At 68.6% G+C, this 57,671-nt stretch carries 49 protein-coding genes (2 of these 49 only partly in view); 46 read left to right on the top strand and 3 right to left on the bottom strand.

The features are described from left to right. The 8 genes in view from asnB to R3E10_05070 are tightly spaced (at most 33 nt apart) and all read left to right on the top strand, a layout consistent with a single transcriptional unit that may run on beyond the window. On the top strand, window positions 1-1,442 hold the 3' portion of the coding sequence (asnB, locus tag R3E10_05105) for an asparagine synthase (glutamine-hydrolyzing) (protein MEZ4415112.1). The gene continues 592 nt to the left of window position 1, outside the view; the window shows 1,442 of its 2,034 coding nt (coding positions 593-2,034); its start codon lies off the left edge, out of view; its stop codon occupies window positions 1,440-1,442. Beyond that, the gene (locus R3E10_05100; protein MEZ4415111.1) at window positions 1,439-3,598 is read left to right on the top strand and encodes a bi-domain-containing oxidoreductase; all 2,160 of its coding nucleotides are present in this window, start codon (window positions 1,439-1,441) and stop codon (window positions 3,596-3,598) included. Before asnB ends, R3E10_05100 begins: the two co-directional genes overlap by 4 nt. Next, window positions 3,595-4,638 (top strand): D-glucuronyl C5-epimerase family protein, encoded by a 1,044-nt coding sequence (locus tag R3E10_05095; GenBank protein MEZ4415110.1) that lies wholly within the window; start codon window positions 3,595-3,597, stop codon window positions 4,636-4,638. Before R3E10_05100 ends, R3E10_05095 begins: the two co-directional genes overlap by 4 nt. Before the next feature lie 10 nt (window positions 4,639-4,648). Beyond that, entirely contained in the window at window positions 4,649-6,421 is a 1,773-nt protein-coding gene (locus R3E10_05090) for a hypothetical protein (protein ID MEZ4415109.1), read from the top strand. Between the two features lie 5 nt (window positions 6,422-6,426). Next, window positions 6,427-7,659, top strand: coding sequence for a glycosyltransferase family 4 protein (locus tag R3E10_05085; GenBank protein ID MEZ4415108.1), 1,233 nt, complete (start codon window positions 6,427-6,429; stop codon window positions 7,657-7,659). 33 nt (window positions 7,660-7,692) lie between these two features. After that, the gene (locus tag R3E10_05080) at window positions 7,693-8,910 is read left to right on the top strand and encodes an NAD-dependent epimerase/dehydratase family protein (GenBank protein MEZ4415107.1); all 1,218 of its coding nucleotides are present in this window, start codon (window positions 7,693-7,695) and stop codon (window positions 8,908-8,910) included. Then, window positions 8,903-10,363: a CDP-glycerol glycerophosphotransferase family protein gene (locus tag R3E10_05075; protein ID MEZ4415106.1), complete on the top strand. Its 1,461-nt coding sequence runs from the start codon at window positions 8,903-8,905 to the stop codon at window positions 10,361-10,363. Before R3E10_05080 ends, R3E10_05075 begins: the two co-directional genes overlap by 8 nt. After that, window positions 10,360-11,460 (top strand): glycosyltransferase, encoded by a 1,101-nt coding sequence (locus R3E10_05070; protein MEZ4415105.1) that lies wholly within the window; start codon window positions 10,360-10,362, stop codon window positions 11,458-11,460. The genes R3E10_05075 and R3E10_05070 overlap by 4 nt, the downstream gene beginning before the upstream one ends. On the opposite strand, the gene R3E10_05065 is transcribed toward R3E10_05070, so the two are convergent. Both R3E10_05065 and R3E10_05060 read right to left on the bottom strand, forming a co-directional pair. Beyond that, window positions 11,439-13,784 (bottom strand): polysaccharide biosynthesis tyrosine autokinase, encoded by a 2,346-nt coding sequence (locus R3E10_05065; protein ID MEZ4415104.1) that lies wholly within the window; start codon window positions 13,782-13,784, stop codon window positions 11,439-11,441. The genes R3E10_05070 and R3E10_05065 overlap by 22 nt on opposite strands. A 13-nt stretch (window positions 13,785-13,797) precedes the next feature. Further along, window positions 13,798-14,436, bottom strand: coding sequence for a polysaccharide biosynthesis/export family protein (locus R3E10_05060; protein ID MEZ4415103.1), 639 nt, complete (start codon window positions 14,434-14,436; stop codon window positions 13,798-13,800). 312 nt (window positions 14,437-14,748) lie between these two features. Between R3E10_05060 and R3E10_05055 the strand changes: the two genes are divergently transcribed. From R3E10_05055 to R3E10_04950, 22 genes are all read left to right on the top strand, one after another. After that, window positions 14,749-16,026 (top strand): O-antigen polymerase, encoded by a 1,278-nt coding sequence (locus R3E10_05055; GenBank protein MEZ4415102.1) that lies wholly within the window; start codon window positions 14,749-14,751, stop codon window positions 16,024-16,026. Continuing rightward, window positions 16,023-17,201: a glycosyltransferase gene (locus R3E10_05050; protein MEZ4415101.1), complete on the top strand. Its 1,179-nt coding sequence runs from the start codon at window positions 16,023-16,025 to the stop codon at window positions 17,199-17,201. The genes R3E10_05055 and R3E10_05050 overlap by 4 nt, the downstream gene beginning before the upstream one ends. Beyond that, window positions 17,198-17,857, top strand: a complete 660-nt coding sequence (locus R3E10_05045; protein MEZ4415100.1) for an acetyltransferase — start codon at window positions 17,198-17,200, stop codon at window positions 17,855-17,857. Before R3E10_05050 ends, R3E10_05045 begins: the two co-directional genes overlap by 4 nt. Beyond that, on the top strand, window positions 17,854-19,029 hold the full coding sequence (locus tag R3E10_05040; GenBank protein ID MEZ4415099.1) for a DegT/DnrJ/EryC1/StrS family aminotransferase: 1,176 nt from the start codon (window positions 17,854-17,856) through the stop codon (window positions 19,027-19,029). The genes R3E10_05045 and R3E10_05040 overlap by 4 nt, the downstream gene beginning before the upstream one ends. Then, on the top strand, window positions 19,026-20,042 hold the full coding sequence (locus tag R3E10_05035; protein ID MEZ4415098.1) for an NAD-dependent epimerase/dehydratase family protein: 1,017 nt from the start codon (window positions 19,026-19,028) through the stop codon (window positions 20,040-20,042). Before R3E10_05040 ends, R3E10_05035 begins: the two co-directional genes overlap by 4 nt. After that, window positions 20,039-21,904: a hypothetical protein gene (locus R3E10_05030; protein ID MEZ4415097.1), complete on the top strand. Its 1,866-nt coding sequence runs from the start codon at window positions 20,039-20,041 to the stop codon at window positions 21,902-21,904. Before R3E10_05035 ends, R3E10_05030 begins: the two co-directional genes overlap by 4 nt. A 191-nt stretch (window positions 21,905-22,095) precedes the next feature. After that, window positions 22,096-23,211: a LysM peptidoglycan-binding domain-containing protein gene (locus R3E10_05025; GenBank protein ID MEZ4415096.1), complete on the top strand. Its 1,116-nt coding sequence runs from the start codon at window positions 22,096-22,098 to the stop codon at window positions 23,209-23,211. Window positions 23,212-23,419: 208 nt separating this feature from the next. Further along, a complete protein-coding gene (locus tag R3E10_05020) occupies window positions 23,420-24,376 on the top strand; it encodes an NAD-dependent epimerase/dehydratase family protein (protein MEZ4415095.1) in 957 nt (318 codons plus the stop codon). Continuing rightward, the gene (locus R3E10_05015) at window positions 24,373-25,092 is read left to right on the top strand and encodes a MotA/TolQ/ExbB proton channel family protein (GenBank protein MEZ4415094.1); all 720 of its coding nucleotides are present in this window, start codon (window positions 24,373-24,375) and stop codon (window positions 25,090-25,092) included. Before R3E10_05020 ends, R3E10_05015 begins: the two co-directional genes overlap by 4 nt. Continuing rightward, entirely contained in the window at window positions 25,089-25,514 is a 426-nt protein-coding gene (locus tag R3E10_05010) for a biopolymer transporter ExbD (GenBank protein MEZ4415093.1), read from the top strand. The genes R3E10_05015 and R3E10_05010 overlap by 4 nt, the downstream gene beginning before the upstream one ends. After that, window positions 25,514-26,254, top strand: coding sequence for a TonB C-terminal domain-containing protein (locus R3E10_05005; protein ID MEZ4415092.1), 741 nt, complete (start codon window positions 25,514-25,516; stop codon window positions 26,252-26,254). Before R3E10_05010 ends, R3E10_05005 begins: the two co-directional genes overlap by 1 nt. Before the next feature lie 62 nt (window positions 26,255-26,316). After that, window positions 26,317-27,708: a hypothetical protein gene (locus R3E10_05000; GenBank protein ID MEZ4415091.1), complete on the top strand. Its 1,392-nt coding sequence runs from the start codon at window positions 26,317-26,319 to the stop codon at window positions 27,706-27,708. Between the two features lie 127 nt (window positions 27,709-27,835). After that, complete coding sequence (locus R3E10_04995; protein MEZ4415090.1) at window positions 27,836-28,417, top strand: OmpA family protein; 582 nt, start codon at window positions 27,836-27,838, stop codon at window positions 28,415-28,417. A gap of 5 nt (window positions 28,418-28,422) precedes the next feature. Then, window positions 28,423-29,214, top strand: a complete 792-nt coding sequence (locus R3E10_04990; GenBank protein ID MEZ4415089.1) for a tetratricopeptide repeat protein — start codon at window positions 28,423-28,425, stop codon at window positions 29,212-29,214. Between the two features lie 18 nt (window positions 29,215-29,232). Beyond that, complete coding sequence (gene nrdR / locus R3E10_04985) at window positions 29,233-29,778, top strand: transcriptional regulator NrdR (GenBank protein MEZ4415088.1); 546 nt, start codon at window positions 29,233-29,235, stop codon at window positions 29,776-29,778. Then, window positions 29,747-30,550, top strand: coding sequence for a twin-arginine translocase subunit TatC (gene tatC, locus R3E10_04980; GenBank protein MEZ4415087.1), 804 nt, complete (start codon window positions 29,747-29,749; stop codon window positions 30,548-30,550). Before nrdR ends, tatC begins: the two co-directional genes overlap by 32 nt. Beyond that, window positions 30,547-33,489, top strand: coding sequence for a putative LPS assembly protein LptD (locus tag R3E10_04975; GenBank protein ID MEZ4415086.1), 2,943 nt, complete (start codon window positions 30,547-30,549; stop codon window positions 33,487-33,489). Before tatC ends, R3E10_04975 begins: the two co-directional genes overlap by 4 nt. Window positions 33,490-33,720: 231 nt before the next feature. Further along, on the top strand, window positions 33,721-34,860 hold the full coding sequence (locus R3E10_04970) for a hypothetical protein (GenBank protein MEZ4415085.1): 1,140 nt from the start codon (window positions 33,721-33,723) through the stop codon (window positions 34,858-34,860). Between the two features lie 457 nt (window positions 34,861-35,317). Then, the gene (locus tag R3E10_04965) at window positions 35,318-37,822 is read left to right on the top strand and encodes a tetratricopeptide repeat protein (protein MEZ4415084.1); all 2,505 of its coding nucleotides are present in this window, start codon (window positions 35,318-35,320) and stop codon (window positions 37,820-37,822) included. A 27-nt stretch (window positions 37,823-37,849) separates the two neighbouring features. Beyond that, complete coding sequence (locus R3E10_04960) at window positions 37,850-38,863, top strand: polyprenyl synthetase family protein (protein ID MEZ4415083.1); 1,014 nt, start codon at window positions 37,850-37,852, stop codon at window positions 38,861-38,863. Then, window positions 38,860-39,144, top strand: coding sequence for a hypothetical protein (locus R3E10_04955; protein MEZ4415082.1), 285 nt, complete (start codon window positions 38,860-38,862; stop codon window positions 39,142-39,144). Before R3E10_04960 ends, R3E10_04955 begins: the two co-directional genes overlap by 4 nt. A gap of 61 nt (window positions 39,145-39,205) precedes the next feature. After that, window positions 39,206-39,457 (top strand): twin-arginine translocase TatA/TatE family subunit, encoded by a 252-nt coding sequence (locus R3E10_04950; GenBank protein ID MEZ4415081.1) that lies wholly within the window; start codon window positions 39,206-39,208, stop codon window positions 39,455-39,457. Window positions 39,458-39,620: 163 nt separating this feature from the next. Here R3E10_04950 and R3E10_04945 read toward each other — a convergent pair whose 3' ends face one another. Further along, window positions 39,621-41,456 carry a peptidylprolyl isomerase gene (locus R3E10_04945; protein MEZ4415080.1) on the bottom strand — a complete coding sequence of 612 codons (1,836 nt, stop codon included), beginning with the start codon at window positions 41,454-41,456 and terminating at the stop codon, window positions 39,621-39,623. 355 nt (window positions 41,457-41,811) lie between these two features. On the opposite strand from R3E10_04945, the gene R3E10_04940 reads away from it, so the two are divergent. From R3E10_04940 to R3E10_04865, 16 genes are all read left to right on the top strand, one after another. Further along, the gene (locus R3E10_04940) at window positions 41,812-42,822 is read left to right on the top strand and encodes a tetratricopeptide repeat protein (GenBank protein MEZ4415079.1); all 1,011 of its coding nucleotides are present in this window, start codon (window positions 41,812-41,814) and stop codon (window positions 42,820-42,822) included. Next, window positions 42,819-43,259, top strand: coding sequence for a type II 3-dehydroquinate dehydratase (aroQ, locus tag R3E10_04935; protein ID MEZ4415078.1), 441 nt, complete (start codon window positions 42,819-42,821; stop codon window positions 43,257-43,259). The genes R3E10_04940 and aroQ overlap by 4 nt, the downstream gene beginning before the upstream one ends. Window positions 43,260-43,289: 30 nt before the next feature. After that, complete coding sequence (gene efp, locus R3E10_04930) at window positions 43,290-43,850, top strand: elongation factor P (protein ID MEZ4415077.1); 561 nt, start codon at window positions 43,290-43,292, stop codon at window positions 43,848-43,850. Window positions 43,851-43,887: 37 nt separating this feature from the next. Further along, a complete protein-coding gene (gene accB / locus R3E10_04925; protein MEZ4415076.1) occupies window positions 43,888-44,364 on the top strand; it encodes an acetyl-CoA carboxylase biotin carboxyl carrier protein in 477 nt (158 codons plus the stop codon). 7 nt (window positions 44,365-44,371) lie between these two features. Continuing rightward, complete coding sequence (gene accC / locus R3E10_04920) at window positions 44,372-45,718, top strand: acetyl-CoA carboxylase biotin carboxylase subunit (GenBank protein MEZ4415075.1); 1,347 nt, start codon at window positions 44,372-44,374, stop codon at window positions 45,716-45,718. Then, window positions 45,715-46,434 carry a 2-phosphosulfolactate phosphatase gene (locus R3E10_04915; GenBank protein ID MEZ4415074.1) on the top strand — a complete coding sequence of 240 codons (720 nt, stop codon included), beginning with the start codon at window positions 45,715-45,717 and terminating at the stop codon, window positions 46,432-46,434. Before accC ends, R3E10_04915 begins: the two co-directional genes overlap by 4 nt. Next, window positions 46,431-48,938 carry a DNA translocase FtsK gene (locus R3E10_04910; GenBank protein ID MEZ4415073.1) on the top strand — a complete coding sequence of 836 codons (2,508 nt, stop codon included), beginning with the start codon at window positions 46,431-46,433 and terminating at the stop codon, window positions 48,936-48,938. The genes R3E10_04915 and R3E10_04910 overlap by 4 nt, the downstream gene beginning before the upstream one ends. Window positions 48,939-49,077: 139 nt before the next feature. Next, window positions 49,078-49,767, top strand: coding sequence for an outer membrane lipoprotein carrier protein LolA (locus R3E10_04905; protein ID MEZ4415072.1), 690 nt, complete (start codon window positions 49,078-49,080; stop codon window positions 49,765-49,767). Next, entirely contained in the window at window positions 49,764-51,245 is a 1,482-nt protein-coding gene (gene rimO, locus R3E10_04900; GenBank protein ID MEZ4415071.1) for a 30S ribosomal protein S12 methylthiotransferase RimO, read from the top strand. Before R3E10_04905 ends, rimO begins: the two co-directional genes overlap by 4 nt. A gap of 10 nt (window positions 51,246-51,255) precedes the next feature. Next, complete coding sequence (locus R3E10_04895; protein ID MEZ4415070.1) at window positions 51,256-51,948, top strand: hypothetical protein; 693 nt, start codon at window positions 51,256-51,258, stop codon at window positions 51,946-51,948. Further along, window positions 51,945-52,958 (top strand): Gfo/Idh/MocA family oxidoreductase, encoded by a 1,014-nt coding sequence (locus tag R3E10_04890; protein MEZ4415069.1) that lies wholly within the window; start codon window positions 51,945-51,947, stop codon window positions 52,956-52,958. The genes R3E10_04895 and R3E10_04890 overlap by 4 nt, the downstream gene beginning before the upstream one ends. 17 nt (window positions 52,959-52,975) lie before the next feature. After that, window positions 52,976-54,517, top strand: a complete 1,542-nt coding sequence (lnt, locus tag R3E10_04885; protein MEZ4415068.1) for an apolipoprotein N-acyltransferase — start codon at window positions 52,976-52,978, stop codon at window positions 54,515-54,517. Between the two features lie 97 nt (window positions 54,518-54,614). Next, window positions 54,615-55,712, top strand: coding sequence for a peptide chain release factor 1 (gene prfA / locus R3E10_04880; protein ID MEZ4415067.1), 1,098 nt, complete (start codon window positions 54,615-54,617; stop codon window positions 55,710-55,712). Then, on the top strand, window positions 55,709-56,617 hold the full coding sequence (gene prmC / locus R3E10_04875) for a peptide chain release factor N(5)-glutamine methyltransferase (protein ID MEZ4415066.1): 909 nt from the start codon (window positions 55,709-55,711) through the stop codon (window positions 56,615-56,617). The genes prfA and prmC overlap by 4 nt, the downstream gene beginning before the upstream one ends. Before the next feature lie 57 nt (window positions 56,618-56,674). After that, complete coding sequence (locus R3E10_04870) at window positions 56,675-57,034, top strand: YlbF family regulator (GenBank protein MEZ4415065.1); 360 nt, start codon at window positions 56,675-56,677, stop codon at window positions 57,032-57,034. Beyond that, a protein-coding gene (locus R3E10_04865; GenBank protein MEZ4415064.1) for a CDP-alcohol phosphatidyltransferase family protein crosses the window boundary here: on the top strand, window positions 57,031-57,671 show its 5' portion. It continues 52 nt past the right edge of the window; 641 of the gene's 693 nt are visible here — the first part of the coding sequence; the start codon lies at window positions 57,031-57,033; its stop codon lies off the right edge, out of view. The genes R3E10_04870 and R3E10_04865 overlap by 4 nt, the downstream gene beginning before the upstream one ends.

Raw genomic sequence — 57,671 nt, 5'->3', positions numbered from 1 at the left:
GGGTGGCGGATCCCGCGACCCTCTTCGCCGGCGTGCGGAAGCTGCGGCCGGGCCACTACGCACTGGCCCAGCAGGGGACCTGGGAAGAGCGTCGCTACTGGTCCCTGCGGACGTCTCCGGCCGACTCGGTGCCGGCGGGACCGGAGGGGGCGGTGGTGGAGGCGTTGTGGACCCAGCTCGAGCGCTCGGTCCAACGTCAGATGGTCTCCGACGTGCCGTTGGGGGCGTTTCTAAGCGCCGGCCTGGACTCGAGCGCCATCGTCGCGGCCATGGCCCGCTCCGCGACGCACCCCGTGCGCACCTTCACCATCACGTTCCCGAGCCTGCACCGTCGTGGGGAATCCACGCTCGACGATCCTCGGGTGGCCTGGCGCACGGCGGAACGCTTCGGGTGTCAGCACTCCGAGATCGTGGTGGAACCTGAGGTGGCCGATCTGCTGCCCCGTCTGGTGTGGGCGATGGATGATCCGGTCGCGGACCCCGCGATTCTGACGGCCTACGAAGTCTGCCGCGCGGCCAGGCGTGATGTGACGGTGCTGCTTTCGGGTGTGGGGGGCGACGAGATCTTCGGGGGCTATCGCAAGTACGCCGTGGCCCGCCTTCGCGAGCGCTACCGACGTTTGCCCGCACCGTTGCGCTCCCAGGTCCTCGATCCGCTGTTGGGAAGGCTGCCGGCCTTGCGGGGTTCCCGCCTGCAGGGGTGGAGTCGCCTGGGTCGGAAGTTCGCTCGGAGCGCCTCGCTTCCTCCGCTCGAAGCGTTCCTGCGGGATGCCACCTATCAGGACTCCGGGGAACGGAACGCGCTGCTCACGGACGACTGGGCTCGCGCGGCGGGCCCGGTCGACCCCTATGCCGAGCATCGAGCGATCTGGGAGGAGCACGCGGGGTCCGATCTCCTCGACCGCATGATGGCGGTCGACCTGGGCACGTTCATGGTCAGCCTGAACCTCGACTACAACGACAAGATGAGCATGGCCTCGTCGGTCGAGGTGCGTGTGCCGCTCTTGGATCGACCGCTGGTGGAGTTCGCGTTCGCAGAGGTTGCGCCCGATCTCAAGATCCATGGGCATACGCGTCCGGTGACGAAATACGTTCTGCGCCGCGCGCTGGCCGGCACCGTTCCCGACGAGGTGTTGTCGCAGCCCAAGGCTGGCTTCGGCGCCCCTCATGACCATTGGCTCACCCACGATCTGGTGGGAATGGTGGACGAGGTGCTCTCGTTCGACCAGATTCGGCGCCGCGGCATCTTGCGGCCCGAGGTGGTCCGCGCCCGCATCGAGGCGCACCGGGCCGGGAAGACGGATCTGGCCTATCCGGTCTGGCAGCTGCTCACGCTGGAGCTGTGGTTGCGCACGTTCGTGGATGGGGAGCGGCCCGCTCTCTCCACCGAGGCGTGGGCGAAGGCGATGCCCGCACCATCAGGGGAACAGGATTCACTGTGAAGCAGCTGCTTCAGTATCCGGCTGGCGAAACCCGCATCGCGGACGTCCCGGCCCCGGTCATCCGACCGGGTCACGTCCTGGTGCGCACCGAAGCGTCGCTGGTATCGATCGGGACCGAGCGCATGCTCGTGGACTTTGCTCGCAAGAGCTTGCTCGCCAAGGCGCGCTCCCGTCCGGACCTGGTGCGCAAGGTCGTCGACAAGGCGCGCAGCGAAGGCGTCCTGACGGCGTGGGAAGCGACGCGGGCGCGCCTGGATCAGCCTATGCCGCTCGGCTACTCGGCCGCGGGAGTCGTCGTCGAGGTGGGCGACGGCATTTCCGAACTGGCCCCCGGAGACCGGGTGGCGGCGGCCGGAGCCGGACACGCACAGCTGCTGTGCGTGCCCCGCAACCTGGTCGCCCGGGTTCCGGAGGGTGTGCCCGCCGAGTCGGCTGCCTTCGCCACGGTGGCTGCGATCGCCCTGCACGGTCTGCGTCTGGCTGACACCCAGCTCGGGGAGCAGGTGGCCGTGATCGGGCTGGGACTGATCGGCCTGATCACCGTCCAACTGGCACGCGCTGCCGGACTGCGCGTCATCGGCTTCGATCTCGACGGCGACCGCGTGGAACGGGCGCGCACGTTGGGAGCGGAGGGAGGCGGGCGCCCGGGAACGGACGACCCGCTCGCGCTCGTTCGCAGCTGGACCCATGGAAGAGGGGTGGACGCGGTGCTCGTGACCGCTTCGACCGAGAGCTCAGCCCCGATCGAGTTGGCCGCTGAGCTGGCGCGTGATCGAGGGCGGGTGGTGGCCGTGGGCGCCGTCGGCCTGGAGGTGCCTCGGCGGCCCTTCTACATGAAGGAACTCGACCTGAAGATCTCCCGCTCCTATGGGCCGGGCCGCTACGACCCGGCCTACGAGGAGCAGGGCCTGGACTACCCGCTCGCGTACGTGCGCTGGACGGAGCAGCGCAACCTGCAGGCCGTGCTGGAACTGATGAAGGAGGGAGCGCTGCGCACCGAGCCGCTGGTGACCCACCGGCTGGACTTCGAAGCGGCGCTGGAGGTCTACGATACGCTCTCCGAATCGGGTGCACAGCCGCTCGGGGTGCTGCTACGCTATCCGGACTCGCCCGCGGCGGTCGAACGTACCGTCGAGCTTGCGACGCCGAGCGTCGCCACCCCGGCCGCCGGACTTCGCATCGGCCTTCTGGGGGCGGGACTGTTCGCAACCCGGACGCTCCTTCCCGCGCTGCAGAAGGCCGGTGGCTTCACTCCACGCACGGTTTGCACAACGAGTGGCGTGTCCAGCCGCCACGCCGCCGAGAAGTTCGCGTTCGCCCGCGCCACGACCGAGACCACAGCGGTGCTCGACGATCCGTCGCTGGACGCGGTGTTCGTGCTGACCCGGCACCATCTGCATGCCGATCAGGTGATCCGCGCGCTCGACGCAGGCAAGCACGTCTTCGTTGAGAAGCCGCTTTGTCTCAACGAAGCCGAGCTGACGCGTGTGCGGGAGGCCTGGGAGCGCGCTGGGGATCGCACCCTCATGGTGGGCTTCAATCGACGCTTCGCTCCCATGAGTCTGGCCCTGCGCGAGCATTTCCTCGGGGTCGGCTCCCCCCTGCTGATCCACTATCGCGTCAACGCTGGTGTGCTGCCCGTTGAGCATTGGCTCCACGATCCCGCGATCGGTGGCGGCCGCATCGTAGGCGAGGCCTGCCACTTCATCGACTGGGCGCTGTGGATGGCGGGGGCGCCGGCGGTGGCCGTGCGCACTGCAGGACTTCCGAGCACGGGACGGGAGCCCCAGGACAACGTGCAGATCACGCTGGAGCTGCAGGGAGGAAGCCTGGCGCTCGTGACCTACCACTCGAACGGCCACGCGGCGCTGGGCAAGGAGCGCATCGAGGTGTCGGGAGGTGACCGGAGCGCCGTTCTGGACGACTTCCGGTCGCTGCGGGTCTTTGGAGGGGGGCGCAGCGGTGTGCAGCGGAACCGTCTCCGCCAGGACAAGGGGCATGTGGGCGAGCTGGCCGCCTTCCGCGACGTGTTGGAGCACGGAGGGGTCTCGCCCACGCCGCTGCCCGACGTGGTCGGGTCCATGCGCGCAGCCTTCGCTGCGGCGGAGTCGCTGCGGTCCGGGGAGCGGATCCTGTTGGAGGGAACGACACCGTGACCCAGGCAGAGCTACCGACCGCGCGCGTGCAGGTGCCCGAGAGCGTTCCCGGGGCAGGCATCGGGATGCGCGCTCGCTTGCGGTATTGGCGGCGGGTATTCTCGGCCTACGGCGGGGGACGTACCAGCCATCTCACGTTTTGGCACGGCACGCCTGAGGTGAATTCAGCCGCCCTGCCCGGTGAGGTCGACCAGTACTGGCAGCGGTTCGCGGTGAAGGCCGACTACCCCGGCCCCAAAGATGCGCGTGGGATCCCCATGCTCGACTATCACGGGCATGTGGGCCTCCAATACAATCCCATCGCCATCGCCCAGTACGGTCTGGGGAACTACAACCGCTTCCGACGGGAGGCCGATCCGGAGCGCAGGGCGCGCTTCCTGGCGGTTGCGGACTGGCTGGTTGAAAACCTGGAGCCCAACGCGGCAGGTGTGCCGGTGTGGAATCACCGGTTCGACTGGGAGTACCGCACGCCCTTGAAGAACCCCTGGTACTCATGTCTGAGCCAAGGGCAGGGGATCAGTCTCCTGGTGCGGGCGCATCGCGAGACCGGGGAGTCGGGCTACCTGACCGCGGCGCGAGACGCCTTCATCAGCTTCACCCGACGCATGGACGAGGGTGGGGTGCAGGACGTCGGGCCCGACGGACACATCTGGTTCGAAGAGACCGTGGTCAAGCCACCCACGCACATTCTCAACGGCTTCATGTGGGCGTCCTGGGGCTTGTATGACCTCTGGCTGTACGACGAGCACCAGGAGGCCGGCCGTCTCTGGCAGGCGGCGGTGGACACGTTGCTGGAACACCTGGGCGATTTCGACATCGGCTACTGGTCCCTCTACGACCAAGCCGGCACGCCGGTCCGCAATGCGGCCAGTGCCTTCTATCACGCCCTCCATGTCGTGCAACTACGCATCATGGCCCGCTTGACGGACAACGGACGTTTCACGGAATGGGCCGAGCGCTGGGACGCCTATCGTCGCAGCGCCTTCAAGCGCAGGCGGGCCTGGGCCCACAAAGCGCTGTTCAAGCTCCTCTACTATTGAGCATCGGCCGATGAATCGCGCGCGCAGCGCAGTGGGTCAGCAGGGGCGGGACCTGCTGGCCGTGGGCGCGGCGCTGACCACCTGCCTCACGGCGATCGGCCTGCTGGTGGCACTTTCTCCCGTCCAGGGACCTCTGTTGGCACCGCCGGCCCTCCCCACCGAGACGCTGGGCGTCGAGTGGTCTGCGCGCGTCTCGTTTCCGATGGCCCTTCAGGCCCATGCGTTGTCGGAGTGGATGGCCACCGTGCGCTTCGCGCTCGCACTCCTCATTCTCTCTGCAGCCGTGCCGGCGTTGTTCGCTGCGCTGGTCTCTGGCCGCAGGCAGGTGCTGGAGCTGCAGGTGCACCGGGACGTGGGCGCCACCCGACAGGTATTGCGAGTACGCTGCGCTCGGCCGGTCGCCGTGGTGGCGGTGGCGGCAGCCACGGTGGCAGCGTTGCTGGTCATGGTCGGCATCCCCCCTCTCCTTCGCGCCTGGCCAGGTGCCGTGGGCTCCCCCGGAACGGGGTCGACGGCGCTGGGCGTGGTCCTGGGGGCGCTGCTGTCGCTCGTCCTGCTCGTCGCCGCATTCTGGCTGGCAGCCGGGCTTCTGCACCCCCGCCGAGGGCGATGGGCCGGGGCGCCCTCGTCAGGAGGCCTTTGGGTGGCGCAGGTCGCCTGTTCGACGGCGCTGCTGGTCCCCGGCTTGGCCCTGGCGTTGGAGTTGGGACGGCCCGCCGTGGGTGGAGCGGACCCGGAAGGAGTGTGGGTCCGCGCCGAAGCGACGTCAGCCATCGATACGGCTGCCTTGCTGGCTCGTGTGCGCCGTGTGCCGGACGTGGAGGCCGTGGGCATCGCGACGCCCGGAGCGTGGTGGGGGCTAGGAACCGATCACCACGTGGCGAGTCAGTGCGGCGCGTGTTGGACCGGTGGGCTGCCCACGCCGGTGCTGGGCGGAAGGGCGCGCATCATCGGGGTGGCAGGGGACGCGCTGCCGCTACTCGGGGTGCGCGTCGTCCAAGGCGAGCCCCCGACCTGGGAGCGGGATGTCGGGGGAGCACCCCTGGCCGCCGTGAGTCGGCGCTTTGCCGCGATGGAGTTCGAAGGGGGGAAGGCGCTCGGGCGCAGCGTGGCCATCGGGCGCACACCCGCTGTCTGGCATCGGGTCGAGGCCGTGGTGGTCTCCTCTGCGCTGGGGCCCTCGCTGGGCGCCGGCGCTGCGTCGCTGGACCGTGTCTACGTGAGCTTGGCGCAGCATCCCACGCGAGCGTTGGAACTGGTAGCCACCGGCGCCACGTCGACGCAGGTGGTGCGGGACGCCGTCGCGGAGGCGCTGCCGCCAGGCTCGACGCTGATGTCCACGAGCTGGGCGGATCGACGTGCGGCGGGTCGGGCGCCGCTGGTCTGGCTCTCCCGCGTGTTGAGCGGAATCATGGTGGCGGTGGTCGCGGTCTCCCTGTTGACCGGCGCCACGGCGGCTCACCTCCAGGCCCGGTCCCACCGCTACGAGATGGGGCTACGACGTGCCCTGGGCGCGACCCGCGTTCGGGTGGGTGCCTGGCTGCTCGGCGGCCTTCTGGGACGCATGATGGGAGGGATCACACTGGGATTGTGGCTCTACCTGTTCATGCACGATCAGGTGGTGGCACTGCTGGGTGGGGCGCCTCGCCTCGGGGCTGCCGCGGCCTTGGCGGTGGCGGTGCAGGTGGGCGTTGGCCTCCTGGGCGCCGTACCCACGGTGAGGCGGGCGCTCGGCGACGATCCCCTCTTGGGGGTGGCGCTGGGGTCGGGACCCGCCGCGTGAGCGACATGCGGCCGCTCCACATCCTGCTGGTGCACCAACTGTTCATCACCCAGGACCAGGCGGGCGGCACGCGTCATTTCGAGCTCGCCTGCCATTGGCTCGCCGCCGGACACCGGGTGACCGTGCTGGCGGGTGGACGCAGCTATCTGAGCGGAGAGGCGCACGCGCCCGACCCGGCGCTCCCCGCTGGCCTCACGGTCCTTCGCATCGGAACGTTGCCGTTCGCGCGCGGCGGATTCCTGTCGCGCGTTGCCAACTTCGTCGCCTTCATGGTGCTCGCGCTCTGGAAGGCCTTGCAGGTCTCCGACGTGGACGTGGTCTTGGGAACGACGCCCCCGTTGTTCCAGGCGCTGGCCGCTCGCGTCGCCGCGCAGGTGCGCGGCGTGCCGTTCGTGCTGGAGGTCCGGGATCTCTGGCCCGACTTCGCCGTGGAGTTGGGTGCATTGCGGAACCCTTGGGCGACTCGTGCCGCGCGCGCGCTGGAGCGAGGGCTGTACCAGGCGGCCGACCATGTCGTGGTCAACTCCCCGGGGTTCCTGGGACACGTGCGAGAGCGGGGCGCGCGGCGGGTCAGCGTGGTTCCCAACGGAGTGGACGCAGACCTGTTCGATCCGGAGGCGCGAGGAGCCGCCTTCCGGAGCAGACACGGCCTCGAAGAGCGCTTCGTGATCCTGTATGCGGGTGCTCACGGCGTCCCCAACGATCTGAACACCGTGCTGGACGCGGCTGCACAGACGTCCCACGACTCCAACCTGGTCTGGCTGTTGGTGGGAGATGGCCGCGACAAGCGTCGGCTTGCGGACGAAGCCGCGTCCCGTGGCCTCGAGAACGTGCGTTTCCTGCCCCCGGTCTCCAAGTCGGCCATGCCCGAGGTCGTCGCAGCCGCCGACGCCGGTCTGGCCATCCTGGCGCCGCTCCCGCTCTTCCGAACGGTCTACCCCAACAAGGTCTTCGACTACCTGGCTGCGGGTCGTCCCGTCCTGTTGGCGATCGACGGCGCCATCCGGGAGCTGGTGGAGGCGTCGGGGGGAGGATGCTACGTGCCCCCCGGGGACCCGGCCGCTTTGGCTGGCGCCGCCCTGGATCTGGCGGCTTCACCCGATCGAGGGCGCGCTCTGGGCGGCCGGGGACGCGACTACGTCGAGCGGCACTTTCGACGGGCCGATCAGGCGGCGCTCTTTCTGGGCATCCTGGAGGAAGAGGTGGCGGCCGGCGCGGCGGCTGTCCCCGTCCGTTGAACCCCTCGGGGCACCGCCCTACCTTTGCCTTCCGTGGCCTCCAACCCCTTCCAATCGCCGGCCCCCGCCGGTGGACCCAGGCCCGGGGAACCCGTCCTCGGTCGGCACGCGCGCATCCTGGTCACCGGCGGCGCCGGCTTCATCGGCCGCCACCTGGTCAAGCGCCTGCTCCGCGAGGGGGCGCAGGTACGCGTTCTCGACTGCCTCCTGGAGTCGGTGCACGGGCCGGACCCTGCCTGGCCCGCGGAGTTGGAGGGCGCCGAGCTCGTTCGGGCCGATATTCGTGAGGCCGAGACGCTGGCAGCCGCGCTGGAGGGATGTGCGGTCGTCTTCCATCTCGCCGCGGAGACCGGGACGGGCGAGTCCATGTACCGCGCCCAACGCTACGTCGACGTGAACGTAGGAGGGACCGCGCTGCTCGCTGACCTCATCGGGCGTCAGTCCCGACGGCCGCAGCGCGTGGTACTGGCCTCGTCCCGGGCGGTCTACGGCGAGGGTGCCTACCGCGACCGCGCGGGAGCGGTCCTCCACCCCGGCCCGCGCAGCGAAGCCGCTTTGGCCCGCGCCCAGTGGGAGCCGCGCGGCTCGGACGGAGCGTCCCTCGAGCCGCTGCCGATGGGCCCCGACTGCCCCCCGGCCCCGACGTCCGTCTACGGCGAGACCAAACGGGCGCAGGAAGAGGTGCTGAGGCTCCTGCTGCCCGCGCTGGGGGTGGAGTTCCGGGCGCTGCGCCTCCAGAACGTGTATGGGCCCGGGCAGTCGACCCGGAATCCGTACACCGGCATCCTCTCCATCTTCTCCGTGCTGCTGCTGCAGGGAGACTCCATCCGTGTGTTCGAGGATGGCCTGGAGAGCCGCGACTTCGTGTTCGTCGACGACGTGGTCGAGGCGTTTCTGGCCGCGGCAGCGGGCCCGGGGCCGGGAATGACCGTCGACGTCGGAACCGGTCGACGCACGAGCGTGCTGGAGGTGGCCCTTGCCCTGACCCGCGCCCTCGGTGTGTCCCAGGAGGCCGTCCGGGTGACCGGGGAGTATCGCGTCGGCGACATCCGCCATGCCTTCGCCGACACGGAGGGGCTCGTGCGTCATCTGGGTGTGGCGCCGCGCGTTTCCTTCGAGGAGGGCGTGGCCCGCTTGACTGCTTGGATCCGTTCGGTGGAGCGGCCGCGCTCCCGCCTGGCGGACGCCTTGGAGGAGATGAGCGCGTTGGGCCTGATGGGCGCGGGACGGGCGGAGCACTCCGATGGCTGAGGCCGGGAAGGGCCGTCGGCCGGTCGTCTTCTTGGGCGTGCCCATGGCGATCAATGTCCGCGACGTGTTGCGCACGGACGTCCTGCCTTTGGTACGCGAGGCCGGCGTCGACGTGCACCTCTTCACGGCCGCCGCGACGGAATCGTCGTTCATCGAGGAGTTCGGGGGAGAGGGAGTGACGCTGCACGCCCTTCGCTGGCCGCGCGGGCGCGTGTTCCGCTGGATCGATGCGGCGGTGCTCAAGTTGTACGTGCTCGTTCTGTCGCTCCGCTGCGAAACCGCGCACATCATGGTGCAGGGCACCCTACGCCGGAATCCACTGGCCCGACTGGCCCGGGCGCTGCTCCACTGGACGGGACGACGCGGACAGGCTGCGGTGGTCCGCCGCGGTCGTGACCTCGTGCTGCAGCGGGCGCCTGACCTCTACGGGGACCTCTTCGAGGCGCACCGGCCCGATCTGGTCATCGGAACACGCGTCCTGACCATGTCCGCCCAGACCGGGCCCGAGGCCAGCGCGTACCTGGACCGCTATCTCGTGATGTCCGCGGCGCGCAGGGGCGTGCCGTCCATGGTCCTGGTGTCGAGTTGGGACAACCTCACGAGCAAGGGCTTCTTTCCCGCGGACGTCGCGCGCCTGACGGTCTGGAATTCCATCATGCACGACGAGGCCGTGCAGCTGCACGACATCGCCCCGGAGCGGATCACCGTGACGGGTGCGCCGCAGCACGACGTGTACGCGGGAGCACCGTACCGCGCCCGCGAGCGCTTCTTTCGTGAGCTGGGACTCGATCCTGCCAAACGGTTGGTGCTCTACACCACGCAGACCGCAGGTACGATCCCTGCCGAGCCTGAGCTGGTGGAGCGGATCCACGAACGCTTGCAGGGGACCTTCCCCGATCTGCAACTGCTGGTGCGGCTGCATCAGCTCGACCGGCCTGAGCGCTACGCGTTCCTGCATGGACGACCTGGACTGGTGTTCGACGCCGCCGGGCGGGCCGCCCTGGGTACCTATCGGGACCGGGACTTCGATCACAGTGAGTTGCGCCGACTCGCCGACTCGCTGGTCCACGCGGACGTCGTACTCAACGCCGCCTCGTCGATCTCGATCGACGCGGCGGCCGTGGGGACGCCGGTGGTCGCGATCGCGTTCGATGCCGACGAAGGCGTGCCGTACGATCGGTCGGTCCGGCGCTACTTCGACTTCACCCACCAGCAGAACGTCGTGCGCTCCGGTGGGGTGGCGATGGCGGATAGCCTGGAGGCCATGGTGGAGGCGGTGGCGGCCTATCTGGACGATCCCAGCCGTGATCGAGAGGGGCGGGCTCGGCTCGTGGAGCGGCTGTGCTATCGCCTCGATGGAGGGTCCGGCCGGAGGGTGGCCGAGGCCATTCTCGCCGAGCTGGGCTTGTCGCTCGTGGAACGCTCCCCGGAGTTGGCGGGCCGGTCCGCTTGACGCCGCGTCTCTGGGTCATCGCCGGAGGCACGCGCACGACCGCATCGTCCCGGCACCGTCTCTGGAACTATCGGCCTCTCCTGGAGGCGGATGGCGTCGAGCTCCGTTGGACGGAGTATCTCGGGGGGCGCACCCGCTCCGTCCTCCGGGCGGCACTGACCCGCGCACGGTTTCTGATGGCGCTGTCCTCCCCCCCTTCGGCGGGCGCCGTGCTTCTCATCCAGAAGGTGCTCCCACCGTCGGCTTGGGTGCGTCGTTGGAAGCGAGCGGGACACCGCGTGGTCTATGATTTCGATGACGCGCTCTACGAGCACCTGTCCTGGGGAGAGCCGGCTGGCAGAGCGGCCCGTCGTCGCCGCCGCTTCGATCGCATGCTCCAACTGGCCGACCACGTGATCGCGGGGTCTCCTCCCCTGGCTGACTACGCCAAGCCGCGCACCGCCCACGTCGATGTGCTCTATCCGAGCCTGGATCGGGCGACACTCAGCGCACCGCCGCCGCGCTCACACGGTCCCCGCGCGGGTGTGGTGCTGGGGTGGATCGGCAACGACCAGAGTCAGCGCTACCTGCAGGCGCTCTCCCCCTCGCTCGCACCGCTGTTCGAGCGCCACGCGGAGTTGCGCTTGTGCGTCTGCTCGTCCCGCCCGCCAGAGCTGCCTCCGGCGTTGTCCGAGCGGCTCGACTTCGTGCCCTGGTCCGAGGAAGGCGAGCGGGAGGCCACGGCGCGCTTCGACATCGCCATCTCTCCGATGGGGACGGAGCCCTGGAGTCGCGCCCGGGGAGGGCGCGTCTCGGTATTGTTGTCCATGGCGGCTGCACTTCCGGTGGTGGCCGCTCCGGGCGGTGGGCTGGAAGCGCTGACTGCGGGGCAGGGAATCGAGTTCGCGGACAGCTCCGACGCCTGGCAGCGCGCGTTGGATGCCTTGATCCAGAGCCCGGCACTCCGCGAACGGCGGGGCGCGGAGGCCCGCGCGGTCATCGATCGGGAGATCTGGGCCGACGTGCAGTACCCGAAGCTCTACCGGATCCTGTTTGGTCGGGAGCGTCCTACGTCTTCCGCAGGACCGTCCTTCGCTCAGGCTTCGGAGCGGTCGTAGCGATAGTAGTAGCGATAGGCGGTGCCCGACCCGTAGTACCGATCGCGCCCGCTCAGATCCACGTCGTTCAGCACGACACCGCTGACTGGAGCCTGCACCGCCTTGAGCTGGTCGGTGGCGAACCGGAGCGATTCGCGGGCCGTGGCGCCCGCCCGCGCGATCAGGATCACCCCGTCCGCCAGCGTGCCCAGCACGGCCGCGTCCGTGACGACGTTCAGGGGCGGGGAGTCCAGCAGCACCAGGTCGAAGCGCTCGCGGAGCGAACCCATCAGCTTGTGCATGGGTTGGGAGCCCAGCAACTCGGACGGGTTGGGCGGAAGCGTGCCGGTCGGCAGCACGAAGAGCTGGGCACCTTCGTCCAACGCGACCGAATGCAGTGCATCATCCAGGGTGGCTTGCCCGAGCAGGATGTTGGTAAGGCCGGGCTCCTTGGTTCCCTCGAAAACCTTGTGGACGATTCCGCGGCGGAGGTCGCAGTCCACCAGCAGGATCTTGCGGCCCTGCTGCGCCAGCGTGATGGCGAGGTTGGCCGCGCTGGTCGATTTCCCTTCCGAGGGGCCGGGGCTGGTGAGTACCAGCACCTGAGCTTTCCTCTCCAGGTCGAGGAACGTGATGTTGGTGCGGAAGGCCCGGTAGGCCTCCGATGCCGGATTGCTCGCGTCGAAACGCGTGACCAGTCGGTTCTGGATGGTCTTGGACGTCCGTCGGCTGCCGTTGGCCGCATGCTGGATGCGCGGAATGAGCGCCAGCACGGGAAGCCCGGTCACCTTGGAGAGATCCTCGCGCGTGTGGACGGTCTCGTCCAGGTAGTCCCTGAGGCCGGCCAGTCCCAGGCCCAGCGAAAGGCCGAGGAGCACCGAGAGTACCAGGCTGCGTCCCTTGCGCGGCCGGATCGGATCGCGCGGGTAGATGGCCAGGTCCGAGATGCGCACGTCCCCGGGCTCGATGGCGCGTGCGATCTCGGCTTCCTTCAGTCGCGTCTGCAGCTGGTTGTTGAGGGCTTCGAGCGTCTCGCGCCGGCGCTCCAGGCGTCGCTGCTGCACGTCCTTCTGCGGGATCCGCTCCAACTCGGCACCGAAGGCGGAGAGCCGGGAGTCGAGCCCGGCCAACTGGTTGCGCAGGCTGGCCTGGTAGCTCCGTGCCAACTCCTCCAGCTGACTCTCGATCTGCCGGACGTTGCGCTCCACCGCCACCACGTCTGGATGCGTGCGCTCCCGAAACTGGAGCATGTCGGTGAGGTTGTTCTCCAGCGTATTGAGCTGGGTAAGCAGCTGCGTCACGGCCGCGTTCTGCAGGAAGGTCGAAAAGCCGGCCAGGCGGTTGAACGCGGAGGGCCGGTTGTCGGCGCCCCCCTCCGGATTCGAATCGATCTCCTGGAGGATGTCCGTCAACGTGGAGAGCTCCGCGAAGACGTCGTCGCGCTCGGCCTGCAGACGGACGAGCCGCTCGACCTGGGCCGCGCTCTCCGCCTCCAGGTTGACCACCTGCTGGCCGGTCTCGAAGGCGGTGACTGCGTTCTCTGCATCCTGCAGCTCGACCGAATACGTCGCGATCTGGCCGTTGAGGAAGTCGACCATGCTGATCGCCTCCGTCTTCTTCGCCTCGCGCCGCTGGGCGATGAAGAGAGCCGCGACCGTGTTGGGGATCGCTTGGACCAGGGCGGCGTCCGTGCCCTGGAAGCCGACCGCGATGAGGTCGGCATCCCGGTAGGGGCGGCCCACGCTCAATCGCTCCGAGAGTTCCTGGACGGCGTCGTAGCGGCTGGCGACGCGCAGGCGGATGACGTCGGGCAACTCCTCTGCCGAGGCTGGTCGGACCTCGAGGCGCAGCCCGTTGAAGATCATCGGCTGTCCGGGGCGCAGTTGGGCCACCTGAGCGTCATGTTCGTCGGTGACGGTATAGACGCCGTCCCTCAAGTCGAGCCGGTACTCCGCGGGCGCGGTGAACTCGCTGGCGGTCACCACCGAGAAGAGCGAGTCCCTGGGGATGGCCGTGGGCCGGATCAGCCGGACCTGCAGCGCCAGGGAGTCGACCACGGCCTCCGCGATGTGCCGTGCCCGCAGGAGCGCCATCTCCGTCTCCACGTCGCCGCCGCGGAAGACGTTGCTCAACAACTCCAGGTCCGGCATGGCGGCCGGGCGATCCTGCTCCACGTGGATCGTCGCCCGCGACTCGTAGACGGGGGCTGCCCGCCAGGCGAACCAGACCGTGCCGGCGATCACGAGGCCCGCAACGACGGCGATGAGCCCGAGATTGCGGCGGACCAGATTCAGGAAGTCACGCAGGTGAAGCTCGCGTTCGACCGGCGTGCCGTTGCTGTTCATGAGTCCGCGCCGTTCAACGGCTGGTGATGATGATGACCGAGGCCACGTTGGAAGCGATCGAGAGCAACCCGACGACGCTGGTCAAATTGCGGGCAAGCCAGCTGCGCTTGCCCACCATCACCTGGTCGCCGCTGCGGATCCCGGCCTCGGTGAGCAAGGAGGTGCTCGGCAAGTCGCCACGCACCACGCGGCCCGCGCGCAGGAGCTGCAGCTTGTCGATATCCCCGTCCGGCGTGACACCCTGGGCCTGGGCGATGAGCTGCGCGACGCTGACGGTCGCGTCCACCATGTAGTTGCCCGGTAGGCGCACTTCACCGAGGACAGTGATCCGGCGCAGCAGGGTCACGTTGACCGATGGGTTGACCAGGTACTGGTCGTACTCCTCGGTCAGCTGCTCCCGCAGCCGCTCGGTGGAAATGCCACTGACACTCCGGCGCCCCAGCAGCGGAAGCACCACGCTCCCATCCTCTGCGACCTGGAACTCGCCGGACAGGTCTTCCTCACGCCAGATCTGGACGCGGATGACGTCGCCAGGGAGGAGGGAGATGGCCGTCGGGGTCGTGCCCCCGGCGGCAGGCGTCTGAGCCCGGGCCGCGCTCGGCGCCGCGAGGGCGAGCACGGCACATGCGAAGAGAAACGTTCTCGGGTTCACGATCCGGCGTGCGCCTGGACCTCCGGTCAGTCTGCCGACGGGCGGCGGGGAGACGTGGAGAAAGCCGCGGGGAAGCTATACGGGGCCCGGGATCCGATCAAGGAACTCGCGGGGCTCCCCGCCGTCGGCGCTCGAGCTGCCGTTGACGCTCGCGGGGCCGGAAAGCACATTGCCGAGGCCTCGCGTGGCGACCCGCTGAATGTCCGGGCGGCCACCGGGCGAGTCGCCTCCGTCCTCCGGATCGTCCGGTCGACGGCCGGGGCCCCGCCGGTCGGCGGTGCCGACCACCTCGGCACGGCAACTCTCGCTTCCTTGGACGCTCTCGTCGGACTCTGGGTCTTCGCACTCGGCCTCGCCGGTTATCTGATCTTCGCCCGGCGCTCCGGCGACGTTCTCCATCCCCTGGCGGTCTTCTGGGGAAGCTGGTTGCTCGTCTTCGCGTTCGCGCACTTCAACGTGCCGAGAAGTTTCGACGAGCCCTACTACGCCGAGCCCTTCGGGCTGGTTGCCTACGGCGCCACCTTCGCGGGCCTCATCAGCTTCGTGTCCGGGTTCCTGCTCGTGCGGCCCGGTCTGGCCCTCCCCACCGCCGAGGATCGGATCGCCTGGGAGACGCGGCTGCGTGGCGGATTGGACGTCGGGCGCCTGGGCGTCTGGACCGTGTTGCTCTTCCTGGTGGCGTCGGTCACAACGGCGTTCTTCATCCGCAGGGCAGGCGCCATCCCTCTCCTGTCGCCGCGGATCAACGAGCTTCGACTCGACTTCAAGCTCCCGTACTGGGGCTACCTGTACGACCTCCATTTTGCAGTCGCGCTCTTCGCGAGCATGCTGGCCGTTTGGACCCGGGGGGCACGGCGCTGGGCGTGGGTGGGGTTGGCCATCGCCTCGACGCTGCTGCTCATGTCCGGAGGGGTGCGCGTCTCCCCGCTCACCGCCCTGGCGTGGGTGATCGTCTTCCTGACCTACCGGCCGGGCCGACTGCGGTTGCGGCGGGTGGTCCTGGCCCTGCTGATCGTGGGACTCGTGTTCGGCGTCATCGAGCAATACCGCCGCTCCACGTTCCGGGCGGACCCACGCCTGGCCAATCCCAGGCTGGACATGGGCGTGCCCGCGACGCTGTGGGCGCATTCCGCCGCGAGCTTTAAGAACCTGCAGTTCACGCTCGAGCGCGTGAGCCCGCTCTATATGGGGCTCACCAGCTACGACCTTCCCAAGACGCTGTACCCGACCGCGCGGGAGGTCGATCAGGAATTCAGCTATCTGTATGGCACGCACAACACGCCCACCTTCCTGTCGTTCCTCTACTTCGACTTCGGCTGGGGCGGGTTGCTCCTCATCCCGGCGCTGTATGGCGCCGTGGTGGCCTTCGTGTACGATCGCTTTCGTCGCCGGCCCTCCATCTTCTGGCTGGTGGTCTATGTCGACTTCCTGCTGGCGACGGCCCTGGCGTTCCGGACCCACCGGTTCTTCGGCAACAGCCTGATCTTCTTCGCCGGGATCGCCCTTCTCACCCAGGTCCTCGTCGCCCGGCGGAGCGATGCGTCGGTCGCGCTCCCGCTCCCGACCGCGCTGGGGGCGGGCGCATCGTGAACATTCTGCTGGACTTCCTGCCCATCACCCGAGGAGGAGGCGCCCAGAACGCCCTCAACCTGTGGCGAGAGGTGGCCCGTTCGGGGGGCACCCACCGCTGGCTGGCCGTGGCCCAACCGGAGCTCGGACTGGGCCAGCTCCCGGCGGCGGAACACCAAGCCCTGGAGGAATGGACCGTGCGCGGTTTCCTCCATCGCCTGGCGCTGGAGAATGTCACGCTGCCCAGGCGCGCCCGGGCCTTCGCGGCCGATGTGGTGCTGACTCCCATGGGAGCGGGTCCGCTGCGCTCCGAGGCCCCTCGCGTGCTGGGCTGGCACGACTCGAGTCTGGCCTACCCGGAGTCGCCGCTATGGACGCGCACCGGCGTGGGGTTTCGCACCTTCGAATGGGGGCGGCAGCGCTATGTGCGGCGCGCCGCGCGCCGTGCTCGCCGCATCTGCGTCCAGACGGAGACCATGGCGATGCGCCTGGCCCGCGTGTGGGGGCTGCCGCGCGAGCGCTTCCAGATCGTCCCCAACGGCCCCTCCACGTTTCTCGAAAATGAACCGCCGGCACCGGAGCCCGTGATGGCGGATAGACTGCGGATCCTCGTGATCGGGGACGCCAAGCCGTCGAAGAACCTGGAGATCGTGCCGCACGTCGCCGCAGCGCTGGCCCGTCGGTCCCTTCCGGACTGGGAGATCGTCATGACGGTGCCGGAGTCTCCCGGGGCGTGGACCGGCCCGCTGGAGCGGGCGCTGGTCGAGGTGCCGGAGGCTCGGACCCACATCCGTCGGATCGGAGCGGTGCCGCACGACCGATTGGGGGACCTGTACCGCGGGAGCGCGGTGGTGCTGCTCCCCTCGTTCCTGGAATCGTTCTCGGCGACCTACGTCGAAGCCATGCACTTCGGTGTGCCGCTCGTGACCTCGGACCTGGATTTTGCCCGTGACATCTGTGGTGGAGCCGCGCTCTACGCCGATCCCTTCGACGCCGAAGCGTTAGCGCAGTCCCTGTACGCGGCGCTGACCGACGCCGACCTCCGACGGGCGCTGCGCCGCGAGGGCTTCGAGCGGGTACGCGCGCTGCCGTCCTGGCCGGAGCGCCTCTCTCTCTATCTGGAGGCGTGCGCCGGGGCGGTGTGGGGAGAGAGGGGTGTGCCGCTCGGCGTTCTGGCCGCGGAGCGGGCATCGTGACGTCCGTGGCGCAGCCAGGACCCGTGGTGTTGATCGGCGCGGGGGAGCTGGGACGGGACGCGCTTTCGGTGTTTCATGCCCTGCACGCGCGGGACCCGCATTGGACGGTCCTGGGATTCCTGGACGACGCCCCCGAGCGGGTGGGCAGCACGGTGCTGGGCGTTCCCGTCCTGGGCGGGGTGGACTGGTTGGACCGGGCTCCTCCGGAGGTCCAGGTGTTGATCACCGTGGGCTCGCCGGGGGCGCGGCGCCGCCTGGACGAGAGCTTCACTCGCAAAGGCGTGCGGTGGGCGACGGCCATCCACCCGTCGGTGGAGCTCACCCCCTGGGTCACGATCGGGGAGGGAAGTCTCGTGATGGCCGGGTGCACGTTCACGGTCGAGGTGGAGGTGGGCAGGCACGTGGTGGTCAATCCGGGGTGTACGGTCGCGCACGACGTCCGGATCGGCGACTATTGCTACTTGTCGCCCGGAGTCGATCTGGCCGGGCGGGTCGTCTTGGAGCCGGAGGCGTATCTGGGTACGGGAGCGGTGGTGATCCCGAGTCGCACGGTGGGGCGGGGCGCGGTGGTCGGCGCGGGGGGCGTGGTGATCCGCGACGTGCCCGCGGGCGCCACCGCGGTGGGGGTTCCGACGCGCCTCCTGGAGGGCTCGTGAGACCGCCCCCCACACCGTCGCTTGTGGGTCCGGACGTGGAGGGAGCCCGCGGAATGCGCGTGCCGTTGGCCCGTCCCTGGATGGGACCGGAGGAAGCCGAGGCTGCCCGCGAGGTGGTCGCATCCCGCTGGCTGATCCAAGGGGCCGCGGTCGCGGAGTTCGAGGCTCGCTTCGCTGCCTTGATCGGGGCGGAGCACGCGATCGCGGTGAACTCCGGATCGAGCGCGTTGCTCGTGGCGATGGGCGCGCTGGGTGTCGGCGCGGGCGACGAGGTCGTATGCCCGGACATGACGTTCGTCTCGACCGCCTCCGCGGCCCTCTTTCTGGGTGCGCGGCCCGTGCTCGCCGACATCGAGATGCGCACCTACGGTCTCGATCCCTCCGATTTGGAGCGCTGCATCGGACCGCGAACGCGCGCGATCGTGCCGGTGCACTACGCGGGGCACAGCGCCGAGATGGGGCCGATCCTCGAGATCGCCGAGCGCCATGGGATCCCCGTCCTGGAGGACGCGGCCGAGTCCCATCTGGCCCGTTATCAGGGCGGGCGGTGCACCGGAACCCTCGGACGGATCGGGATCTTCTCGTTCACTCCCTCCAAGCCGATGACCACCGGGGAGGGCGGAATGATCGTCACCGACGACGCCGCCCTGGCCGAGCGCTGCCGTCGTTTCCGCAACTTCGGGGACACGGGCAAGTTCGAGTGGACCGAGCTGGGCTTCAATTTCCGCATGCCCGAGATGATGGGCGCCATCGGGCTCGTGCAGCTGGAGCGGCTGCCGGAGGCGGTGAGGCGGCGTAGGCAGATTGCCGGACGCTACAGTCACGCCTTTCACGTCCTGCCGGACGTAGTGGTGCCCCACGAGCGCCAGGCGGAGGACGCGAACTACCAGCTCTACACGTTGCGCGTGGAGGGAGCATCGGGGTCTCGACACCGGGACACCGTGCGCGCGTCCCTGAGCGAGCGAGGGGTCGGCAACCGGCTCTACTACCCGCCGCTCCATGGACAAGGCGTGTTCGCTCACCTGGCCGAGGATGCCGGCCACTTCCCCAACGCAACGCGCTTCGCCGAAACGGCCTTGTCGCTCCCCATCTTCCCCGAGCTCACCGAAGACGAGCAGTCGTTCGTCATCGACGCGTTCATCGACTCCATTCGAGGATTGAAATCCCCGTGACTCCGACCCCCACCATCGAAGGGCGCCGCATTCTCATCACGGGCGGCGCCGGCTTCATCGGAGCTGCGCTCGCGGAGCGGCTCGTGGAGCGCAACCAGGTGCGCCTCTTCGACCTCGACTTCGAGGGGAGCAGTGCCTCGCTCAGCCGAGCCTGGGGACACCCCAATCTGGAGGTGACCGTCGGCGACGTGATGGATGCCGATGCGCTGCGGCAGGCCGTCGACGGCGTTACCTCGGTGGTGCACCTGGCCGCTGTGGTGGGCGTCAAGAACGTGCTGTCCAGGGGAAGGGACACCATCGAGATCAACTTCATCGGGACGTCCAACCTGCTGCGTGCCCTCGAGGGACGACGTGACCTCGAGCGGGTGGTCTACTTCTCCACCAGCGAAGTGTTCGGGATGAGCGCCTTCCGGGCCGGTGAAGACACCCCCTCGACCATCGGTCCAGTCAGCGAAGCCCGCTGGACGTACTCGATCGCCAAGCTGGCCGGCGAGCATCTGGTGCATACCTATCACCGCGAGCTCGGCATGCCCACGGCGATCGTGCGGCCGTTCAACGTGTTCGGCCGGCTCCGTCTCGGGGATCACGCCATGCTGCGCTTCATCCTGGCCGCGCTACGGGGCGAAGACCTGGAGGTGCACGGCGACGGTACCCAGATCCGCTCCTGGTGCTACATCGACGATTTCGTGGACGGGCTGCTGCGGGTGATGCACATGCCCGAGGCGGTGGGCGAGACCTTCAATCTGGGGAATCCACGCAACACGCTCACGATCTACGATCTGGCGCAGCGCGTGGTGCGGCTCCTGGATTCGCCCTCCAAGGTGAAGTTCGTGGAGATCGACTTCTCCGACATCGACGTACGGGTGCCCCGGCTGCGCAAAGCGACAGACCTGCTCGGGTTCCGGCCCGGCATCGAGCTCGACGACGCCGTGTTGCGCACTGCGGAATGGGTGCGGGAACACCGCGAGCTGCTCGATCCGGCCCTCGACGGGGCGGGAGCCGCCGGAGCGTGACTCCACTGCTGCAGACGCTGGTCGCGACGGGCGTGGCGGCACTCGGCACGTTCGTCCTGACCGCCGTTGCCGTTCGCCTCTTGCCGCGGCTCGGCCTGGTGTCCGCACCCGATCCCAATCATCCCACCCCGGTCCCCGTAGGTGGCGGCATCGCGATCTGGCTCGTCGTGGGCAGCGTGCTGACCGCGCTGGGCGGAACGGGCACGGACGTGGCCGAGGTGGCCACGGTCTTCCTGGGTGCCAGCTTGCTGTTCTTCGCCGGGGTCTGGGACGACGTACGCCTGTTGCTACCCCGCATGAAGCTGTTGATCCAACTCACGGCGGCGACGGCCATGGTGGTGTTGGGCGTGACCTTCCCGCTGGGGTCGCGGCTGGAGTGGTTGGCGGTTCCCTTGACGCTCCTCTGGTTCGTGGGAGTGACCAACGCGTTCAACCTCGTGGACAACATGGACGGCATGCTGCCCGGCGTCGCCGCGGTAGCGTCCGTGTTCGTGGCTCTGTTCGCGGGGATGACCGACCGCCCGGAGGCAGCGCTCTTCTCCTGGATCGTGGCGGGGGCTTGCCTCGGGTTTCTCCGTTACAACCTCCCTCCCGCCCGCATCTTCCTCGGCGACTCGGGCTCGATGTTCCTCGGGTTCCTGCTGGCGGGCCTCGCCATCGGAGGAAGCTGGAGAGGGCTCACCAACCTTACGTTCACCGTCCTGGCGCCTACGCTGCTGCTGGCCGTGCCGATCTTCAACACGACCTTCGTCACCGTCACACGCAAGTTGTCGGGGATCCCCGTCAGCCGCGGCAAAGCCGACCACATCAACTACCGCTTGATCGCGCATGGGCTCTCGCGAGGGAGGGCCTTGCTGGCCGTCTATGTGCTTTCGGCGGCGGGAGGGACGCTGGGCCTGCTCGTGCTCCGGCTCTCTCCGCTGGAATACGCCGCGGGGGCCTCGCTCTTCCTCATCGTTCTCATGTACCTGGGGGCGTTCCTCTATCAGGCCCGCGTGCACGAGAACTACGAGGAGTTCCAGGTCGAGCGGGTGGCGGCCGGCTGGGAGGGCTCGGCCTGGCATCGCTGGGTTATCCGCATCGTGGCGCTAGCGGGCGACGTGGTTCTGGTGTTCGCCGCCCTCTACCTGGCGTTCCTGCTGCGCTTCGACGGCCAGATCTCTCCGGACCAGCTCGGCAACCTCGCACTGGCGCTCCCGTACTTGATCGCATTCCGGGTGGGGCTGGCGCTGCTCATGGGCATCTACGAAACGCAGTGGCACTTCGGGCTCGCGCGCGACGCGCTGCGTCTGGTGGCCGCCGTCCTGATCGGGTCGCTCCTGTTCACCGCGGTCCTGTTCCTGCTCAAGGCTCCATCGTTCCCACGCAGCGTGATCGTGCTCGAGGGCGTTCTCTCGTTGCTCTTCTTCGGCTTCACCCGGTTGGGCGTGCGTGCCTTGGGAGAGGTCACCGTCCTCGACCGCTGGGCGCGGGAAGGCCGGCGCACCTTGATCGCCGGCACGGCGGACGCCGTGCTCCCCGTGTATCGTTCGCTGCAGCGTCGGACCGACCGGAGCTACAACGTGATCGGGTTCGCCGACGACGACCCCAAGGCGCACCGCAGCCTCATCGGTGGGGTGCGGGTGCTGGGGCCCGTCTCCAGGCTCCCTGCCATCGCCCGCCTCTACGGGGCCCAGCACGTCATTTTCTCGCTCCCCAATACGCCCGACGATCAAGTGCGCAACCTGGTGCGGGCCGCGGCCCAGGCCGGCTTGAGCGTGGAGGTGGCCAGCCTGGAGTTCCGCTCCGGCGACGAGTGGTTGGCCGGCGGCTGGGCCACTCCCGAAGCCCGGGCCTCGACTCCCCCCGCCCAGGCCGGCTGAGCCCTCCTCCCTCGGGGGGGTGGCTGGCACGGAGCGTGCGGCCCTCGGGGCCGTCGAAGGCACATCGGGTGGAGGGCGCGGAGGTGGCGCCGGTCCGGGAGCAGTCCTGGAATCGGGCCTCCCTTCAGGCTTTTCCCGGGCCCAGGGTCGATCTTCCCAGCCCGGCCACCCCGGCTTCCAAGGAGATCTCCATGCGCCGGGTCCTGTACGTTTTGCTCACTCTCGTCGCCTTGGGCGGCCATGCACTCACGGCCCAGGAAGCGACCGAACGGGTTCATCGGGTTCAGACCGGCGAGACCCTGTCCTCCATCGCGCGAGCCTATTTCGGGGACGTGGCGTCCTGGCGGGTCATCTATGAGGCCAACCGCGACCGGATCCCCAATCCCAACCAGATCGAGCCCGGCCTGGAGCTCAGGATTCCAGGTGCCGCCGGAGCCGCGGTCCGCACGGTCGAGGTCACCACGCAGCCGGCCCCGCCGGTGCGGGAGCAGCGGCGCGCCACCCCGGCCCCCCGTCCCGCACCCCCGGTCGAGCCCTCCGCGCCTCGGACCGCCTTCTGGAGCGGGCCGGCTCGCACGGTGACGGTGGAAGCGCCACTGCTGGCCCGGGCCGAAGAGGTGGCCATGCTGCGGCCCACCGTGCCCGTCGACGCCTTCCAGGCGGCGGGCTGGCTCCTCGAGGTGGACGAGCCCACCGGAGCGATCGGTCGCGTCCAGACCTTCAGCGTCGCCTCGGGCGTACGGTCGACCCGGATGACCGCGCAGCCCTTCGACCTGCTGCACGTCCGTCTGGACAACCCGGTGGCCGTCCGACCGGGGGACATGCTCCAGACCTTCCGCATCGAGCGCCGGATCAAGGACCTCGGTGACGTCGTGGTTCCGACCGGTGTGCTCGAGGTCCTGCGGCTGGAGGGGGACGGTGTGGTTGCAGAGGTGGCCGAGGAGTATCAGCCGCTGCGCCTGGGCGACTGGGTGAAGGTGCCGGAGCCCTTCGGGCTGCGGGCCGGCGTGACGCCGGAGGCGACCGGCCAGATGCTCGACACCCGGATCCTGGCGTTCCAGCGGCAACACGAGCTGCAGCTCCTGGGCGACGTGATGTTCCTCGACGTCGGCCGGGCGGATGGAGTGGTCGTGGGAGACGAGTTCATCGGCTACCTGCCCCCCGCGGAGGGATGGGAGCCGGAGCCGATCGGACGGGTCCAGATCCTCGGCGTGCGGGAGCACCGATCCTCGGCGCGCATCCTGTCGATCGACACGCCGGCCTTCACGGAAGGCTTGGTTCTGCACCTGAGCCGAAAGATGCCGTAGATTCGAGCAAGCGCGGATCGCCCGCGACCCTTGCGTGGCGAGAACAACGCGATTACGGAACGTCCCCGAGGGATGTGCGTGGGTCGCGTCGGGAGGCTCCCGGCGGCTTGGACGCCGGTGAGCTATCCGACGCGATCTTTTTGTGAGGCAGGACCCGGGCGGTGGCGCCAGGCCGCGCCCCGGGAACGGACAAAGGACCGAGAGCAGGATGACAACGCAAAGAAAGGTGCTGGTCACCGGCGGAGCCGGGTTCATCGGAAGCCATGTCGCCGAGGCCTTTGTGGCCCGGGGCGACCGCGTGTGGATCCTGGACAACCTGTCCAGCGGAAAGCGCTCCAACGTCCCCGCCGGGGCGGAGCTGGTCCACATGGACATCGGGGATGCCGACGTCGGCGCGCTGTTCGACGAGGTGGGCTTCGACCTGGTCAACCACCACGCCGCCCAGATCGACGTCCGCATCTCCGTCGCCGATCCCCGCCGGGACGCCACCACCAACACGCTGGGGCTGCTCAACCTCACGGAAGCGGCCATCCGCACCGGCACGAAGCGCTTCGTCTTCGTGTCCAGCGGTGGGGTGGTCTACGGCGAGCCCGAGCAGATCCCCACGCCGGAGCGGGCGCCCAAGGATCCCCGTTCGCCGTACGGCGTCTCCAAGCTCACCGGAGAGTACTACCTCAACTACTACCGCAAGGAGCGGGGTCTCGAGTACGTGGCGCTCCGCTACTCCAACGTTTTCGGACCCCGACAGGACCCGCACGGCGAGGCGGGTGTAGTGGCGATCTTCTCGCAGCGCCTCCTCGACAAGCAGGCGCTGACCGTCTTCGGCGACGGCGAGCAGACCCGTGACTATGTGTACGTGAAGGACGTGGTGAGCGCGAACCTGCGCGTGTCCGACCTCTCCCTGGAGGGGAGTGAGCTCGACGACGTGGCCTTCAACGTCGGAACGGGCGTGGGCACGAGCGTCAATCGTCTGGCCGACCTCCTCGAGGAGATCGCCGAAGTGCACCCGGGACGCGAGTACCGTGGCGCCCGCGTGGGCGAGCTGCGGCACAGCACTTTGGACGCGTCCCAGTTGCGCCGGACCGGATGGGCTCCGCGCTTCGCCATCCGGGATGGGCTCCGCGAAACCTATGAGCACATCGCGGCGGCGAGGGTGGCCGGGTGAGCCCACTCCCCCTGCTGCTCCTCCAGGCCGGCGCCCCCACCAACGCCTGGGGGATGGTCAGAAGCGGTGGGATCCTCAACCAGATCGTCCTGGTGGTCCTGGCCGTGCTCTCGGTCATCAGTTGGATCATGATCCTCTGGAAGGCGCGGCAGTTCGGAGCCGTGCAGCGCCAGGGGAGCCGCTTCATCGACGAGATGGAGCGCGCCAAACGCATCGAGGAAGCGATGCGGGCCTTGATGGCGCTTCCCGACTCGCCCTACGGGCGGGTCTTCCGGCGGGGCATCAACTTCTTCTCCGATCTGCGACCCGGCGTGCTGCAAGGCCAGCGCAGTGGCGAAGGCCTGTCCCTGACCCAGCTGGAGGCGCTGCGTCTGGTCATGGAGAAGGAAGAGGCGGAGGAGCGCGACGACTTGTCACGCGGGTTGCCCTGGCTGGCGATCATCGGCTCCATCGCGCCCTTGCTGGGCCTGATGGGGACGGTCATCGGCGTGATGAACACCTTCTTCGGCATCGCCGCGGCCGGGTCGGCCAACATCGCGGCGGTGGCGCCCGGTGTGGGCGGCGCCCTCACCACGACCGTGGCGGGGCTCTTCGTGGCCATTCCCGCAGTGGTGGCGTACAACCACTTCGCGGCCAAGCTCGACTTCTTCATGAGCGAGCTGGAGGGCTTCTCCAGCGAGTTCATCGGCGCCCTGGCCCGGGAGGGTCGGTTGTGAGATCGCGCGGCTCCGTACGGCGCGGTCTGCCCGCGGACGCCCAGATCAACGTCACGAGCCTCGTGGACGTTGCGTTCACCTTGCTGGTCATCTTCATCATCACCGCCCCCATCCTGCAGGGCGGCATCGAGGTGGATCTGCCCGAGGGCAACGTCGCACCGCTCGATGCGGATCGAACCCCCATCATCGTCTCCATCGACCGCGACGGGACCTTCTTCGTGGAGGACCAGCCCGTTGAAACGGCGGAGTCGCTTCGCCAGCTGGTCGCACGCCTGGCGGAACGTTCCGGCGGCGGGACGGTCTATTTGCGTGGGGATCGGCAGGTCCCCTACGGCCGGGTCATCGAGGCGTTCGATGCGGTCAACCAGGTAGAGGGGGTTCAGTTGAGCGTCGTGGTCGAGTCGGCTCCTCGGGAACGCTGATGGCCATCGTCCGCCCTCCCAAGGCGGCGGCCACCTCCCGCCGGCGCTCGGGGCCGGACCGGCGCTCCGTTCTCCTCAGCACCGGCGGACATGTGCTGGCCGTGTTGGTGGCCTGGGCCGTCGCGAGCCTGCGTCCGGAGCGTCCCCACTTCGAGACCGTGCGCATCCAACTCTTCTCTCCGCCCCCGGCGCAGGCGGCCGAGATCGAGGAAGCGGCGGTGCCCGAAGAAGAGCTGGTGGTCGAAGAGCCCGATCCGCAGCCTGAGGAGGCACCTCCGCCCCCGGAGCAGAAGGAGGAGGTGACCCCGCCCCCGGAGCAGCGGCCGGAGCCCCCCAAGCCGGAGCCCACGCCCGACCCTCCCGAGGAGAAGCCCCGCCGCGCCACCACCACCGACCCGGAGGCCAAGCCCAGCGAAGAGGGTGGGGAGGACTTGAACGTCCGTCTCGAGGGACTGCGCCGCGACTATCCCCAATACTACGGGAACATCGTGGCCCAACTCGGACGGTGCTTTCGTCCACCGCCCGGGCGTCACTCCGCAACGGTCCAGTTCGTCATCCATCGGGACGGGACCGTTTCAGACATCCGCAAGGTAGAATCGACCGGGAATCTGGCGTTCGACGTGCGGGCGATCGAGGCGGTGGAGTGTGCGGGCAGAGACGGACACTTGGGCCCGCTTCCTGACGATTTCGCCTGGGACGTCCTTCCCATCGAGTTCTTCTTCGCTCCGCGCGGCGGATGAAGGCCCATCGGCCTCGCGCGCGCCGCCGCGGACCATCCTCTCCGGCACCGGAACCGAGCTCCATGCACAAGCGCCTCCCACAGGCCGTCCAGCTCCTGCTCTTGCTCCTCCTCGTGTTCGGAGCAGCGGCGCGCTCGCTGAACGCCCAGGAGGAGTTCCCCAACGTGCGGCTGGGTCTCGTCTACGACCCCAATGCCGAGCGACCCGGGCTGGCGTTTCCTCCCCTGTCGGCGCGGTTCGGCGGGGAAGCCATCACGGATGGCGTGGGCGCCATCCTCGCGCGGGATCTGCGCTATTCCGATCGGTTCGAGCTGATCGATTCGCTGCCTCCGGAGATGGTGGAGGACGGCACCGTCAACTACGGAGTATGGGACCGCCTGGGGGCGGTGTGGCTGCTCAACGGACAGGTGGAAGGCAGCGGGGCGGGATACGTGCTTGCGCTCGAGCTGCACGATGTCGTGTATCGCGAGCGCAAACAGCGGGGGCGGTTCCAACTCCCCCTGCCGGAGAGCGACGAGTTCCGCATGGCTGTGCATGCCGTGTCGGACGCCATCGTCGAGTGGATCACCGGCGAACCGGGGATGGCCGCGAGCCGGATCGCCTTCTCGCGGCGGGACGCGGATGGCAACCAGGACCTGTGGACGGTCGACGCGGATGGCGAGAACCTGCGCAGGGTGACCCGGTACGGAACCATCACGCTCTCCCCCACCTGGTCCCCGGACGGCGGCCGGCTCGCCTTCACGTCGTACAAGGACGGCCCGGCCCGCATCTATGAGCTCGACCTGGTCAGCGGCTCGGAGAAGGCGGTTCCCGGAATCGACGATGCCATGTTCCTGACGCCCACCTATCACCCGGACGGCCAGCACCTCGCCTTCGGGGTGGCCGGGGGTGGGTCCGGCGGATTGTACACGTACGACATCGGCCGGGGCTGCTGCCTGGAGCGGCTAACGAACGCCCGGCGCTACGACGACATCTCACCCAGCTACTCGCCTGATGGAGCGCGGCTGACCTACATGACGTCTCGGCTGGCCGGCGAAGCGGCGCCGCAGATCTTCGTGATGCCCTCCAGCGGGGGGGAGGGCGAGCTGCTCTCTCCCTTCGACATCCGCGAGCGGGGCTACTACACCTCCCCGGACTGGTCCCCCTTCGGGGACCGGATCGTCTTCCACGGCCGCATCGAGCGCGGTCGCTACCAGATCCTGGTGGCGGAGGTGGGGCGGGGGCGGGCGCGCTCGTTGGTACAGCTCACCCGGGAGGGCCAGAACGAGGATCCCAGCTGGGCCCCCGACGGTCGACACATCGTTTTCGTAGGGGAACGCTCGAACGGAACCGGGCTCTGGGTGGTCGACGCCGTCAGCGGACGCGTCCGCCTCGTGGTGCCCAACATCCGGGCGCGGGCCCCCGAGTGGTCGCCCCGCCTGGTCTCCGCGGCCGGAAACATATTGCGGAACTAGGCTTCCTACCTTATATGCTGGCGCGGGCCCGGTTCATGCCACAGCGAACACAATGGGTCGTGGGTGCGGCTTCGAGGTGCCGACCCCGGCCGTGCGGACGTCCCCTATCAAGAAGCCTGGAGAACGAATGAAGCCTCGCACCCTGCTGGTCCTCGCCTTCGCCATCGCCCTCCCGATCGGAGGCTGCAAGAAGGAGCCCCCTCCGGCACCGGCGCCCCAGCCCACCGCCAACGACGACGATGCAGAGCGTCGCCGCCGCGAAGCTGAGGAGGCAGAGCGCGCCCGTCGCGAGGCCGAAGCCCGCGCCGAGGCCGAGCGCCAGCGCCAGATCGAGATGGCCCGCTCCGCGCTCACGGCCCTGGTGTTCTTCGAGTACAACATGGCCAACCTGACGCCGGACGCGCAGCGTGTCCTGCGCGACAAGGTGGACATCCTGCGCGCCAGCCCCGCCGTGCGTCTCCGTATCGAGGGGCACGCCGACGAGCGCGGCTCGACCGAGTACAACATCGCGCTGGGCCAGCGCCGCGCCGAGGCCGTGCGTGACTTCTTTTCCAGCTTCGGGCTGGACGGGTCGCGCTTCACGCTGATCTCGTACGGAGAGGAGCGTCCGCTCGACTCCGGTTCCAACGAGATGGCCTGGTCGCGCAACCGCCGAGCGGCCTTCGTCATCACCGCTGGTGAGAACGACATCCAGCCGGTGGCCCGCTGACTCGCATGGAACGGCGCTCCTTCGTGATTGGGTGGCTGCGCGCTGCCTCGGCGCGGAGGAGCGCCGCCGTTCTGCTTGCGTCGGTCGTGCTGCTGACGGGTTGTGCCACCAAGCGTGACCTGAGGGATCTGCGCGGCGAGATGCGCGCGCAGTCCGCCCGCCAGGACTCGATCTTCCAGCGGCTGTTCGAAGAGCTGGACCAGATCGGTGACACCTTGCGGTCCGAAGCCGACTACTCCTTCGAGTTCCGCGGCCACGTGCAGCGAGAACTGCTCGACATCAAAGACCAGTTGATCCAGGTCCAGGAGATGTCGGGAGTGAACCAGCGCACGCTCACACAGCTGCGCGATCAGGTAGAGGCGGGACGGGCGCGTCTGGACGAGTACGATTCCTCGCGGGGCCCCTCGTCCGCGGGGAGCTCGGAGGAGGCCGATGCCGCGTTCGATGCGGCCTACTCGGCGTATCAGCGACGGTCGTCCACCGCTGCCCGCATGGGCTTCGAGCAGTTCATCCAGCAGTACCCCACGCACCAACGGGTGCCCGAGGCCCGCTACTACCTCTCCGATCAGCTGGCGCAGGACGGAGACGTGGAGGAAGCCATCGCGGGTTTCCTGCGGATTCCGGAGCTGTTTCCTGCGGACCCGCTCGCGGCCGACGCGCTGTATCGGGTGGGCGTGCTGGAGTTGGACCGGGGCAACGCGGATGCGGCTCGGCGGTACTTCCAGCGGGTGGTGACGGGCTATCCGGACTCCGACGCGGCGCGGGTCGCGCGCGAGCGTTTGTCCGAGATCGGTTGAGGCCGACACCCCCCCGCCATGCGCTGCGCCGCGTGTGACGCGACCGACACCCGGGTCGTAGACACCCGTTTGAGCCGCGGGGGCCGCGCAGTGCGGCGTCGCCGCGAGTGTGAGCAATGCGGCGCCCGCTTCACCACCTATGAAGTGATCGAGGAGCGACCCGTGCGTGTGCTCAAGCGCAACGGGGAGTCCGAGGAGTACAGCCGGGCCAAGCTCCTCCGGAGCCTGAACGCGGCCTGCGCCAAGCGGCCGGTCTCGGCCGAGACGGTCGACCAGATCGTCGAGGACATCGAGGACGCTCTGAGCCGCTCGGCCGGGGTCGAGGTGACCAGCGCCCGCATCAGCGAGATGGTCATGCACCAGCTCCGGCAGGTGGACCGGGTGGCCTACGTCCGCTATGCCTCCGTGTACCGGAACTTCCGGGATCTGGACGAGTTTGAGGACTTCGTGAGCGAGGTTCGCGCCCGGCAGCGGCGCGAGCTGGCGAGTCTGGATCAGTTGGGGCTCCCCCTGGGGCTGCCCGTGGACGGGAATGACGGAGCGGAGAATCAACCCGAAGGGTGAGATGCCCTTCCTGGACCACCTGGAAGAGCTCCGCTGGCGGATCCTCTGGTCGCTCTTCGCCGTGGTCGCCGGGACGCTGCTGGGGTTCTTCATCGTCCAGCGGTTCGGCGTCATCCAGATCCTGCTGGACCCGCTGCAACGCTTCCGGCCCGACACCAAGCTCATCGCCCTGGCGCTGACGGACGGCTTCTTCGTCACCCTCAAGCTGGCGCTGGTCGTGGGGCTGGTCCTGTCCTTTCCCATCCTCATCTATCAGGTCTGGAGCTTTCTCTCCCCGGCTCTGGAGAAGGAAGAGCGGCGCGTCATCGTGCCCAGCCTCTACTTCGGGCTCCTCCTCTTCCTGGCCGGCGCCGCCATGGCCTACTTCATCGCCCTGCCGGTGACGATCCCCTTCCTGCTGGGCTTCCAGAGCGAGTTCCTGGAAAGCACGCTGGAGGTCAACCGCTATTTCGGCTTCGTCACCAAGCTGCTGATCGGGTTCGGCGTGGTCTTCGAATTGCCCGTGGTGGTGATGATCCTCTCCGCCCTGGGGCTGGTGACTCCGCATTTCCTGCGCAGCAAACGCAGGCACGCGCTGGTCATCAATACCATCATCGCGTCCTTCCTGTCGCCGGGAGACGTGATCACGCTCACGGTGTTGATGATGGTCCCGCTGGTGCTCCTGTACGAGGTGAGCATCTGGCTGTCCGCCGTGATCCACCGGCGCCGGGAGAACCGGATCCTATCGGCGTCCGACGAACCACCGGAGGGAGCGGTAGGAGTCGGCGGATGAGGCGGAGCAGGGGGGCGGCGGAGCGGAGGGCGGCACGCTTCCTGGGGGTACTGGCGCTGATGCTGTCGGCCGCCCCCTTGCAGGCGCAGGAGCCCGACTCCACGCGCATCCGCGTCTTCGAGCGGCTTCGCCAACTCGCCCGGCCTCCAGGGTTGGACTCGGCGCTGCTGGTGGACGACTCCACGGCGGCGGCCCGGGCGGGGCGCGGCCCGCAGGCCCGTGGTGGCGCGGCTGCGTTCGACTCGGTAGCGGCCGAGCTGATGCGTCTTTCCGGCTACGAGGTCACCACCTACGAAGGAGCGGGCGCCACCTTCGGTGCCGCCGACCGCCGTCTGTCGCTTCTGGGCGCAGAGGGGGCCCGCCCGGTGGTGCGCAGGGACGACTTCGAGCTGTCCGCCGACACCGCCATCGACTTCGACGAGGAGCGGGGCCTGGTCACTGCGCGGGGCGAGGCCGAGTTCAAACGGCCCGGTGGGGAGCCGCTCACCACCCGTCAGCTGATCTACGATCTGAACGAGGACCGGGGCACCGCGCTGGGAGCCCGCACCGTCTACAACGAGGGGGCGGACTGGCGGGTGGCCGGCGATCTGACCTCCGTGGAGCCGGGGCTCTTCTGGGGGCGCCACATCTCGTTCACCTCCTGTGAGCTGGACGAGCCGCACTACCACTTCGCCACGGGCGAGATCAAGTGGCTGTCGGACGACTGGTTCGTGGCCCGCAACGTGACGCTGCGCTTCGCCGACGTGCCGGTGATGTGGCTTCCCTTCATCGCCCAGGGGCTGGGGCAGGGACGTTCGAGCGGACTGTTGGCGCCGACGTTCTCCGTCAACGACATCGTTCGCACCTCGGGGAGCTACCGGCGCCGGGTCTCGAACCTGGGCTTCTATTGGGCCATGTCGGACTACACGGATGCCAAGCTCGCCATGGATTGGTTCAGCGAACGGTTCTTCTCGCTGCAAGGGAGCTTCAACTACCTCTGGGCCCGTCAGTTCCTGCGGGGTGGGGTGAACTACCGTCAGTATTGGGAGGCAGAAGGCGGCACCAACACCACGCTCAACACCACCAACAATTGGGAGATCAATGAGCGCACCTCGCTGGCCATCGGAGCGGCATGGGCCACGAGCACGGACTTCGTGCGACGGGAGAGCCGCAACCCGCTGGAGCTGATCCAATCCATCGATTCGGACGCGCGCTTCACGCGCCGCCTGGATTGGGGCTCTCTGAATGTGGGAGCCAACCGCAAGCAGTTCCTGTCCAATGACAAGGTCACCATGACCCTGCCCACGGTGTCCCTCTCCCTGACACCGCTCACCTTCTTCAAGGCACCCACCGGCCGCGAGCGTTGGTACAACAACCTGTCCTGGTCGGGCGGCATGGGGTTCACGCGCGACCTGACGGACAATCCGGCGTTGCTCGCCGACAGCACCTTCAACCGGGCCAACGCGGACCTGGTGAACACGCGGGGCAATCTGAATTCGGGCTTCAACCTGGGCGGGTTCGGCTTTTCGCAGAGCGTGAGCTTCAATGAGCGCATCACGCGGGATGTGCCAGGGATCTCCTTGTTCGAACCGGGCGACACCGCAGTCAGCCTCGGAGTCTCCGACCTGGCGGAGGCTACGGTCGATTGGTCCACCACGCTGGACTACCAGATGCGCGCTCTGGGGGGTTCGCTGACGTTCACGCCGCGCCTGCGCATGTCGGGGCAGCTGCTGCGGTCCGACGAGATCCCCGACGCCTCCGAGCAGTTCGTTGCCGGACCTCGTCGTTCCTCATTCGGCGCCACCCTCAAGTCGGACATCTACGGCTTCTGGGGTGGGTTCGGGCGCTTCGAGCGAATTCGCCACAAGATCTCGCCGTCGTTCGACTATGACTACGCGCCGGCGGTGACGCCTACCGAGCTGCAGCGGCGGGTCTTCACCGGAGCACGGGAGATCCGCCGTCAGAACCAGATCGCGATCACCCTGAACCAGACCTTCGAGGCCAAGCTCAATCAGGACGCGGCGCGGCAGGCGGACAGCGTACAGTCGCTCCGGGATTCGCTGGCGGTGCAGGACTCCATCGCCATCGCCAACGACACCACCGGCCTGGCGCCACAGCGGCCCCTGGCGCCCCCCCGCGCGGGGCCGGACGCTCTGGCCGGGCGGCCGGAGCCGGAGCGGCCCGGTCCCGGGACGCAGCCCGTGCAACTGCTGGGACTCAGCTTGAGCGCGGTGCAGTACGACTTCGTCCGCGCCGACTCCTTGGGCCGCTGGGAGGAGGGCGTCCAGAACCAGGAGATCCAGGGGCGCGTCACCTCGGACTACCTGCGGGGTCTTTCCGTGAGCTTTTCGACGGACCTCTTCGACGAACGAGCGCCCGCAGAGGGCGCCGCGACCGAGAAGGTCTTCGACATGCACCTCTCGACGGTCAACCTGGGGTTCAGCCTGGGAAGCAACTCGGCCCTGTTCCGGTGGCTCGGGTTCTTGAAGGGAAGGCCGGGAGCCGAAGTGGCCGAAGAGGGGCCGCCGCCGGACGATCCGCTCAGCGATCTGCCGGGAGCCGAGGAAGTCAACATCGTTCCACGCACCCAGGACCCCTTCCGCAGCGCCGGCCCGCAGCGCCGGGGCGGGGGCGGCTTCAACGCCAGCTTCCAGTATTCGCTGCAGCGCCCACGCAATCCCGAGTTGCAGCGCAGCGAGTTGCTGACCGCCAACGTGAACTTCAGTCCCACCCAGAGTTGGGACGTCACCTGGCGCACCTCCTACGACCGGGAGGAGGGCCGCTTCCTCGATCACATCGTCCGTCTGACGCGGGATCTACACCGCTGGGACGCCCATTTCGACTTCATCCAGACGGTCACCGGGACGTGGACCTTCCGCTTCGAGGTCCAGCTCAAGGACAACCAGGACCTGAAGTTCGACTACGAGCAGCGGAGCTTGGACGCGACGGGTCGGCGCTAGGCGAAACACCGCCGGTTTGCCGGCTGGACCGACTGCGGTTGCGGGGGCCTGCGGGACCGTCTCCCTGGGCAAGACGACGCCACCCATGTGTTCCGGACCTGGCACCCAGCCTGTCCTCCGCGGTGGACAGGGCAGGGGGCGCCCTCCCGAAATCCCTTGGAATTGGCTGCCTTTGGCGGCGGTACACCCATTGCTCATCGGGTGGGTGGAACCCGACCTGGGAGGTGTCAGATGAAGCGATGGGGGTGGGCGGCGGTCGCCCTGGCCTTGGGCGCACTGGGAGCCTGCGACGACAACTATTTCGGGCCCGGCGGCGTTCCTGATCCACCGCTGCACCTGACCGGCAGCTACTACAACTACGCCGTCACCCTGCGCTGGGAACTGGCGTCCGGGTGGAACGGCGAGAGTTTCCGCGTCTACAGCAAGCGCACCAGCGATCCGCAGTACTTCCTCATCGCAGATGTGACGAGCTGCGCCGAAGGAGTCTGCGAATACGCGGATGTGAACATCGTGGAGGGCCAGCGCTACGAGTACTTCGTGGCCGCGGTCGATCCGGACTCGGGGGAGGAGGCGGACTCGTCCCCCGTCGTGGTGGATGTGCCCGACTTCGATCCTCCGCCGGTCCCCACGGGCCTTCACGTGCTGGGGCTGGATGAGGCCACCTTCGTCACCTGGGGGTCCAACGCCCGACAGGCGTCCGACTTTTCCTTCTACCGCCTCTACCTCGATGATGGCCAGGGGGGCTTCCTGCTCGGGGAGACGGACTCCGAGGGGTTCGTGGATCTGTTGGCCGTGAACGGCGAGACCTCCACCTACCGCGTCGCGGCGGTCGACCAGTTCGGGCATGAGAGCGTGCTCTCGGCATCGGCGTCGGGCACGCCGCGCCCGGACTACACGGGGGAGCTGCTGTACGCCTTCGAGGATCGGCCCCTCGACGCCGGCTTCCGCTTCCGGGAAAGCGACCAGATCAGCCCGGTCGTACGCGGCGACGCTCCAGAGCGGCATTTCCGCCTCGAGGTCGATGCCAATGGGTTGTGGCTGGTCCCGGGCCCGGGTACGCAGATCCACGCCCAGGGGTTCGCCACGTCGGCCCTGACCTGCGGGGTGGGCGCGGATCCGGACTGTGTATCCGTGGAAGTCGCGCCGGCCGGTGGGTACACCACTCAGGATGTGCCGCTGCTGGACCAAACCACCTATCCCATGCGCGTGCTGGGTGACGATGGCCAGACCCACTACGGGGCGATCCGCGTGCAGGGATCCGGCTTCGACCAGGCCGGGGACGCCTTGGTCGTCCTGGACTGGTCGTATCAGCTGCAACCCGGAAATCCGGCGTTGAACCCGCGGGGGCGGATCCCGACTCCGGTCCGCTGAGGCGACTCTCTCGGCAGTGGTGTGGGGAGGGGGCCGGGTCGGCGACCTGGCCCCCTCGTCGCGCCCGGACCGGAACGGCGTTCCCGTCGTCCACGCCCCCCGTTCCCACCTGCGGAGCCCAGACGGGGCCTCCCACTCGGGCCGTCTGCGCGCCGGCTCCAGGGGCCGGTTGCCGTGTGCCGCCATTTGGGGCCGTTCTGACGGTCCCGGGGGGGGTGGGACCCCCCGCCAGGGCCCGCCCGGCGACGGCCGATCCGCTTCTGGCCTGGAACGTGTATGTGGAGGGGCTCGGCCCAGGGGTTTATGGGGACGGGCCGAGGATCCTCGAGTGTCGACGTGGCGCCGGGGCCCCTTCTGGGGGTCATGGCGGACCCGCCTGAAGGGGGCGTCGGCCGCAGGCTTTTGAGGGTGGACCCCGATCCGGGGGAAGAGGGCCAAGGAGCGGAAGCCGAAGAGCATGAGCATCGAAGCGCTGAAGGAGCAGGCTCGCGGGCACGAGCAGGAGGAGGAGTGGGAAAAGGCCCTCTCCCTGTACGTGCAGGCGATCCAGAGACACGGCAGCGAGGACCAGCCCGACCTGGGGCTCTACAATCGCGCTGGGGATCTCAGCACCCGCCTCGGGAATCTCGAGGGGGCGCTCGAGTACTACGAGCAGGCGGTCAAGCTCTACCTCGAGAGCGAGCTCCCGAACAACGCCATCGCCATCCTCAAGAAGATTCTCCGGAATCTCCCCTATCGCACCGATGTCTTCCTGCAGATGGGGAAGATCCGGGCGAGCCAGGGCTTCCTGGTCGACGCCCGCGAGAACTTCCTCCGCTATGCGGAAGTCATGCAGCAAGAGGGCAATCTGCCCGCGGCCCTGCAGGCGCTCACCGAGTTCGCTGAGCTCGCACCCTCCGACCTCGACATCCAGTTCATGGTTGTCAGTCAGCTCCAGGCCAACGAGCAGGGGGACCAGGCCGTCGAGCATCTGACACGGACCTGGGTCACCCTCTCCCGGTCGGGGCAGGACGAGGCGGCAGCCGCCATCGAGGAGCGACTCCGTGAGATCGCTCCGGACGCCGAGCTGCCCGACGCTACCGACGACTACGATGCCTTTGAGACGACGTCCCTGACCGACTCGCTCGACAGTGGCGCGACGGATGCCGACGCAGGCAGCGCGGAGCGACTGGTCGACGAGGCGGTCGCCGAAACCCTCGGCGTGGACGAGGACGCACCGTACGGTTCGTTGGACATCGAGCACACCCACCTCGGATCCTCCGACGACGCTGCGAGCTCACCCTTCGCCGACGGAGGGCTCGACCTCGAGACCTCCAGTGGCTTCGAGCAGTCCATCTGGGAAGAGGACGAGGGATCCGTGGACCCGCTGCCCTCCCTGGACCTGGCGGTCGAGGAAGAGCCTGCCAGCGAGTCGGACGCCTGGGACGTGGCGGAATCGACCCTGATCGTCGAGGATGCCCTCGAGGCCGGAGAGGAAGCGGATTCCCTCGAGGCCGAAGGGGAGGAGGATTCCCTCGAGGCCGAAGGGGAGGAGGATGCCCTCGTGGCCGAAGGGGAAGAGGATGCCCTCGAGGCCGGAAAGGCGCTGGAGGCTGTCGCCGAGGATTCCTTCAGCGTGCCAGTGACGACCGCCTGGGAAGAGCCGGCCGTGGAGGACTCCCTGCCGGTCGAGGCGTGGGATGCCTCCGGCGACGCGTCCGCCACGGACGAGGCCTGGGGTCTCTCCGAGGCCGGTTCCGAGGAGTCCACGCTGTCGGGGTCGGAGGACGATTGGCCCGCGGGAAGCCTGACCTGGGGATCCGAGGACGGGGAGGGGGAGGAAGGCGATCCGCTCCCCACCCTGGAGCTCGACAGCGAGGGGGCCTGGGAGAGCGGTGAGTCCTGGAACGGAGACGCGCCGGCTTTCGAGGATGACGAGGAGGTCGTGGCGGCGGCCGGGCTGGAGGATGCCTGGATCTCCGTCGACGAGGACGACGCCGACACTGAGCCCGCCGCCCCGTCCGTCGAAGACGCCGTCGCCGTGGAGACCGCCTGGGGCTCCGAGGTGGACGACGACGAGGGCCCCATCGAAGACGGCGAGACCTGGTTGGGGATGGCAGCCCGGCTCCGCGACGAGGGCGACACCGAAGAGGCCAAGACGGCGCTGGAGGAGGCCTACCTGTCCTTCGCCGAAGCCATGCGCTTCGACCGCGCCTCCGCCGCCGTGGCCACCCTGATCGAGATGGAGCCGGACGCACTGTCCCACCATCAGCGGCGGGTGGAATACGCCAACCGAAGCGGTGACCAGCCCATGCGGGTGGCCGCCTACCTGGGGCTGGCGGAGTGCCTGGAGCGTAGCGGGTCGGAGTCCGAGGCCCGGGCCGTATACGAGAAGCTACTCGAGGTGGACCCATCTAACGAGCGTGCCAGTATCTACTTGGCTTCGGTCGAGCAGCCGGTCATCGAGAGTGCCTACGTCGATCTGGGCTCCATGGTCATCGACCGGGTCGAGAAGACCACACGTTGGACGGTGGAGGCAGAGGAGCCGGCGACCGAGGAGGACTTCGACTTCCGCGAGATGCTCAGCCAATTCAAGGCGAAGGTGGCGGAGCACGTGGACGTGGGAGACGTCCGGGCCCACTACGATCTCGGCACCGCCTATCGGGAGATGGGCCTCATGGACGAGGCCATCAGCGAGTTCCAGCTGGCGCTGCGGGCGGACGGGAAGAACCTGGCCACCTACGAGATGCTGGGGCAGTGCTTCATGGAGAAGGGGCAGCCCGAATTCGCCGTCCGGTCGCTGGGTCGGGCCACCCAATTGCCCCACGATGTGGAGGATGAGCTCCTGGGGATCTATTATTACCTCGGCCGCGCGCACGAGGAGCTCGGCCAGCGAGACGAAGCGGTCGAGTTCTACGAGAAGGTGTTCTCTCTCGACATCAACTTCCAGGACGTGACGGAACGGCTTCGCTCGCTTCGGTAAACGGACCCCAACCGAAGCTCGAAATCGATGCAGTCCAGCGCTCGGCCGGGGCCTCTCCTGCGAGAGGCCGCCGCCCAGCTAGCGGCCATTCAGGCCCCCGTGCAGGACAGGCTCAGCCAGGTGCTGGCGGAGCTCCGTCGCGTCGTGCGCACCGATTTCGGAGAAATCCAGGGCGTCAACGACCATCTCCTGCTGATGCGGGGGAAGTTGCTGCGCCCCACCCTGCTTCTGCTCTCCAGCCAAGTTGGCGATCAACCCGCCGACGACGTGGTCACGCTCGCCGCGGTGGTCGAGTTGGTTCATCTGGCGACCCTCGTCCACGACGACGCGGTCGATCACTCCGTGCTGCGCCGGGGGCTGCCCACCGTGAACGCTCTCTGGACGCATCAGGTGGCGATCATCATGGGCGACTACCTCTACAGCCGGGCCGTGACCGAACTGGCCGGACTGGGACGCTTGGAGGCGCTACGCGCACTGGCGACCGCCGCCAACGAGATGAGCGTGGGCGAGATGCGGCAGCTCACTTCCTACGACGCGCTGGAGTTCAGTGAGGACGACTACTACGCGCTCATCGCGGCCAAGACCGCCTCTCTGATGCGGGCGGCCTGCGAGATGGGCGCGTTGGCGGGCGTGGATCGGTACCGCGAGCCCCTGGCGCGCTACGGTCAGAACCTCGGCATGGCCTTCCAGATCGCCGACGATCTGCTCGACTACACCGGCTCGGAGCTGGTGACCGGCAAGCCGACCGGCCACGACCTGCGTGAGCACAAGGTCACGCTGCCCTTGGTGGAGGCCATGCGACACGCGAGCGAGGCCGAGCTCACCGAGATTCGTGCCCTCTTCGACCAGGTCGATCCCGCGGACGAGCAGATCGAGCGCGTGGTCGAGATCGTCGAGCAGCGGGGGGGCTTGAAGTATGCCCGCGCCCGCGCGCAGGCGTTCGCAGAGGAGGCGCTGGAGGCGTTGGCGGGGCTGGCACCGGGTGCGGCCCTGGATGCTCTGCGCGACTCCGTGACCTACGCGGTGGATCGCAGCCTGTGAAGCCGAGGCTCGGTGAGGCGCGCCGTACGGGCTCCCGGCTGGTCTGGACGCTGATCCTGGGGCTTTTCCTCGGGGGGCTTCTTACCCAGTTGTGCGAATTGTTCCTGCCCGAGAGCGCGGCTCGGACCTTCCTGACCGTCTCGGCAGTAGCATCCCTGGGGCCGTTCTCGATCGACCTCGTGGCTGTGGCCTTTACGATCGGTCCCCTGCAACTGAGTTTGAATGTCCTGACCCTGATCGGGATCGGGGGCGTCTGGTTGATCGCCCGGTCCTTGATCTGAGCAAGGGTCGCACGATTTCCGATGTGGCTCCGGGGGCGCTCCCCGGGCCCTGGAGGGTACCATGGGTTTCGGTGGACTCGGGATGTGGGAGGTTCTCCTCATCCTCCTGGTCGCGCTTCTCGTCTTCGGCGCCAAGAGGCTGCCCGAGATCGGGTCGTCCCTGGGGAAGGGGATTCGCGAGTTCAAGAGCTCGGTCCGGGAGATCGAGCGGGAATTGAAGCATGAAGAGCGGGCGCTGCCGCCTCAACAGGCCAAAGCGTCCGAGTCCGAGGCGGCCAGCGGGGAACCTCGGAAGCTGACCACCTCGAGCTGACCGTCGCGGGCGGCTGAGCGAGCCGCGCCCCGGCGGGCGGTTCGCGCCGGACCGATAAGTACGCGTCGACATCGATGTCGGCCCAAGGTACGACAACGAAACGGGGCGGGCGCTGGAGACAGCGCCCGCCCCGTTCTCGTCTTCTTCCAATGCGTTGGTCGCTTCAGCGTGATCCGAACGGGCCCCCCATGGTCCCGGGAAGCGGCTGCTCGTCCGCCGGCCGCAACACCTCATCACGGCGATCCACGATCCGGGCCTCGGCGCGCAACCCTTCCAGCCACTCCTGCAGACGGAGACTCGCCTCCTGCTGCTGCAGAGCCAGGCGCTGGCCCTCCTTCTGCGCCTCGAACGCCGTCGAGTCCGCGGCGACGTGCTCCAGCACCTCCAGGACCACTACCGCGTTGTCGGTTCGGATCGGGTCGCTGAGGTGGCCTGGGCTCATTCCGAACGCGGTGCCGACGGCGCGATTCTGACGCCCCAACACCGGCACAAAGTCGGTGCGGGTGAAGGCCTCGGGAGCGCGCACCTCGGTGCCCAGAGTGCTGCCCAGCGCGTCGAGCGAACCATTGGCGCCGGCGGCAGCTTCACGGATACGGGCCTCGGCGGCGTCCATCTGCTTCTCCAGGCGAAGCCGCTGCTCGATGATGCTGCGTGCCTCCGCCAAAGGGAGCACGCCCGCCGGCTCTTTGCTGACGAGCTGCAATGCGTAGAAGGCTTGGCTCGTCTCGAAGACCGGACTGGCCTCTCCGGGTTCTGCCTCCTCCAACGCCCAGTCCATGCCCTCACCGATACGCCCAGCGCCGCTCGCAAAGGGGAAGTCGGCCGTGAGATCGATCGTGTCCGCCCCCAGACCCAGCTGACGAGCCGCCTCCGCCAGATCGCGCTCTTCCGCCAGCGCCTCCAGCGAGTCTGCCAGGGTCAGCAGCGCGATCTCCGACGCGTCGGTGCGTTGCACGGGGATCAGGATGTGGCTGGCGGTGGCCGAGTCCGCCCAGCGCTCGTCCACTCGAATCAGGTGCCAACCGAACGATGTCTGCACCGGGGCGGAGACCTGTCCGATCCGCACTGCCCAGACCGCGGAGTCGAAAGGGGCCACCATGCGCCCTTTGGCGAACGTCCCCAGGCTCCCTCCCAGTGAGGCGCTGCCCTGATCCGTCGACTGCGTGCGCGCCACCTCGGCGAAATCCGCGCCTGCCTCGATCGCCCCGCGCAGAGAATCGGCTCGTGTGCGGGCCGCGGCCGAGTCGACGGCCGTGGGCGTCTTGGGCAGCACCACCACTTCCAGTCGAGCGCGAGCCGGAACCTCGAACTCGTCCTGGTTGCCGTCGTAGTAGCGTTGGATCTCCCCGTCGCTGACCGCGATGTCCTCGGTGGCCCCGTCGGCCGGATCGACCGCGACGAAGCGGATACGCACGGATTCGTTCCGGTCCTTCCACGCCTGCCACAGCTCCCCGTCACTCGGGAATACGCCTGAGCCGACCTGCCGCAGCAGCTTGCCGCGCGGAATGATGGACCGGTAGTAGGCCTCCAGTTCCAGGAGCACGTCGGTAGGCAGCCCGGCCATCCAGGTCTGGTACTTCTGCAGATCGAAGGCACCGTCGGTCTGGAAGGCGGGGTCGGATTGGAGCTGCGGAGGCGGAGAGAAGTTGGCCGCGCTCTTGATCTCTTCGTCGGTGACGGTGATACCGCGGCGCTCCAGCTCCTGACCGATCAGGATCTGATTCACCACCTCGTCCCAGGCCTGGTCCTCGATCTCCTTGCTCTGCTGGCTGGTGATCGGCTCTTCCTGACTGGCGGCGATCTGGTCGTAGAGGTTGCGTCGGGTGCTCTCGTAGAGATCGAACGGTACGGGGACTCCGTTGACCCGCCCGATGGTGCCCAACCCACCCCCACTCTGACCCGTGATGTCCATTCCCCACTGGAACACCATCAGGCCGACGAATGCGAGCGCGGTGGCCAGCATGATCCACTTCGTGCTCTCGCGCAGCTGACGCATCATGGCAGGAACAACCCTCCTGGCGGCCTTGCGGCCGCGAGCCGAACGGACGAACGCCCCGAAAACCGGGTTGGCAAACCTAATCCCGCGAGGGAGCCCCCTCAACGGATTCGGGGACGTGGTACATACACGGCCAGGAAGTGAAGGGTCGCGACCACACGGGCCGCTCCAGGGTGGGGTGCCCGTGCGGACGAGCGGGCTACCGCGGCCGGCCCTGGGGCCCCGCACGGAGCGGGGTACGCCGTGCGCCTGGGCCGCGCGTTGACCCTCTACCGGCCCCTGGCCTATCTTCGCGCGCTCCGCTCCACCCGCCGCCGGATTTGGCGGGCCGGGCCCTTTCCACATCCCCTGGCGCGATATGGAGCCAGCCCTCGACATCGACGAGCTGCGCGCGCTGGTGGGTACCGAGCGCGACCCTGAAGGTCGGGCCTTCGCCCCGCTGGCCGAGGCGCTGCGCCGTGGCGGTCACCTGACCGAAGCCCGGGAGGTGGCCGAGCGGGGATGTGCCGTCTGGCCTGACTTCTCGTCGGGGCAGCTGGTAGCGGCGCGGGTCCGGGTCGACCTGGGAGACCTGCCGGGCGCTTCCGCCCTGTTCGCCCGCGTCCTCGAGTTGGATCCAGAGAACGCGCGAGCGCTCGAGGAGGGGGCCCGTTCGTCTCTTCTAGCCGGTGACCTGGACGGCGCCCGCACGTGGGCCCTGCGCTGGAGCGCGGTCGAGCCCCAGCGGGCGGACCATGCCGAGCAGCTGCTTCGCACCATCGACGAGCGCGAGGCCTTGGAGGCCGGGAGCGAGCCCCCGACGGCGGAGGCCGCGGGGGCTGCTGCGGATGCTCTTCCCGAAGCCCCGCCGGCTGACCGTGAGTCGCCCCCCGTCGCCACGGCGGTCGAAGCGCGTGAGGAAGCGGAGGCGAGCGAGGAAGCAGAGCGGGGCGAGTACGAGGATCGAGCGGCCGGGTCGGCAGGCGGCGAGGAGCTCCTCACGCGCACGATGGCGGAGCTCCTGATCGCGCAGGGGCTGCGCACCGAAGCCATCGAGCTCTTTCGCAAGCTGGTGGCGCGGGCTCCGGAGAGCGCGGCGCTTCGTGAGCGCCTCGCCGAGTTGGAGGGTCTGGAGGCTCCGGCCCCGCAACCCGAGCCTGCCGCCCAGGAACGTGCCACCGCCGTTCCGGTGGAGGCGCTGGGCCCCGAGGTTCGGCCCGTCGAAGCGCTGGGCCCGGACCGTGTGCCGGTGTCCGAGCTGAGCCCGGAGGCTCTGCCGGTGGCCGACTTGGCTCCCGAGACCCGGCCCATCCGCGAACTGGGGCCGGATCGCACGGGCGAAGAGGTGGACGACGAGTTCCGGCGCTGGCTCGAAGGGTTGGACGCATGAGGATCGAGGTGATCCACGGACCCAACCTCCGGCTCCTGGGGACCCGGGAACCGGAGGTCTACGGAACGATCACGCTGGCGGAGATCGACGAGCGCCTGGCGGCGGTCGCGACCAGTCTGGATGTGGAGGTCGCCTCGTTCCAGAGCAATCACGAGGGCGAGATCCTCGACCACCTCGAGGCCACCGCTGCTGGGGCGGATGGGTACCTGATCAACCCCGGGGCCCTGACTCATACGAGCATCGCGCTGCGGGACGCCCTGGCGGGAGTGGGGCGACCATTCGTAGAGGTGCACCTCTCCAACACGAAGGCGCGCGAGCCCTTTCGCCACCACTCCTACCTGTCTCCGCTGGCCGTCGGAACCGTCGCCGGATTTGGCGCAAACAGCTACCTTCTGGGGCTCAGGGGGCTCGTCGGATACCTCTCGGCCTCACGCTGAGCTTCCTCACTCCTCCATTCTCCTCGAGCGATGGCTTCGACTGCGGATTTTCGTAACGGCATGGTGCTGGACATCGATGGCGTCCTGTGGGCGATCACGTATTTCCAGCACGTGAAGCCCGGGAAGGGCGGCGCCTTCGTGCGCACCAAGCTCAAGAACGTCCTGACCGGTCAGGTGGTCGAGAAGACGTTCCGCGCAGGCGAGAAGATCGTGGACGTTCGCTTGGAGCGCCGGCCCGTTGCCTATTCCTACGCGGACGGTGAGCTCTACTACTTCATGGACCAGAACACCTTCGAGCTCATCCCTATCGCGGGGGATGTGATCGGAAACGACCAGCTCAAGTACCTGAAGGAGAACATGGAGTGTGAAGGGCTGGTCCATGACGGCAGCGTCCTGAGCGTGGAACTCCCGAACTTCGTCGAGCTCCAGATCACGGAGACCGATCCGGGAGTGCGCGGCGACACGGCCCAGGGCGGTACCAAACCGGCGACGCTCGAGACTGGTGCCGTGGTCCAGGTGCCGCTGTTCATCGAGATCGGCGACGTGGTCCGCGTCGACCGCCGTGAAGACAAGTACCTGACGCGTGTGTGACGACTGAGGCGCGCTCCCCTTCTGCCCCGATCTGCTCATGATCGATCTCGACTTCCTGGAACGACTGGTCCGGCTCATCGAAGAGAGCACCCTCGACTCGCTGGAGATCGAGCGCTCGGGGACCCGGATCCGACTGGCGAAGTCCCCGGAGTACGGGGGAGCCGCGCCGATGCCCGTCACGACCTATGCGCCCGCCCCGGCCTTGGCGCCGGCTGCGGCCGCGCCCGGCGCCGCGCCCGAGGTGCCGGCGGCGGGTGGCGGCGGTGACCCGACCCTCAAGGACATCACGTCGCCGATGGTCGGCACCTTCTACCGGGCGCCCGCTCCGGACGCGCCGCCGTACGTGGACGTCGGGAAGTCGGTGGGGAAGGGAGACACGCTCTGCATCATCGAGGCGATGAAGCTCATGAACGAGATGGAATGCGAGATTCCTGGCACCATCGTCGAGATCTGCGTGGAGAACGCCCAACCGGTCGAGTACGGGCAGATCCTGTTCCGCGTCCGGCCCGGCTGATCCCACCGTGTTCAGACGGGTCCTGATCGCGAACCGCGGCGAGATCGCGCTTCGGATCATCCGGGCGTGCCGCGAGCTGGGATTGGAGACTGTAGCGGTCTACTCGGAGGCGGACCGAGAATCCCTGCACGTACGGTTCGCCGACGAAGCCGTCTGCATCGGACCGCCGCAGCCGCGCGAGAGCTATCTCAACATTCCGCGCATCATCGCCGCCGCCGAGGTGACGGGCGCGGAGGCCGTCCATCCGGGCTACGGCTTCCTGGCCGAGAACGCCGACTTCTCCGAGATCTGCGAGCGGTCGCAGCTGGTGTTCATCGGGCCCACGCCCGAGCAGATCCGGGCGATGGGCGACAAGGCCACGGCTCGCCGAACCGTGATGGCGCAGGGCGTGCCCACGGTTCCCGGGTCGGATGGGGTCGTGCTGGACCCTCGTGAGGCCGCCCGCCTGGCCGACGAGATCGGCTACCCCGTCATGATCAAGGCCTCGGCGGGTGGTGGCGGGAAGGGGATGCGCGTCGCGCACGAGCGCTCGTCGTTCGAGACCCTCCTGAAGCAGGCCCAAGGCGAGGCCCAGGCCGCTTTCGGGGATTCGGGCGTCTATCTCGAAAAGCTCGTCGTGCGGCCCCGCCACGTGGAGTTTCAGGTGTTCGGGGACCGACAGGGCCGGATCGTCCACCTCGGCGAGCGCGACTGCTCCATCCAGCGCCGCCACCAGAAGCTGATCGAAGAGGCTCCTTCGCCGGCGCTGACGCCCGAGCTGCGCGCCCGCATGGGTGAGGCAGCAGTGGAGGCGGCCCGCAGCATCGCGTACGTCGGCGCAGGAACGATCGAGTTCCTGCTCGACGCCAGTGGGGAGTTCTACTTCATCGAGATGAACACCCGCATCCAGGTGGAGCATCCGGTGACCGAGGTCACCACCTCCGTAGACCTGGTGAAGGAACAGATCCGCGTTGCCGCGGGCGAGCCGCTCTCCATTCCCGAGGGGCCGCCGGTGCTGCGTGGGCACGCCATCGAGTTCCGGATCAACGCAGAAGATCCCGATCGGAACTTCGCACCGTCCCCCGGTACCGTGACCACGTTCCACCCCCCGGGAGGGCCGGGCGTCCGCCTCGACACGCATGTGTACTCGGGCTACCGGGTTCCCCCCTACTACGACTCGCTCCTGGCCAAGCTGATCGTGCACGGGAACACGCGCGAGGAGGCGGTGGCGAGGGCCCGTAACGCGTTGGATACGTTCGTGGTGGAAGGCGTGGCCACCACCATCGACTTCCTGGCGCGCGTGACCCGCGATGAGAGCTTCCTGCGTGGCGATGTGGACACCGGATTCATCGATCGGATGAAGGGACGCCCGTGAGAATCGACCTGTTCTTCACCATTCCCGAGGTCGACCCGCAGGCCGTGCAAGGATCCACCGCGCTGGTCATCGACGTGATCCGCGCGACCAGCGTCATCGCCGAGGCCCTGGCCAACGGGGCGCGCGCTGTCTACCCGGTGTTGGACACGGAGGAGGCCCTGCGGCTCGCCAACCAACTGGGCCGCGAGAGCACGCTCCTGTGCGGAGAGCGACGGGGGCTGAAGATCGAAGGGTTCGATCTGGGCAACTCGCCGCGCGAGTTCCTGCCGGAGAAGGTCGCCCAGCAGTCCCTGGTCATGACCACCACCAACGGCACCCGAGCGTTCCTCGCCGCGGCGGAGGCCGACCGCGTGGTTTCCGCCTCCCTGTTGAACCTCTCGGCCGCGGCGGCAGTGGCGGCCCAGTCGGATCGGGTCTCCATCGTGTGCGCGGGTCGCCAGGATCGGTTTTCGTTGGACGACGCTCTCTGCGGGGGGCTGCTGGTGGCGGCATTGTCCGACCATCGGGGGGGGGAGGTTCGACTCAACGACGCCGCGCGGGCCGCCCAGGAGTTGGCGACCTCTCTCACCTGCGACGAAGGGACGCTGGGGGCCACCGCAGCGGGCCGCGCCGTGGTGGAGATCGGCTTGGGTGATGACCTTCCGTTCGTGGCGCAGCGCGACCGTCACGCGCTGGCGCCCGAGATGCATGACCGAGTGATTCGACTGCCTACGTGAGCCGAAAGCGTTCTCGCAAAGGAGCCTCCCGCAAGCGCTCGGAGGCCACCGAGGGGTGGCTGGACGCCGAGCAGCGTAGCGAGATCCTCGCCTACGCGCTGATCGCGCTGGCCGTGCTGGTGGGTCTTTCGCTGTTCCCGGTTTCGTGGCTGGGAGAGCGGGGCGGAGAGTGGTTTCCGTCGGGGAACGTGGTCGGTGTGGTGGGTCGGTGGGTGTTCGTCGCGCTCGACGGTGCATTCGGCGTTTCCGCTGCGCTGGTGACCCTGGCCCTGGGGGCGCTGGGTCTGGAGCGGGGGGGCTGGTTGGCCCGCCACCGCGCCGTGCGGACGGCCGCCCTCTCTGCCGGTCTCCTGCTCCTGATTCCGGTGGCCTGGCAGGTGATCGCGCCCGCCGGGACGGGGGGGGGCGCCTGGGGCGCCTGGGCCTCGCAGCCGCTCATGACCGCCTTCGGCTGGGTCGGTGCGCTCATCCTCTGCGGCGTCGCGTTCCTCGCCCTGGTGGTGGCCACCCTGCGGGTAAGTCCGGTCCGCCCCATCGGGCGTGCCCTGGTGCAGGGAGGCGGCGTGATCGGGCGCACCGCCGTTCGCGCACGCGAGTCTCTGCGCGTGGCCCCGGGACCGGGCGAGCGGCCGGCCCGCGGCGGACGCCGGCCCCTAGATCCGGACCTGGCCACGCATGACGAGACGGATCCGGACGACGTGGTGGTGACCGAGCCCGAAGAGGAGGAAGAGGAGCTCGAGGACGAGGATTTCGACGACGAGGAGGAGTGGGAGGAGGACGAAGAGGAAGAGGAAGAGGAAGAAGAGGAAGAAGAGGAAGAAGTCGACGACGAAGAACTCGAGGCAGCGCCCCCCGTTCGAGACGGGGCTCCGGGTCGGCGCGGCGGGAAGGAGCCGATCCCGGCCGTGCAGGCGCCGCACGAGGAGGACCTGGAGGGTCCGCAGGTTCTGCCGCCCCTCGACCTGCTGTTCGCGCCTCCCGACGAAGAGCGCCAGGGGATGGAAGAGGAGCTCGAGCACCTCGGCGAAGTCCTGGTCGAGAAGCTCAAGAGCTTCAACGTGGAGTGCACGCTCGGCGGGCGCACCACCGGACCGGTCGTTACCCAGTTCGAGGTGGTGCCGGCGCCGGGGGTGAAGGTGAACCGCATCGCCAACCTCGACGCCGACCTGGCCCTGGCCATGAAGGCCAAGAGCATCCGCATCGTCGCCCCCATCCCCGGGAAGGGCGCCGTCGGGGTCGAGATCCCCAATCCCGAGCCGCTGGCCGTGCCCCTGCGCGACGTGCTCGAAGCGCGTGCCTTCCAGGCGGGGCGGGGGAGTCTCCCCTTGGGGTTGGGGCGCGACCTCAACGGCCAACCGTACGTGGCCGACCTGGCCAAGATGCCCCACGTGTTGATCGCCGGCGCCACGGGCTCGGGAAAGTCGGTGTGCTTGAATACCATCATCACCAGCCTGGTCTACCGGCACACACCGGAGACACTGCGACTGTTGATGATCGATCCGAAGATGGTGGAGCTCTCCACGTACTCGGATCTGCCGCACTTGCGGCACTCGGTGGTGACGGATCCCAAGGACGCCGCGGCCGTGCTCAAGTGGGCGGTGCTGGAGATGGAGCGCCGCTACATGCTGCTGTCGTTGAACGGCGTCCGATCCATCGCCGAGTTCAACAAGCGGGTACGGTCCGGTGTGGTGCTGCGCCGCGCGGAGCCCGACGGACAAGAAGGAGATCCGGATCGTTGGATCTATCAGGACGGTGTGATGCCGTTCATCGTGGTCGTGGTCGACGAGCTGGCCGACCTGATGATGAGCGTGCAGAGCGAGGTGGAGAAGCCGCTGACACAGCTTGCGCAGAAAGCCCGTGCCATCGGCATCCACCTCATCGTCGCCACCCAGCGCCCGAGCGTGAACGTCATCACGGGCCTGATCAAGGCGAACTTCCCGACGCGCATCGCCTTCCGGGTGGCGTCCAAGACCGACTCGCGCACGATCCTGGATCAGAACGGCGCCGATGCGCTGCTGGGCAACGGCGACATGCTGTTCCTGCCCCCCGGCCAGAGCGAGCCGGTCCGCATGCAGGGAGCCTTCATCTCCACGGAAGAGACGGACGCCCTCATGCAGTGGTACCGGGAGCTGCGCGAGGAGAAGCGGGCCCGCCAGCTCGAAGCGCAGGCGGAGCCGGATGACGGCGGCACGGAAGAGGACATCCTGGAAGTGGTTCGCTCCCGCGAGGCCGAGGACACGGACCAACTCGATCTCGACACCGGTGCGGCGGCTGCCTTCGACGAGCTTTTCCGTGCGGCGGCCGAGGTATGCATCCAGCACAAGCAGGGCTCGACGTCCCTGCTGCAGCGAAAGCTCCGCATCGGCTACGGACGGGCCGCTCGGATCGTGGACCAACTCCACGAGGCGGGGGTGCTCGGTCCTCCGGATGGATCCAAGCCTCGGGACGTGCTGATCGGGCACGATGGATTGGAGCTGCTGCTGAGCGGGTTGGACGGGGGTTGAGCAGTGCGGGGCGCGCAGGGTCCCGATGGGTGGACCCACCCCCAGGAACGGCCGCCGGAACCGGCGTGTAGAAGCGGCGACGGTCCGACCCGGGCGAGCCCCGCGGACGGCTGAACCCCCTCGATCCGGAGCAGAGGGCGTGTCACGCGACCCACGCTGGCTTCGACGCGCGCAGAGCGCACGGGCGACCATGGCCCTGGCGCTCGTGTGCATACCCGCCGCTCTGGGGGCCCAGGCCGACTCGGAGGCGCTGTCGATCCTGGAGAAGGCGTCGGTGCGCTATGAGCGACTGACGGGGCTGTGTGCCGATTTCCGGCAGACGCTGGAGGTCCCTCTGCTGCGCCAAACCACCTCTGCTGCAGGGGAGGTGTGCCAACTGGATCCCAACTTCTTCCAGATGCGGTTCACCGATCCCGAGGGCGACCGCATCGTGGCCGATGGCACCTGGCTGTGGATGTACCTGCCCAGCGCCCAACCGGGCCAGGTGATTCGCATGCAGATGGCCGAGGGATCGCAGTCGATCGACTTCCACCGTGAGTTCCTCGAGGACCCCGGCGTGAAGTATGCACCCACGCTCGTCGGCGCCGAGACCGTGGGAGGGGTGGCGACGCGTCATCTGCGTCTGCAGCCGCTACAGGCCAACACCGGCTATTCGCTGGTGGACGTCTGGCTCGACGCGGCGGCCAGTTGGATCCGGCGCATCCGTATCGAGCAGGAGAACGGTTCGGTGCGCACGCTCGACCTCGACCGGATCCGGCTCGATCCGGCCCTGTCTCCTGCCGACTTCGCCTTCGATCCTCCGCCAGGCGCGACGGTGGTGATCCGTTGAGTGCGGAGCCTTCCGCGCGCGCGCGACCGGGTCGTTCGCGCGCGCTCCCGGTGTTTCCGCTGGAGCCCCTGGCAGGAGCGTCCGCCGCTCCAACGCTGGGACAGGCGCATGCGGGCTCGGCGCGGGGCACCCGCGTCGGCCTGGTCACCCTGGGGTGCGACAAGAACACGGTCGACTCGGAACGTCTGCTGGCCACGCTGGTCGGCATGGGCGCATCCGTGGCCACGGATCCGGCGGATGCGGACGTGGTCCTCGTCAACACCTGCGGCTTCATCGACGCAGCGAAGCAGGAGTCGATCGAGACGCTGCTGGAGGCCTGCCAGCTGAAGGACGGTGGGCGGGTCCGGGCGGTGGTGGCGGTGGGATGCCTGGTCCAACGCTACAAGTCGGAGTTGGAGGAGGCGCTTCCGGAGGTGGACCTGTTCCTCGGACTCACCGAGATGGACCGGCTGGTCCCGGAGCTTCGGGAACGTCAGCTCCTGGACGACGCGCCGGTCCCCCTGATGGAGCGACCGCTGCGCGTGCTGACCGGGGCCACGCCCTACACCACGTTCCTGAAGATCTCTGAAGGGTGTGACCATACCTGCGCCTTTTGTGCGATTCCCGACATGCGGGGGCTGCATCGCTCTGCGCCGCTGGAGGGCCTGGTGGCGGAGGCAGCTCTGCTGGGTCGCCAGGGCGTGCGGGAGCTGAACATCATCTCCCAGGACACGACCTGGTACGGGCGGGATCTGCGGAGACGGTCAGAGACAGCGCCCTTGCTACCGGACTTGCTGCGCGCGTTGCTGTCCGGAAGCGAGATCCCGTGGTTCAGGCTCTTCTACATGTATCCCTCGGGGATCACCCGGGAGCTCGTGGAGTTGCTGGCCACGGAGCCCCGCCTGCTCCCCTATCTCGATCTACCGCTGCAGCACGGGAGCGACCGGATCCTGGCGGCCATGCGGCGCCCCGAACGGCAGAGCACCATCCGTGAGCGGGTGTCCTGGCTGCGGGACGCCATCCCGGATCTCACGCTGCGCACCACGGTCATCGTGGGCTTCCCCGGAGAGACCGACGAGGATTTCCAGGCGCTCCTGGACCTTCTGGAGGAGGTGCGTTTCGAGCGGGTGGGGGCGTTCACGTACTCGGTCGAGGAGGGGACGCCCGCCGCGGAGTTCCCCGATCCGGTTCCGGACGCCCTCCAGCGGGAGCGGCTCGAAGAATTGTTGGAGCGACAGGCGGCCATCTCCTTGGGGTGCAATCTCGAACAGCTCGGGCGCGAGCGGGTGGCCCTGATCGATCACGCCACTCCGGACGATCGCGACTACGCCTTCGTGGCGCGGACAGCGGGACAGGCGATCGATGTTGACGGCGTCACGCACCTGGTGCGCGGACCTGCAGGATTCGATCTCACGCCCGGGTCGTTCGTGCGCGTGGAGATCGTGGATGCCGACGAGCATGATCTGGTGGGTAGTGTTCTGAGCATGGAAACCCGATGAGGAGGCGCACGTGGTGACGAGGCGGGGAACGGTGTGGGGCGTGGCGCTGGCGGCGTGGGCGTTGGCAGCAGGGCCCCTCGAGGCCCAGCGTCCCGATCTGAGCGAGTTCGACTACGAGAACCTCTCCTTCCGCGGGATTGGAATCGACGTCGGATTCCTGGCTCCCAACCGCGTAGAGTCGGCGTTCAGTGTCGGCGGTCGGGTCGATCTCGGATACCTGGGACCCAGCTTCCGTATCGTCCCCCATGCAAGCTACTGGTCCTCGGACTTCAAGACGGGGGAGGTTCGGGAGTTGGAGGATCAGGTGCAGGCGCTCATCGAGCAGGAGCTTCCCGCTGGGACGCCGGCGCCCACGGTGAACCTCGGCAGCATCACCTGGTCCGATCTGGCGGTCGGTCTGGATGGCCACTTCGTCTGGGCCATCCCGTCCCTGGGGGTGCTGAGCTTGGCGGGCGTCGGGGCCACGGCCCACTTCCTCAACGGATCGGGTGCGGCCATCGAGGGCACGTTCGTCGAGGACCTCTTGGACTCGTGGACGGTGGGCCTGAACGCACACGGGGGTCTCGAAGTCCCCATGTCGGAGCGGATGCGCGTGTACGGCATTGCCCGCTACAATCTGTTGGAGGACCTGAGGGCGTTCGAGTTCCGCCTGGGCGCGCAGGTCATGTTCGGAGAGCCTCTACCCGGAGAGCGCACGCGATGAGCCAGGCGGGGATTCGCATCGGAATCCTCGGGACCGGAGCCGTGAGCCAGGTCGCACACCTGCCTCTGCTCGCGGGTCGGGACGATGTCGAGGTCGTAGCCGTTTCGGACACGGACTCACTGAAGGCGAGGGAAGTGGCCTCCCGCTTCGAGATCGGACAGGTCCTCGACGACGCCGACCTGATCGGGGACGACGGCATTGACGCCGTGGTGGTGGCCACGCCCAACCACGTGCACGAAGCCCAGGCCTTGGCCGCCCTGAACGCCGGCAAGCACGTGTTGGTCGAGCGACCCATCGCGCTCACGGCCGCCGGGGCGCAGCGCCTGATCGACGCCGCCAAGGCCAACGACCGTGCCCTGATGGTGGGCCTGTCCCACCGCTACCGGCCCGATGTCACGGCGCTGCGATCCTTTGTGGCCGGGGGAGAGCTCGGGCCCGTGTACTCGGTCTCCGGCAGCGTTCTCAACCGCAAGGTGGCGCTGGCGCGCACGCCCTGGCGGCAGCGGCGCGCGGAGGCGGGCGGGGGAGCGCTGATGGACCTCGGCGTGCAACTCCTCGACCTGTGCCTCTGGCTGGTGGGGTACCCGGAGGTGGCTCGTGTCACTGCGGTGACGCTCACGGGTGACTACGAGGTCGAAGACGCCGCCGTGTTGCTCGCCGAATCGGACTCCGGCATCGCCATCTCGCTGGAGGCGAGCTGGAGCCTGTTCGCCGACTCCGACCAATACCACGCCCGGGTGCTCGGTCGCGAGGGTTCGGGCTGGCTTCCCCCCCTGACCATGCATCGTCAGCTGGGTGGGCGTCCCCTCGATGTCACGCCGAGACAGTCGACCAAGGAGAACCTCTACCTCGCAGGGTACCGGCGCCTCCTGGATCGCTTCGCGGGTATGGTGATCGGTGAGCGTGCGCTCGAACGCTCCGAGGAACAGGTGCGCCTCATGCGAGTGATCGAGGCCGCCTATCGCTCGGCCCGGGAGCAGCGGGAGATCCGGGAGATCGAACCGGCGTAGCCGGGTTCCGAGCGGAGGTGAGGCCCTTGGGCAGCGCGGCTGGACGGACGCGCCGTGGCGGCGATGGGGGCGGACGACTCGCGCTCACCAGCGGAGCGCTGCTTGCGCTGTCGTTTCCCCCGGTTCCCTTTTCGCCGGCCCCGTTCCTTGTGCTGCTTCCGTTGGCGTTCGCGCTCGAGGGACTGCCGGACCGCCGCGGGGCTACCGTGCGGGCGGCGGGCTGGGGGGCCCTCGCGTTCGGGGCAGGCTGGGGGGTGCTCCTGTTGTGGACCGGGGCAGCGCTCTCCCACCGCCCCTGGTTGGGGGCGCTCGCCTATCTGGCGCTGGTCACGTGCTTCGCCGTGGTCGGAGCCCTCGTGACGGCGGCGGCCCACCGGATGCGCGCCCGTGTCGGTATGCCCTCCGCGTTGGCCCTGCCTCTCGCCTGGGTGGCGGGCGATTGGGTGCGCGGGCACCTGGGGCCGTGGGCGTTCCCCTGGCTACCTCTGCCGGTCGCGCTCACCGCTCACCCGGGCCTGCTGGCCCTGACGCCCTGGGTGGGAACGACGGGGGTGACGCTGTGGATGCTGCTCCCCCAGGGTGCCTGGGCCGGCCTCCTGGCCTCCCGGGCCTCGCGGGCCCGATGGGTAGCGGCGGCGGTCGCGAGTGCGGTCTGGTTCGCAGCGGTCCTACTGCCTGGCCGGCACCCGCTCCCCGCGCAGGGGACGACGCTCTCGCTGGCCATCCTCCAACTGGATCTGCCCGCGCACGCGCCAGTGCGGGAGCGGGCGGACAGTGCCCTGGCCCGGGCGTCCCGCTGGGAACCCACGGAGCGCTACGATCTCGTCCTGCTCCCCGAAGGGAGCCTGCCCGTGGACGTGGCGAGGAGTCCCACCGTCGTGGCACCCCTGCAGGAGCTGGCGCGGCGCGCGGGCGCGCCGGTGCTGGTGGGGGGGCTGGGCCGTGCCGCAGACGGTGCCGACGCACGTCCGACCAACAGTGTCTTTCGCATCGACGCAGACGGGTTGTCGGCCTGGCGCTACGACAAGCGCCGTCTGGTGCCGATCATCGAGCGTGCGTCCTTCCTGCAGCCGGGACGGGGGTACGCCGCCGGCCGTGAGCCGGGCCTCACCGAGGTCGGGGGTGTGCGCGTCGGGGTCCTGATCTGCTACGAGTCGATCTTTCCCGAGCTGACGCGTGCATTGGCGCGGGAAGGCGCCGACCTCATCGTCAACCTCACGAACGACGCGTGGTACCGCGAGCCCGGTCCGGGGGCGCTGGGGCTGGAGCAGCACCCGGCGCACCTGGTCCTGCGTGCCTTGGAAACGGGTCGGCCCGTGGTGCGGGTCGCCAATACCGGCCCCAGCTTCGCCGCGGACGCGAACGGGCGCGTCGGTTCGATCACGGCGCTCCGCGTCCAGGATGTGCTGTCCCTGCGCATCGCGGTGGCGCCGTCGAGCTGGACCAGGAGTACCCGCTGGGGAGATGTGCCGGGGCTGCTGGCCACCCTCGCCGTGCTCCTGCTCCTCGTCCTGTCCGGGCGCAGCCGCGCGGTTGAGTCGGCCCCCCGCTTCCACTAACTTCGGCCCGCCCGCCGACGGGCACAGAGGGCCTGGAACCCGGCCGGGGACTCCCCCCGGCCGTTGCTGTATGGGCCCACCACTTCGCACCGACTCCATGAGCGTCCCAGCGGTCGACCCGCGCCTGCGGTCACGCCTCGAACGCGCCATCCTGCGTTTCGAGGAGGTCGAGCGTGCGCTGTCCGATCCAGACGTCCTGACGGAGCCGGACCGGCTGCGCACTCTCGGGATCGAGCGCTCGGAGTTGGAGATGGCCGTCCACGAAGGACGGGCGCTGCTCTCGTTGGAGGGGCAGTTGGCCGGAGCGCGGGAGCTCGCCCACGATTCGGACGATGACGAGATGCGCGAGCTGGCCGAGGCCGAGGTGGAGGGGCTGGAGGAGCGCATCCAGGGACTGCAGGATCGCGTGCGCGAACTGCTCATCCCCAAGGACCCGCTGGAGGATCGTGCCGCCGTGGTCGAGGTCCGCGCGGGTACGGGAGGAGACGAAGCCGGTCTCTTCGCGGCCGATCTGCTGCGCATGTACCGTCGCTTGGCGGAGCGGCAGGGCTGGGAGGTGGAGCTGCTGTCCTTGAGTGAGGGCATCCCCGGCGCCATCAAGGAAGCGATCGCCGTGGTACGGGGAAGGGGAGCCTACGGTCGGCTGCGCTTCGAATCCGGCGTGCACCGCGTCCAGCGCGTGCCCGAGACGGAGAGCCAGGGGCGCATCCACACGTCCGCCGCCACCGTTGCGGTGCTGCCGGAGGCCGAGGAAGTCGATGTGCAGATCGATCCGCAGGATCTGCGCATCGATGTGTTCCGTTCCTCGGGGCCCGGGGGACAATCCGTCAACACCACCGACTCGGCCGTGCGCATCACCCATATCCCCACGGGCCTGGTCGTCTCCTGCCAGGACGAGAAGTCCCAGCACAAGAACAAAGCGAAGGCGCTCAAGGTCCTGCGCTCCCGGCTGCTGGATCGGGTGATCGCCGAGCAGGAGGCCGAGCGTGCGCGCGAGCGGCGCCTCCAGGTGGGCACCGGCGATCGCTCCGCCAAGATCCGCACCTACAACTTCCCGCAAAACCGTGTCACCGACCACCGGATCGGGCTGACGCTCTACCGACTCCCCGAGATCCTCGACGGAGACCTGGGAGAGCTCGTCACGGCGCTGCGTTTGGCACAGGAAGAGGAGCGGCTGGAGAGCGAAGACGCGTGAGCACGCGTCCAGCGCCGGTCGAGCCCCCCGTGGAGGGGGCGGCCTGGACGCTCCTGCACCTGCTGCGCTGGAGCACCCAGTACCTCGAGCAGAAGGGTCTGGAGCGACCTCGGCTCGATGTGGAGCTCCTCCTGGCCCACGCACTGGGCGTCGGGCGCCTCGACCTCTACCTCCAGTTCGATCGTCCGCTGGAGCGGGCCGAGCTCGACGCCTTTCGCCCGCTCCTCCTGCGCAGGGGGCGGCGGGAACCCCTGCAGTATGTCGTGGGATCGGCAGCCTTCCGGGAGCTCGAGCTGCTCGTCGACCCCAGGGTGCTGATTCCGAGGCCCGAGACCGAGGGGCTGGTGGGTCACGTGCTCGATTGGGCCGCTGCGCGGGGTGCTGGGATCACCGGCGTGCTGGAGATCGCGACCGGGTCGGGCGCCATTGCGCTGTCGTTGCGACGCGAGGGCAGCTTCGGTCGCATCGTCGCCTCTGACCTCTCGGGCGACGCGCTGGAGGTGGCCCGCGCCAACGCCGCCCGCCTGGGCCTCACGGATGTCGAGTGGCGCCAGGGTGACGGCTTGTCCGTCATCGAGTCGGGCGAGCGCTTCGACGTCCTGGTGGCCAACCCTCCCTACGTGGCCTGGTCCGAGCGGCCCGCTCTCGCCCCCGAGGTGGCCGACTACGAGCCCGCCCAGGCACTCTTCGCCGACGAGGAGGGCCTGGCCCTCGTCAACGTGCTGATTCGCGACGGGGGTCGGGTGGTGGCCCCGGGCGGGTTGCTGGCGCTCGAGATCGGCGCCGGGCAGGGGGCCCAGGTGGCGGACCTCGCCCGGGACGTGGGAAGCTGGGAGGAAGTTCGCGTCGCCGAGGACTTGAGCGGCAAGGATCGTTATCTTCTCGCCGCCAGGCGGTCCGTCTAGGGCCGTCCATCGTGGTTCAGGGGCCCTGGAGGCCCGGACGAGGGTGAGGGGACCGGCATGTCGGCACTGTTGAACATGGCAAGGGATCTGGGAGGCGCACTGGCCCGGACCGACGAGTACCAGGCCCTGCGGCGGGCCATCCGGTCGGCCGACGAGGACGCCGACCTGACCCGACTGCGGGACGAGATGGACGCCTTGGAGGCTCGGGTCGCCGAGGCGCTGCGGGGGGGTCAGGAGCCCGAGTCCGAACTCGCCGAAGCGTACAATGAGACCTTCGGTCGCTTGCAGACCAACAGCAGCTACCAACGGTTGGTCGCCGCGCAATCGAATTTCGACAAGGTCCTGATGCGTGTGAACGAGACCATCACGCAGGGTCTCGAAGAGGGCGGCGAAAGCCGCATCATCTTGCCGTCGTGAGCGCCCAGCGCGAAAAGGGCCTGAAGGCGCTGCGCCTTCCGGTCTATCGTATCATCGAGCCGGCGACGCGCTGGTTGGTGCGGAATCGAGTACACCCCAACGCCATCTCCACGCTGGGATTCGTCTCCACGGTGGTGGCGGGCTACCTCTACCACACCGACCACGTGCGGACGGCCGGCTTCTTCGTGCTGCTGGGAGGCCTGTTCGACATCTTCGACGGCCGCGTGGCTCGGGAGAGCGGCCTGGCCTCGAAGTTCGGGTCGTTCTACGACTCCACCATGGACCGCATCAGCGAGGTGGTCGTCTTCGTCGGGCTGCTCTCGCTGTACAACACCGTTCGCACCGAGCTCGCCGACGTCTGGATGATCTATATGATCGTGCTGGCTCTGGCGGGCTCCATGATGGTGAGCTACACCCGTTCCCGTGCGGAGGCACTCGGCCTCGACTGTAGCGTCGGGTTCATGCAGAGGGCCGAGCGGGTGGTGCTTCTGGGTCTGGGCTCGATCTTGTTCGGGCTGATGTGGAACGGGGCTGTCATCAGCGGCATCATCGTGCTGATGGCCATTACGACGAACATCACCGCGATCCAACGCATGGTCTGGGTCTACCGGCACGCGGCCGGGGTCCCGCTGGAAGC

The organism is Gemmatimonadota bacterium (assembly GCA_041390105.1).
Classification (GTDB): Bacteria; Gemmatimonadota; Gemmatimonadetes; order Longimicrobiales; family Gaopeijiaceae; genus JAGQIF01.
Note: the sequence above shows the minus strand (reverse complement) of the source record. Positions and strands in the feature narration are given on the sequence as shown.

Coding starts and splice junctions, on each gene's coding strand:
- prfA (MEZ4415067.1), top strand. CDS start 54,615: ATGAGCGTCCCAGCGGTCGACCCGCGCCTGCGGTCACGCCTCGAACGC.
- R3E10_05075 (MEZ4415106.1), top strand. CDS start 8,903: ATGGCTGAGGCCGGGAAGGGCCGTCGGCCGGTCGTCTTCTTGGGCGTG.
- R3E10_05065 (MEZ4415104.1), bottom strand. CDS start 13,784: ATGAACAGCAACGGCACGCCGGTCGAACGCGAGCTTCACCTGCGTGAC.
- R3E10_05020 (MEZ4415095.1), top strand. CDS start 23,420: ATGACAACGCAAAGAAAGGTGCTGGTCACCGGCGGAGCCGGGTTCATC.
- R3E10_04965 (MEZ4415084.1), top strand. CDS start 35,318: ATGAGCATCGAAGCGCTGAAGGAGCAGGCTCGCGGGCACGAGCAGGAG.
- R3E10_04995 (MEZ4415090.1), top strand. CDS start 27,836: ATGAAGCCTCGCACCCTGCTGGTCCTCGCCTTCGCCATCGCCCTCCCG.
- R3E10_05085 (MEZ4415108.1), top strand. CDS start 6,427: ATGCGGCCGCTCCACATCCTGCTGGTGCACCAACTGTTCATCACCCAG.
- R3E10_04970 (MEZ4415085.1), top strand. CDS start 33,721: ATGAAGCGATGGGGGTGGGCGGCGGTCGCCCTGGCCTTGGGCGCACTG.
- efp (MEZ4415077.1), top strand. CDS start 43,290: ATGGCTTCGACTGCGGATTTTCGTAACGGCATGGTGCTGGACATCGAT.
- R3E10_05000 (MEZ4415091.1), top strand. CDS start 26,317: ATGCACAAGCGCCTCCCACAGGCCGTCCAGCTCCTGCTCTTGCTCCTC.
- tatC (MEZ4415087.1), top strand. CDS start 29,747: ATGACGGAGCGGAGAATCAACCCGAAGGGTGAGATGCCCTTCCTGGAC.
- R3E10_04990 (MEZ4415089.1), top strand. CDS start 28,423: ATGGAACGGCGCTCCTTCGTGATTGGGTGGCTGCGCGCTGCCTCGGCG.
- R3E10_04890 (MEZ4415069.1), top strand. CDS start 51,945: ATGAGCCAGGCGGGGATTCGCATCGGAATCCTCGGGACCGGAGCCGTG.
- R3E10_04950 (MEZ4415081.1), top strand. CDS start 39,206: ATGGGTTTCGGTGGACTCGGGATGTGGGAGGTTCTCCTCATCCTCCTG.
- R3E10_05005 (MEZ4415092.1), top strand. CDS start 25,514: ATGGCCATCGTCCGCCCTCCCAAGGCGGCGGCCACCTCCCGCCGGCGC.
- nrdR (MEZ4415088.1), top strand. CDS start 29,233: ATGCGCTGCGCCGCGTGTGACGCGACCGACACCCGGGTCGTAGACACC.
- aroQ (MEZ4415078.1), top strand. CDS start 42,819: ATGAGGATCGAGGTGATCCACGGACCCAACCTCCGGCTCCTGGGGACC.
- R3E10_04945 (MEZ4415080.1), bottom strand. CDS start 41,456: ATGATGCGTCAGCTGCGCGAGAGCACGAAGTGGATCATGCTGGCCACC.
- R3E10_04975 (MEZ4415086.1), top strand. CDS start 30,547: ATGAGGCGGAGCAGGGGGGCGGCGGAGCGGAGGGCGGCACGCTTCCTG.
- R3E10_05025 (MEZ4415096.1), top strand. CDS start 22,096: ATGCGCCGGGTCCTGTACGTTTTGCTCACTCTCGTCGCCTTGGGCGGC.
- accB (MEZ4415076.1), top strand. CDS start 43,888: ATGATCGATCTCGACTTCCTGGAACGACTGGTCCGGCTCATCGAAGAG.
- R3E10_04940 (MEZ4415079.1), top strand. CDS start 41,812: ATGGAGCCAGCCCTCGACATCGACGAGCTGCGCGCGCTGGTGGGTACC.
- R3E10_05090 (MEZ4415109.1), top strand. CDS start 4,649: ATGAATCGCGCGCGCAGCGCAGTGGGTCAGCAGGGGCGGGACCTGCTG.
- R3E10_04960 (MEZ4415083.1), top strand. CDS start 37,850: ATGCAGTCCAGCGCTCGGCCGGGGCCTCTCCTGCGAGAGGCCGCCGCC.
- R3E10_04870 (MEZ4415065.1), top strand. CDS start 56,675: ATGTCGGCACTGTTGAACATGGCAAGGGATCTGGGAGGCGCACTGGCC.